The sequence below is a fragment of the Metabacillus litoralis genome (assembly GCF_007994985.1).
Classification (GTDB): Bacteria; Bacillota; Bacilli; order Bacillales; family Bacillaceae; genus Metabacillus; species Metabacillus litoralis.
Genome location: NZ_VOQF01000001.1, coordinates 690938 through 748608 on the forward strand (window position 1 = coordinate 690938; position 57671 = coordinate 748608).

General features: G+C 33.7%; 57 protein-coding genes and 1 pseudogene (1 of these 58 cut by a window edge). 3 read left to right on the plus strand and 55 right to left on the minus strand.

The features are described from left to right. Positions 1–233: 233 nt before the first annotated feature. From trpA to FS935_RS03695, 25 genes are all read right to left on the minus strand, one after another. Positions 234–1025: a tryptophan synthase subunit alpha gene (gene trpA, locus FS935_RS03575; protein ID WP_146946139.1), complete on the minus strand. Its 792-nt coding sequence runs from the start codon at positions 1023–1025 to the stop codon at positions 234–236. Continuing rightward, on the minus strand, positions 991–2217 hold the full coding sequence (gene trpB / locus FS935_RS03580; RefSeq protein WP_146946140.1) for a tryptophan synthase subunit beta: 1227 nt from the start codon (positions 2215–2217) through the stop codon (positions 991–993). The genes trpA and trpB overlap by 35 nt, the downstream gene beginning before the upstream one ends. Continuing rightward, positions 2198–2857 carry a phosphoribosylanthranilate isomerase gene (locus FS935_RS03585; protein WP_146946141.1) on the minus strand — a complete coding sequence of 220 codons (660 nt, stop codon included), beginning with the start codon at positions 2855–2857 and terminating at the stop codon, positions 2198–2200. The genes trpB and FS935_RS03585 overlap by 20 nt, the downstream gene beginning before the upstream one ends. Next, complete coding sequence (gene trpC / locus FS935_RS03590; RefSeq protein WP_146946142.1) at positions 2850–3614, minus strand: indole-3-glycerol phosphate synthase TrpC; 765 nt, start codon at positions 3612–3614, stop codon at positions 2850–2852. The genes FS935_RS03585 and trpC overlap by 8 nt, the downstream gene beginning before the upstream one ends. Continuing rightward, positions 3607–4623, minus strand: coding sequence for an anthranilate phosphoribosyltransferase (gene trpD, locus FS935_RS03595; protein ID WP_146946143.1), 1017 nt, complete (start codon positions 4621–4623; stop codon positions 3607–3609). The genes trpC and trpD overlap by 8 nt, the downstream gene beginning before the upstream one ends. Then, complete coding sequence (gene trpE, locus FS935_RS03600) at positions 4595–6136, minus strand: anthranilate synthase component I (protein WP_439116618.1); 1542 nt, start codon at positions 6134–6136, stop codon at positions 4595–4597. Before trpE ends, trpD begins: the two co-directional genes overlap by 29 nt. 351 nt (positions 6137–6487) lie before the next feature. Continuing rightward, the gene (aroH, locus tag FS935_RS03605) at positions 6488–6850 is read right to left on the minus strand and encodes a chorismate mutase (protein ID WP_146946145.1); all 363 of its coding nucleotides are present in this window, start codon (positions 6848–6850) and stop codon (positions 6488–6490) included. Next, the gene (gene aroB / locus FS935_RS03610) at positions 6847–7941 is read right to left on the minus strand and encodes a 3-dehydroquinate synthase (protein ID WP_146946146.1); all 1095 of its coding nucleotides are present in this window, start codon (positions 7939–7941) and stop codon (positions 6847–6849) included. The genes aroH and aroB overlap by 4 nt, the downstream gene beginning before the upstream one ends. Beyond that, the gene (gene aroC / locus FS935_RS03615) at positions 7942–9114 is read right to left on the minus strand and encodes a chorismate synthase (RefSeq protein WP_146946147.1); all 1173 of its coding nucleotides are present in this window, start codon (positions 9112–9114) and stop codon (positions 7942–7944) included. 77 nt (positions 9115–9191) lie between these two features. Beyond that, positions 9192–9968, minus strand: a complete 777-nt coding sequence (locus FS935_RS03620; protein WP_168714460.1) for a CheR family methyltransferase — start codon at positions 9966–9968, stop codon at positions 9192–9194. Between the two features lie 233 nt (positions 9969–10201). Continuing rightward, positions 10202–10648, minus strand: a complete 447-nt coding sequence (ndk, locus tag FS935_RS03625; protein WP_146946148.1) for a nucleoside-diphosphate kinase — start codon at positions 10646–10648, stop codon at positions 10202–10204. A gap of 111 nt (positions 10649–10759) precedes the next feature. Continuing rightward, positions 10760–11722, minus strand: a complete 963-nt coding sequence (gene hepT / locus FS935_RS03630) for a heptaprenyl diphosphate synthase component II (protein ID WP_146946149.1) — start codon at positions 11720–11722, stop codon at positions 10760–10762. Positions 11723–12015: 293 nt separating this feature from the next. Then, positions 12016–12726, minus strand: a complete 711-nt coding sequence (locus FS935_RS03635; RefSeq protein ID WP_146946150.1) for a demethylmenaquinone methyltransferase — start codon at positions 12724–12726, stop codon at positions 12016–12018. Between the two features lie 5 nt (positions 12727–12731). Continuing rightward, complete coding sequence (locus FS935_RS03640) at positions 12732–13484, minus strand: heptaprenyl diphosphate synthase component 1 (protein WP_146946151.1); 753 nt, start codon at positions 13482–13484, stop codon at positions 12732–12734. 433 nt (positions 13485–13917) lie between these two features. After that, positions 13918–14142 carry a trp RNA-binding attenuation protein MtrB gene (mtrB, locus tag FS935_RS03645; protein ID WP_146946152.1) on the minus strand — a complete coding sequence of 75 codons (225 nt, stop codon included), beginning with the start codon at positions 14140–14142 and terminating at the stop codon, positions 13918–13920. Between the two features lie 91 nt (positions 14143–14233). Beyond that, positions 14234–14800, minus strand: a complete 567-nt coding sequence (gene folE, locus FS935_RS03650) for a GTP cyclohydrolase I FolE (protein ID WP_146946153.1) — start codon at positions 14798–14800, stop codon at positions 14234–14236. A gap of 164 nt (positions 14801–14964) precedes the next feature. Continuing rightward, complete coding sequence (gene hbs, locus FS935_RS03655) at positions 14965–15243, minus strand: non-specific DNA-binding protein Hbs (RefSeq protein ID WP_146946154.1); 279 nt, start codon at positions 15241–15243, stop codon at positions 14965–14967. 519 nt (positions 15244–15762) lie between these two features. Beyond that, the gene (gene spoIVA, locus FS935_RS03660; RefSeq protein ID WP_146946155.1) at positions 15763–17241 is read right to left on the minus strand and encodes a stage IV sporulation protein A; all 1479 of its coding nucleotides are present in this window, start codon (positions 17239–17241) and stop codon (positions 15763–15765) included. Positions 17242–17487: 246 nt separating this feature from the next. Next, entirely contained in the window at positions 17488–18207 is a 720-nt protein-coding gene (locus FS935_RS03665) for a YphF family lipoprotein (RefSeq protein ID WP_146946156.1), read from the minus strand. Between the two features lie 25 nt (positions 18208–18232). After that, positions 18233–18433, minus strand: coding sequence for a DUF2768 domain-containing protein (locus FS935_RS03670; RefSeq protein WP_146946157.1), 201 nt, complete (start codon positions 18431–18433; stop codon positions 18233–18235). Between the two features lie 695 nt (positions 18434–19128). Continuing rightward, positions 19129–20160, minus strand: a complete 1032-nt coding sequence (locus tag FS935_RS03675; RefSeq protein WP_146946158.1) for an NAD(P)H-dependent glycerol-3-phosphate dehydrogenase — start codon at positions 20158–20160, stop codon at positions 19129–19131. Positions 20161–20212: 52 nt separating this feature from the next. After that, positions 20213–21523 (minus strand): ribosome biogenesis GTPase Der, encoded by a 1311-nt coding sequence (gene der, locus FS935_RS03680; protein WP_146946159.1) that lies wholly within the window; start codon positions 21521–21523, stop codon positions 20213–20215. A 381-nt stretch (positions 21524–21904) separates the two neighbouring features. Further along, the gene (locus FS935_RS03685; RefSeq protein WP_146946160.1) at positions 21905–22093 is read right to left on the minus strand and encodes a capping complex subunit for YIEGIA; all 189 of its coding nucleotides are present in this window, start codon (positions 22091–22093) and stop codon (positions 21905–21907) included. After that, positions 22090–22983 carry a YIEGIA family protein gene (locus FS935_RS03690; RefSeq protein ID WP_146946161.1) on the minus strand — a complete coding sequence of 298 codons (894 nt, stop codon included), beginning with the start codon at positions 22981–22983 and terminating at the stop codon, positions 22090–22092. The genes FS935_RS03685 and FS935_RS03690 overlap by 4 nt, the downstream gene beginning before the upstream one ends. 1 nt (position 22984) lies before the next feature. Next, positions 22985–23602 (minus strand): YphA family membrane protein, encoded by a 618-nt coding sequence (locus tag FS935_RS03695; protein ID WP_146946162.1) that lies wholly within the window; start codon positions 23600–23602, stop codon positions 22985–22987. 135 nt (positions 23603–23737) lie between these two features. Here FS935_RS03695 and FS935_RS03700 point away from each other — a divergent pair, with 135 nt between their 5' ends. Beyond that, entirely contained in the window at positions 23738–23872 is a 135-nt protein-coding gene (locus FS935_RS03700) for a YpzI family protein (RefSeq protein WP_146946163.1), read from the plus strand. Between the two features lie 124 nt (positions 23873–23996). Here FS935_RS03700 and fni read toward each other — a convergent pair whose 3' ends face one another. The 9 genes and pseudogenes from fni to prsW all read right to left on the minus strand — a co-directional run bounded on the left by fni (position 23997) and on the right by prsW (position 33385). After that, complete coding sequence (gene fni, locus FS935_RS03705) at positions 23997–25052, minus strand: type 2 isopentenyl-diphosphate Delta-isomerase (RefSeq protein WP_146946164.1); 1056 nt, start codon at positions 25050–25052, stop codon at positions 23997–23999. Positions 25053–25062: 10 nt separating this feature from the next. Then, positions 25063–26211, minus strand: a complete 1149-nt coding sequence (rpsA, locus tag FS935_RS03710; RefSeq protein ID WP_146946165.1) for a 30S ribosomal protein S1 — start codon at positions 26209–26211, stop codon at positions 25063–25065. Positions 26212–26452: 241 nt separating this feature from the next. Beyond that, positions 26453–27028: a lysophospholipid acyltransferase family protein gene (locus FS935_RS03715; protein ID WP_146946166.1), complete on the minus strand. Its 576-nt coding sequence runs from the start codon at positions 27026–27028 to the stop codon at positions 26453–26455. A gap of 4 nt (positions 27029–27032) precedes the next feature. Continuing rightward, positions 27033–27704 (minus strand): (d)CMP kinase, encoded by a 672-nt coding sequence (cmk, locus tag FS935_RS03720; RefSeq protein WP_146946167.1) that lies wholly within the window; start codon positions 27702–27704, stop codon positions 27033–27035. 208 nt (positions 27705–27912) lie between these two features. After that, positions 27913–28095 (minus strand): YpfB family protein, encoded by a 183-nt coding sequence (locus FS935_RS03725; protein WP_146946168.1) that lies wholly within the window; start codon positions 28093–28095, stop codon positions 27913–27915. Positions 28096–28147: 52 nt separating this feature from the next. Next, positions 28148–28807 (minus strand): flagellar brake protein, encoded by a 660-nt coding sequence (locus FS935_RS03730; protein ID WP_146946169.1) that lies wholly within the window; start codon positions 28805–28807, stop codon positions 28148–28150. A 551-nt stretch (positions 28808–29358) separates the two neighbouring features. Then, positions 29359–30705, minus strand: coding sequence for a germination protein YpeB (ypeB, locus tag FS935_RS03735; protein WP_146946170.1), 1347 nt, complete (start codon positions 30703–30705; stop codon positions 29359–29361). A 15-nt stretch (positions 30706–30720) separates the two neighbouring features. Next, positions 30721–31104 (minus strand): annotated as a pseudogene (locus FS935_RS03740) (cell wall hydrolase); the annotation flags it as partial. 1618 nt (positions 31105–32722) lie between these two features. Then, positions 32723–33385 (minus strand): glutamic-type intramembrane protease PrsW, encoded by a 663-nt coding sequence (gene prsW, locus FS935_RS03750; protein WP_146946171.1) that lies wholly within the window; start codon positions 33383–33385, stop codon positions 32723–32725. A gap of 206 nt (positions 33386–33591) precedes the next feature. Between prsW and FS935_RS03755 the strand changes: the two genes are divergently transcribed. Then, positions 33592–34563, plus strand: a complete 972-nt coding sequence (locus FS935_RS03755) for an asparaginase (protein ID WP_146946172.1) — start codon at positions 33592–33594, stop codon at positions 34561–34563. A 112-nt stretch (positions 34564–34675) separates the two neighbouring features. Here the strand turns inward: FS935_RS03755 and FS935_RS03760 are convergent, their stop codons facing one another. The 10 genes from FS935_RS03760 to FS935_RS03805 form a co-directional block, all read right to left on the minus strand. After that, a complete protein-coding gene (locus FS935_RS03760) occupies positions 34676–35638 on the minus strand; it encodes a YpdA family putative bacillithiol disulfide reductase (protein ID WP_146946173.1) in 963 nt (320 codons plus the stop codon). A gap of 511 nt (positions 35639–36149) precedes the next feature. Further along, a complete protein-coding gene (locus FS935_RS03765; protein ID WP_146946174.1) occupies positions 36150–37421 on the minus strand; it encodes a Glu/Leu/Phe/Val family dehydrogenase in 1272 nt (423 codons plus the stop codon). A 420-nt stretch (positions 37422–37841) separates the two neighbouring features. Next, on the minus strand, positions 37842–38426 hold the full coding sequence (locus FS935_RS03770) for a genetic competence negative regulator (protein WP_146946175.1): 585 nt from the start codon (positions 38424–38426) through the stop codon (positions 37842–37844). 123 nt (positions 38427–38549) lie between these two features. Continuing rightward, entirely contained in the window at positions 38550–39473 is a 924-nt protein-coding gene (locus tag FS935_RS03775; RefSeq protein WP_146946176.1) for a MerR family transcriptional regulator, read from the minus strand. A gap of 126 nt (positions 39474–39599) precedes the next feature. Next, positions 39600–40364: a metallophosphoesterase gene (locus tag FS935_RS03780; RefSeq protein WP_240050811.1), complete on the minus strand. Its 765-nt coding sequence runs from the start codon at positions 40362–40364 to the stop codon at positions 39600–39602. 385 nt (positions 40365–40749) lie between these two features. Beyond that, on the minus strand, positions 40750–41217 hold the full coding sequence (locus FS935_RS03785) for a DUF2663 family protein (RefSeq protein WP_146946177.1): 468 nt from the start codon (positions 41215–41217) through the stop codon (positions 40750–40752). Between the two features lie 140 nt (positions 41218–41357). Next, complete coding sequence (locus FS935_RS03790) at positions 41358–42059, minus strand: LysM peptidoglycan-binding domain-containing protein (protein WP_146946178.1); 702 nt, start codon at positions 42057–42059, stop codon at positions 41358–41360. Beyond that, on the minus strand, positions 42052–42648 hold the full coding sequence (locus FS935_RS03795) for a CPBP family intramembrane glutamic endopeptidase (RefSeq protein WP_240050803.1): 597 nt from the start codon (positions 42646–42648) through the stop codon (positions 42052–42054). The genes FS935_RS03790 and FS935_RS03795 overlap by 8 nt, the downstream gene beginning before the upstream one ends. A 3-nt stretch (positions 42649–42651) precedes the next feature. Continuing rightward, a complete protein-coding gene (locus FS935_RS03800; RefSeq protein ID WP_146946179.1) occupies positions 42652–44139 on the minus strand; it encodes a RecQ family ATP-dependent DNA helicase in 1488 nt (495 codons plus the stop codon). After that, a complete protein-coding gene (locus FS935_RS03805) occupies positions 44136–45197 on the minus strand; it encodes a YpbB family protein (protein ID WP_146946180.1) in 1062 nt (353 codons plus the stop codon). The genes FS935_RS03800 and FS935_RS03805 overlap by 4 nt, the downstream gene beginning before the upstream one ends. Before the next feature lie 420 nt (positions 45198–45617). Between FS935_RS03805 and FS935_RS03810 the strand changes: the two genes are divergently transcribed. Continuing rightward, positions 45618–45866, plus strand: coding sequence for a ferredoxin (locus FS935_RS03810; protein WP_146946181.1), 249 nt, complete (start codon positions 45618–45620; stop codon positions 45864–45866). A gap of 59 nt (positions 45867–45925) precedes the next feature. Here the strand turns inward: FS935_RS03810 and FS935_RS03815 are convergent, their stop codons facing one another. The 11 genes from FS935_RS03815 to rluB all read right to left on the minus strand — a co-directional run. Continuing rightward, entirely contained in the window at positions 45926–46843 is a 918-nt protein-coding gene (locus tag FS935_RS03815; protein WP_146946182.1) for a M23 family metallopeptidase, read from the minus strand. A gap of 299 nt (positions 46844–47142) precedes the next feature. Continuing rightward, complete coding sequence (locus FS935_RS03820; protein WP_146946183.1) at positions 47143–48330, minus strand: RsiX family anti-sigma factor; 1188 nt, start codon at positions 48328–48330, stop codon at positions 47143–47145. Then, positions 48308–48859 carry an RNA polymerase sigma factor SigX gene (sigX, locus tag FS935_RS03825; protein ID WP_146946184.1) on the minus strand — a complete coding sequence of 184 codons (552 nt, stop codon included), beginning with the start codon at positions 48857–48859 and terminating at the stop codon, positions 48308–48310. Before sigX ends, FS935_RS03820 begins: the two co-directional genes overlap by 23 nt. A 599-nt stretch (positions 48860–49458) precedes the next feature. Beyond that, positions 49459–49962: a GNAT family N-acetyltransferase gene (locus tag FS935_RS03830; protein ID WP_146946185.1), complete on the minus strand. Its 504-nt coding sequence runs from the start codon at positions 49960–49962 to the stop codon at positions 49459–49461. After that, positions 49959–50546 (minus strand): cob(I)yrinic acid a,c-diamide adenosyltransferase, encoded by a 588-nt coding sequence (locus tag FS935_RS03835; RefSeq protein ID WP_146946186.1) that lies wholly within the window; start codon positions 50544–50546, stop codon positions 49959–49961. The genes FS935_RS03830 and FS935_RS03835 overlap by 4 nt, the downstream gene beginning before the upstream one ends. A 199-nt stretch (positions 50547–50745) precedes the next feature. Beyond that, positions 50746–52542 carry an ATP-binding protein gene (locus FS935_RS03840; protein WP_146946187.1) on the minus strand — a complete coding sequence of 599 codons (1797 nt, stop codon included), beginning with the start codon at positions 52540–52542 and terminating at the stop codon, positions 50746–50748. Continuing rightward, positions 52539–53261 carry a response regulator transcription factor gene (locus tag FS935_RS03845; protein WP_146946188.1) on the minus strand — a complete coding sequence of 241 codons (723 nt, stop codon included), beginning with the start codon at positions 53259–53261 and terminating at the stop codon, positions 52539–52541. The genes FS935_RS03840 and FS935_RS03845 overlap by 4 nt, the downstream gene beginning before the upstream one ends. A 354-nt stretch (positions 53262–53615) precedes the next feature. Beyond that, a complete protein-coding gene (gene ccsB / locus FS935_RS03850) occupies positions 53616–54791 on the minus strand; it encodes a c-type cytochrome biogenesis protein CcsB (protein WP_146946189.1) in 1176 nt (391 codons plus the stop codon). Between the two features lie 20 nt (positions 54792–54811). After that, the gene (resB, locus tag FS935_RS03855; RefSeq protein WP_146946190.1) at positions 54812–56434 is read right to left on the minus strand and encodes a cytochrome c biogenesis protein ResB; all 1623 of its coding nucleotides are present in this window, start codon (positions 56432–56434) and stop codon (positions 54812–54814) included. Positions 56435–56451: 17 nt separating this feature from the next. Then, positions 56452–56973, minus strand: a complete 522-nt coding sequence (resA, locus tag FS935_RS03860) for a thiol-disulfide oxidoreductase ResA (RefSeq protein ID WP_146946191.1) — start codon at positions 56971–56973, stop codon at positions 56452–56454. A 93-nt stretch (positions 56974–57066) separates the two neighbouring features. After that, positions 57067–57671 carry the 3' portion of a 23S rRNA pseudouridine(2605) synthase RluB gene (rluB, locus tag FS935_RS03865; RefSeq protein WP_146946192.1) on the minus strand. 130 nt of this gene lie beyond the right edge of the window, so only the last 605 of its 735 coding nucleotides appear in the window; its start codon lies off the right edge, out of view; it ends in the stop codon at positions 57067–57069.

Genomic DNA, 57671 nt, shown 5'->3' on the forward strand with positions numbered 1-57671 from the left:
GTTTTCTATCATAAATTCATCTTAATCTTTTTGCAATTCTTTATGATATTCTTTCAAATTTAATCTTATTTCATTTAGGTACTGATTAATTGAATTTACCACCTTTTGTTATCTCGTTCATTATGTAGAAGGCTTTGTTAAAGCCTTGTTATTAACTTGTCCTTTATATTCTCTTGGATAGTTTTTAAACCAACAATAAGCAATAACAAAACCAAAAGATAATACCAATTTGTTTAAGAGGCAAAGTTGCTTGCAAAAGCTTTAAATTCATCTAGTGCTTCTTGGCGAGTATTCTCATTCACGAGAGATGCTCCGAGGCGTTCGATTTCGCGAACTAATGCACTACCAACAACTACACCATCACAGATGGAAGCAAGTTCCTCTACTTGTTCTTTTGAGGAAACTCCAAAGCCTACAACTACTGGAACTTTACTGTATCTTTTCACTTCATTCAAAAAGTTTTCTATGGATTTATCAAAGTTTTTTCTTTCTCCAGTAACACCCAATGAGGAAACACAATAAACAAAGCCTTCTGCATTTTCTGCTATCATTTTTATTCTATTTGAAGACGTTGGCGCAATAAGAGAAATAAATGAGATAGAATGTTCCTGACATTTTTCTCTAAGCTCTTCACTTTCTTCAAATGGAATATCAGGAATAAGTAGTCCATCTACAGTATTTTCTCGCAGTAAAGCGAAAAAGGATTCTTGATCTAATTGTAACACAGGATTGTAATACGTAAATAAAATTATTGGAATTTCTAAACCTTTTTTACGCATTTCAGGTACAAGCTTGATCGCTTTTACGATATTCATCCCACTTTGCAAAGCACGACTCGATGCTCTTTGAATAACCGGTCCGTCTGCAACTGGATCTGAATATGGTATACCTAACTCTATTGCTGATGCTCCTGCATCTTGAAGAGCAATAGCTAAATCAATCGTACAGTCTGAATATGGATCACCAGCTGTAATAAAAGGAATAAATAAATTATTTTGAATCGGTTGTTTGAAGAGAGTTGTCATGGTTTTCTACCTCCTGATAATACGACATTAATGTATGAACATCTTTATCTCCTCTACCTGAAAGGCAAATAAGAATAGTCTCTGATTTTTTCATTAACTTCGCATGTTCAAATGCAGATGAAAGAGCATGTGCTGATTCAATTGCAGCTAAAAGCCCTTCTTCTTTCGCCAAAAGTTCCAATGCATCTAATGCCTGTTTGTCTGTTACACTCTCATATTTAACACGTCCTGATGAAGCAAGATGTGCATGCTCTGGACCAATTCCAGGATAATCTAAACCAGCTGAAATGGAATACGGTTCAGTGATTTGGCCATATTCATCTTGTAATAAATATGTTAATGATCCATGAAGGACACCCTTTGTGCCTTTTGTAATTGTAGCTGCATGCATATCTGTATCAACACCCTTACCTGCTGCTTCTGTTGCTACAAGTTCAACATCATCATTTAAGAAAGCAGCAAACATGCCAATTGCATTGCTTCCACCACCAACACAAGCCATAACTTTTGTAGGCAAACTTCCTTCTAATTGGAGAAATTGAGCTCGTGCTTCGTCACCGATAACTCGTTGAAATTCTCTCACAATGTACGGATATGGATGCGGCCCAACAACTGATCCAATAATGTAAAAATGATCTTCACAATGTTGAACCCAATAACGCATTGCTTCATTAGTAGCATCTTTTAATGTCTTATTTCCGCTTGTTACAGGAATAACCTCCGCTCCAAGCAATTGCATACGAAATACATTTAATTCCTGCCTTCTAACATCTTCTTCACCCATAAAGACTTGACATTTCATTCCAAATTTCGCTGCAACAGTAGCAGTAGCCACACCATGCTGACCTGCCCCAGTTTCTGCTATAATCTTGGTCTTTCCCATTCTTTTGGCTAGCAGAACTTGACCAATTGCATTATTAATCTTATGTGCTCCTGTATGGTTTAAATCTTCACGCTTTAAATAAATCTTTGCTCCACCTAATTTTTCTGTTAAATTACCGGCAAAGGTAACTGTCGTAGGTCTACCTGAATATTCTTTTAGTAAATGATGATACTCTTCCATAAATGAAGGATCATTCATAGCTTCTTTGTGTGCTTTTTCGATTTCAGCTAATGGACTCATTAAAGTTTCTGGTACAAACCGTCCACCAAAATCTCCATATCTCCCTTTTTCATCTGGATAAGTTGGCATATTGTAACATCCTTTCTTCTATCTGCTGAATTTTGGCCTCATTTTTTTTATCATCCTCTTCTATACCACTTGAAAGATCGATTCCTTGAGGCTGTAATTCTAGTAATCTCCTGATATTTTTTTCATTTATACCACCAGCTATAAAGCATTCTTTGTTGTGTATTAATGCATAATTGATGTATTTTGGTGCTGCTTTCCAATCAAAGCTAACTCCTGTCCCACCCCATGCACCTTTTATTCTAGAATCAATAACAAATCCATCAACAGTATCTATGAATTCTTCCATTTGTTTTAAAGTGTTTTCGTGATGATGAAGAGCTTTCCAAATAACAAGACCTCCAAATTGTTGTTTCACCTTTTTAATTTGATCTAAAGATTCATTACCATGAAATTGAATAACATCTACAGGTATTTCATTTATAACTTCTTGTAATTCCTCACTAGTAGGATTAACAAAAACAGCAACCAGCAATTTATTCGTCACATCAACATCTTCAAGCCATTTCTTCACTTCAGCTGGTTTAACTTTACGTTTACTTTCAGCAAATATAAATCCTATATAATTCGCTTGAGACCGTGAAACAATTTTTAAGTCATCAAAATTTCTAACTCCACAGTATTTTAATTTAGGATTATCCATGAATGATTTCTCCGAATAATTGTTTAATTGCAAGTGTTTGATCATCTTTTCTCATTAACGATTCTCCAACTAAAACTGCGTTTGCTCCATATTGTTGTACAAGCTGTAAATCCTCGTTCGTATGAATACCGCTCTCACTCACGAGTATAGTATCTTTTGGAACAGTTACAGCCATTGCTTTTAGTTGGTGTATATTAGTTTCAAACGTTTTCAAATTACGATTGTTCACTCCTAATATTTTTGGAGTAATTACTTTTAATACACGATCTAATGTATCTTGATCATGTACCTCAACTAAAACATCTAATGAAAGCTCTGTAGCATATTGATACAGCTCTTTTAATAAGGTTGGCTCAAGTGCTTCCCCTATTAAAAGAATCGCATCTGCTCCGATTCTTTGAGCTTCATCTATTTGTATTGTATCGATAATAAAATCCTTCCTTAGAATTGGAAGATTAACAGCTTTTTTAACCTGTGTTAAATATTCTCGTTTTCCTTGAAAGTAAGGAGAATCAGTTAGAACAGATAAACAATCTGCTCCACCTCTCTCATAAGCCTTTGCAATCTCAACAGGATGGAAATTTTCTTTTATTAACCCTTTAGATGGTGATGCCTTTTTCACTTCAGCAATAAGTCCTACGTCTCTTTGTGAATTTAATAAAGCGTTTAGAAACGAAACTCGAGGTAGTTTTTCATCTTCAGGTAATATAAGATTTTTTATTTCTTCTTTTTTTGTTTGTATGATTTGATCAAGCATAATTTTCCTCCCGTTGATGCCTTAACATTTGTAATTGCTTCAGAGCTACTCCATTACGAATTGCTTCTTTTGCTAAAATCACACCTATATCCAAAGTTTTCACATGGTTTGCTACATAAAGAGCAGCACCAGCATTAATTGCTACTATATTTTCTGCACTGACAGGTCCTTCGCCTCTAAATATTTGTTCAATAAGTTTAGCACTATCCTCTGCATTACTGACCTTAAGTTCAACATTATTACCTTCGATTAGACCTACATCTTTAGGATGAAGAACATAACGAGAAATCGTTCCGTTCTTTAGCTCAACAACATCAGTTTCAGTTGAGATAGAAATCTCATCCAAACCGTCTCTACCAGTTACTAGTAATACATGCTCTGCTCCAAGCCTCTTTAATGCCTCTGCCATTTTTTCAGCATAATCAGTTGAGAAAACCCCAATAATTTGTCTTTTTGCATTTGCTGGATTAGACAATGGACCTAACAGATTAAAAACAGTTCTAAAGCCAATCTCTTTACGTGGATTTACAGCATGTTTCATTGAGGAATGAAACATAGGTGCAAACAAAAAGCTCATGTTTTGTTCATTTAAGCTTTTCACTGCTTCTTCAAGTGATGTTTGAATATTTATTCCTAATTTCTCTAGAACATCAGCACTTCCACTCTTAGAGGAAATAGCTCTATTTCCATGCTTTGCTACTTTTACTTTTAGAGATGAGACAACAATTGCAGCAGCTGTTGATATATTAAAGGTTGAAGCACCATCTCCTCCAGTTCCACAAGTATCAACAACATCACTATCATATTGTATTGACGTCATATGCTGCTTCATTGATTTAGTGAACCCTACTAGTTCATCAACTGTTTCTCCTCTAAGACGCATGATCGAAACAAGACTAGCAATTTGACTAGGTGTTGCATTGCCAGTCATGATTGAGTTCATTACCTGTTCAGCTTGCTCCTCTGAAAGAGTGTTACCCTCAATACAATGTGCTAGAAGTTTTTTCATCTTTGTCTACCTCCTCAGAAAAGACTTTTTCTGCTAATTGAATGGCTTTTAACATTGCACTTGCTTTATTACATGTTTCTTTCCACTCAAGCTCAGGTACACTGTCCACAACAATACCAGCACCTGCCTGAACGTAAGCAGTATTATTTTTAACTGTAATCGTTCTTATTGTTATACAAGAATCAATATTGCCATCAAAACCAACGTACGCCACACATCCTGCATAACTACCTCTAGCATTTGGTTCTAACTCATTAATAATTTGCATTGCACGAATTTTGGGTGCTCCTGAGACAGTACCTGCAGGGAAGGATGATAAAAGTGCGTCCATTGGATGAACTTCTTCCTTTAATTTCGCAGTCACCTTCGAGATAAGATGCATAACATGTGAAAAGCGGCCAACTTCCATCAATGTAGGTGTTGTAACAGAGCCATATTCTGCTACTCTTCCTAAGTCATTTCTTGCTAAGTCAACAAGCATATAATGCTCTGCTTTTTCCTTTTCATCATGCTTTAATTCTTCTTCAAAATATTGATCTTCTTCAACCGTTTTACCTCGTCTTCTTGTACCGGCAATAGGGTGAATTTCAAGATGCTTATTTTGAATATAAATTAATCTCTCTGGAGAGCTACCGACTAGTTCGGTATCATTTATCCTTATATAAAATAAATATGGTGATGGATTGATAATTCGCAAAATTCTATATAATGAAAATCCATCTGTTTTTAATGGAATCTCAAATCGTTGAGATAATACACCTTGGAATATATCTCCTGCTCGTATATACTCTTTCACCTTTTCCACATCTTCTAAAAATTTACTTTTCTCATAATTAGACTTAATATGATCAAAATTAACATCAAAAGAATTTGATATAGCTAATGGCAATTGTTCTGGTTGTGTTTTCTGATTTAACATACTCACATATTTATTTAATTTAGCTTCTGCAAGCATATAGGTTGCTTTTAGATTTGCTTCTTCTTCATCACCGTTTACACGAACATAATGGATGAAATAAAGTTGTTTTTCGTGATGATCAAATGCAATGATTGTTTCACAAACGAAAAACATACAATTTTGTTGATTCAGATCATTGGTTTTATGTTTTTCAACTTTTTCGAAAATTGAAACTGCATCATATCCAATATAACCAACAGCTCCACCAACAAAAGGTATATCGATATCTGGTAATTTTATAGCTAAATGGTTTTGTAACTGCTTAAACGTACTTGTTATTGAATTTGATTTTGATAAGGTTTTTCTTTGCTCATTTAAGATCGAAAATTCACCAAAACTTTCCTCTATAAACAAAAATGGATTAAGACCAATAAATGAGTATCTTGACCAATTTGATTCAGCATCTTTACTTTCCAATAAATAAACAGCTTCATCTTTAAAAAGTTGAAACAATTGAATGGGTGTAATGGTATCTACCATATACTTTTCTACAATGGGGATTGTTCGATAATGTTTGCTATCTTCACTAAAAGTGGTAAAAGAAGAAAAATTCAAAATAACTCACTCCTCCAATATTTTTTGGAGAATGAGATTTTAGGAGGTTATAAAATTATTGAAGATTAATGTCAACACAACTAATTAAACTGACATTAGGGCTCTGTACAATATTGTTTATAATTCTTAATATTGTACATTATAAACCCTATATGCTATAAAATTAAAACCCAAAAACACGTTTGTTTTTGGGTAGACTTGTGCCATCATAATATACCTCAGCTAAACTCACTCATTCTCTGCTACCCTATACTCTTATACTCTACTCAACTATTATTTAATCTTCTTTATCATGTTAATATATTTCACTAAAAAATGTCAAGAATTCATCTACTGTTTTAATTATCTCATCTATTTTATTAAATCTGGTCTAAGAACTACAGCATTTCTTGCGTAAACATGTTGAATTTGATTTTGTTCAATTTCTGTCTGAACTGTCATCATTATTCTAATACATTTTTCTAAACTTCCTGGAACAGGTATTTCCTGCATACACATAACAGGAACATAGGTCCAGCCTTCTATTTCTCTTAGTGCTTTTGCCGGAAAAGCAGCGTCAAGATCTTCTGTTACAGTAATGATAACATGTGCCACATCCTCTGCTTCTATGTTATTCTTTACTATCAGTTCTTTAAGAAGCTCACCTGTTGCTATAACAATCTCATAAGCATCATTTTCATCAACTGTTATAGCGCCTCGAATCCCCCTAATCAAATTTTCTCCCCCCGTTCTAAACCACGCCACTCTTCAAGTAAAGAATGAAGCTCATCCTTAGTAAATGTATCAGAAGTTGTAACACCAATTTCTTGCAGTAAAATCATTTTAATTTGATTAGACTTAGTCTTCTTATCTTTTGTCATTTTATTAACAAGTTCCTCTGTACTTTGTTCCGCTGGTATAGACGTTGGAAAACCGATCTTTTCAAACCATATCTTGATTTCTTCATATGGTAATTTATTAACTTGGAATTTATTACTTAACCATATTGCAAAAAGCATACCTATTGCGACACAATCACCGTGTGACATTCTCCCATAACCAGCTTCTGCTTCAATTGCATGTCCTAACGTATGACCAAAATTCAAAATTTCACGAAGTCCCAATTCTCTTTCATCATGTGATACAACATCTGCTTTAATTTTAATTCCTTCTAGAATCATTGTTTCTAGCTTTTCAGATGAAAGATCTCTTAAGTCAGAAACATCATTATATAGAAAATGATAAAAAGGCTCACTTCGAATCAGGGAGTGCTTAATAACCTCAGCAAATCCCGACCGCAACTCTTCATCCGGTAAACTATTTAGGAATTTGCTATCATAAACGACAGCTTTAGGTTGATAAAAAGCACCAATCATATTCTTTCCTTCTGGATGATTAATTGCTACTTTTCCACCAACAGCACTATCATGTGCAAGTAATGTTGTCGGTATTTGTATGTAAGGGACTCCTCTCATAAAGGTTGCAGCTACAAAGCCTGTTAAGTCACCTACAACTCCACCACCAAAAGCAAGGATAACTGACTTCCTATCTAATCCCTGCTTAAGTGCAAATGATTGTAATTCATAAAACAATTCAAATGACTTTGAAGACTCACCATTCTTTACAACAAACTTACATGTTGGAAATTGTTTACTAACTATTTTAACTAAATCACTTCCATAACGTTCATCCACATTATTGTCTGTTACAATAAGCACTTTAGAAGGATTTAGTTCTAATAATAAAGGAGATAATTCTTTTATAGCATTGTCCCCAACATAAACTGGATAGATCGAGTCAGTCGTTTTCACCAAAATTGATTTCATTTAGAATTCCCTCGAGTAAGTATGCATCTTCTGAATATTTTCTTTAATTAGATCCATTCGATCTAATCCAAATTGCTCCACAATGGCATTTGCTATTTCCCAAGCAACAACTGACTCTGCCACAACACTAGCTGCAGGAACTGCACAACTATCTGATCGCTCAATACTTGCACTAAATGGTTCTTTTGAATCTATATCAACACTTTGTAATGGTTTATATAATGTTGGAATTGGCTTCATTACACCTCTAACAACAACGGGCATTCCAGTTGTCATTCCACCTTCAAATCCTCCAAGACGATTTGATTTACGAGTATATCCATCCTCAGATGACCATTGGATCTCATCATGTACTTGGCTACCAAATTTTCTAGCAGCTTCAAAGCCAATACCAAATTCCACGCCTTTAAATGCATTAATACTAACAATTGCACCTGCGATTTTACTATCTAATTTACGGTCGTAGTGTACATAACTACCAATACCAGCAGGTAAGCCTTCAACAACTACCTCAACAATACCACCAATAGAATCACCATTTTCTTTAGCTTGATCTATCGCTTCCATCATTTTAACTTCAGCATTACGATCATAGCATCTAACCGGTGATTCCTCTGTTATTGCTAATAAATCATCAATGTTTTTGTAATCAGTATTTTCTGCTCTTACTCCACCGATTTCTAGTACATGACCAACTACCTTTATGTTTAATTCTGCTAATATTTGTTTTGCTAATGCACCCACAGCTACTCGAACAGTCGTTTCACGAGCTGATGAACGCTCAAGCACATTCCTCATATCACGATGTCCATATTTCATTGCACCAACCAAATCAGCGTGTCCTGGGCGAGGACGTGTTATTTGGCGCTTCACTTCTTGTTCTTCTTCATCTGTAATCGGTTCAATACCCATTATTTTTGTCCAGTGCTTCCAATCTCTATTTTCAACAACAAGAGATATTGGTGAGCCTAAGGCTTTACCATGTCTTACTCCACCAAGAATCTGAACTTGGTCTTTTTCAATTTGCATTCTTCTGCCACGACCATATCCCTTTTGTCTTCTAGCTAAATCAGAATTTATTGTTTCTGCTGTTAAATTTAGTCCAGACGGTACACCTTCAACAATTGCAGTTAATTGAGGTCCATGTGATTCACCAGCTGTTAAATACCTCATTCCACTCTCTCCCTTCAACGCACTAACGCTTTTAAGTAAAAATATAACATAACTTTTTCTAAAAAAATAGAAAATTCTTATCTCTTTTGATAAAAAAATGTATCAACAGATGAAAGATCGAAACGTTCAGCATTAAAAATTTGCTCTGTACTGCCCACAAAAAATACACCTTGCCTTTTTAAAGCACCACTAAACTTACTATATAATACCTCTTTGGCTTCCTCTGTAAAGTATATTAAAACATTTCGACACACAATTAAATCAAACTGTGAATCAAATGGATCTGATAATAAGTTTTGCTTTTTAAATGTAACAGTTTTCATGATTTCATCACTTACTTTGTAATTTGTACCTTCTTTTTTTAAGTATTTCTTTTTCATATCATCAGGTACTTCATTAAGAGATCTTTCTGGATAAAGACCTAATTTTGCGCGGGCAATGACATTATCATCTATATCTGTTGCTAAAACCTTAACTTTTGACATCGGCATCAGCTTCGAAAGAATCATGGCAATCGTGTAAGGTTCTTCACCTGTAGAGCAAGCAGCACTCCACACTTTCAGATTGCTATTTCTTTCAAGTAAACTCGGTAATATCTTTTCTTCAAGTACTTCCCATCTCTTATAGTTACGATAAAATTCTGATACATTAATTGTCATACGATCTAAGAATTCATAATAAAGCTCTCTTTGTTTATTCAAACCAGAATAAAATTCTGTAAAGTTTGAAAATCCTCTTTTTTCATATAATGATGTTAGTCTTCTTTTCATTTGTGCTTCTTTGTAAAGTGATAAGTCAATACCGGTTTTAGATTTTATATTTTTTATAAATTGTTCATAATCTTGATCTATCATGACAGCTCTCCTATTGCATTCTCATGTAGTAATGAATATAAATTGCATTTGTCTACGAATTTTTGTTATTTCAATAAGGAATAATTTATAGTATATCTTATATCTATAGAAATTTGCGAAATTTTTGAAGAAAATGACGAATTTTCTGAATCTATTTTTAACAATACCTTTTTATTTTTATCGAAACTGTTTATAATTAGCCTAAAAAAAAAGCTAGCGAATAGCTAGCTTTTTTAATATATCCAATTATTTATTAACTTTTCATATTCAACAATTTCATTTTCATTAAAGAACAAGCCAATTTCTCTTACTGCACTCTCGGTTGAGTCAGAGCCATGAATGATATTTTTACTAACATACATGCTATAATCTCCACGAATAGTTCCCGGTTCAGCATCTTTTGGATTGGTCTTACCCATCATTTTACGAGTTAGTTCAATGACATTTTCACCTTGCCACACCATCGCAAAAACAGGACCTGAAGTTATAAAATCGACTAGCGAGTCATAAAATGGTTTACCCTTATGCTCTCCGTAATGTTTCTCAGCCAACTCTGTTGGGATTGACATTAGTTTAGCTCCAACTAATTGTAAGCCCTTACTTTCAAATCTACTAACAATCTCCCCGATTAGTTGACGCTGTACCCCATCAGGTTTAACCATTAAAAATGTTTTTTCCATAATATTCTCCACCCCGTAAAAAATTATGTATAGGCTTGTTTACCCCATGAAAATAATACCATGATTTGGGATACATTTGCAATCTAAGGGGTGGAGAAATTCTGGAAATAATTAAAATTTTCTTTTTCCAATATATTTTGCAATACTATACAACGTAGATCTTGCACGATTTCTTGGAAGAGTTTCTAAAATATCAAATGCTTTCTTAAGGTATTGATCACTTACTTTAGCAGATTGTTCTATAACATCTGAAGCTAAAATCATCTCTAACACCAGCTCTATTTCCTTAGGTGTTGTTTCATTTGTAATTTTCACAATTTCTCTTTTAATCTCCGGTATTTCCAGAGCAAATAAAACAGGCAGAGTGATATTACCTTGTAGAAGGTCACTTCCTACTGGCTTACCTAAGTCTTTCTCAGTAGAAGTAAAATCTAATATATCGTCAGTAATTTGAAATGACATCCCTACAAAATAGCCAAACCAGTATAATTTTTGATGTATCTCTTTTGACGCTCCAGATGAGACGGCACCTAACTGACAACTTACAGCTATTAAAAGAGCTGTTTTTCTTTTTATTCGTTTTAAATATGTACGAAATGATTGATCAAAATGATATTTATCTTTTATTTGCTCTATTTCGCCTAAGCATACTTCTACAATTGCCTTAGATAAAATCTTATGGGCAAGTGGATCATCTATGTTAGTCATCACCTCTAGTGAACGAGCAAGTAAGTAATCACCTGTATACATGGCAATCCGATTATCCCATCTGGATTTAACAGTTGGCTTTCCTCTTCGCATTTCTGCGTCATCAATTACATCATCATGAACCAATGATGCCATATGAATTGTTTCTAATGCTACAGCTACGTATTTAACTTTATTGATGTTATATTCTCCAAACATAGAAGAAAGTAAGACGAATACTGGACGAATTCGTTTTCCACCTGCTTGAAGCAATTCTAAGTTAGCTTCCTTAAGTAAGGAATACTCTGAAACCGATGTTTTTTCAAGTTCTTGTTCAATAATAGAAAGATCACTATTTAAGAAAGAATACAATGCTTTATATTTCATATAAATTCACCTTAATACATCTTTTTGTGGTACTAGTATATTCTATATATTACCTAAAAGCTTTTAAAATTAGGTTTTGTTCGGGAGCCGTAAGTTACAACACCTATGTAGTCTTCTATTTACAAGCTTCCCTTAGCAGGAGCCTCATTTGTCCACTCCGAATCAACATGTGCTAAAAAAGCATCAATTTACTTTAACATAGCCTAAAATTAAAAAACCACCGTTGTAAGAAGCAATCTTTTTCAGAATTCTTAACCTTCTTATAACAAAGTGGTCTGAGTAAAACCTCATCATTATACTTTTTCTTTTACTCCTAGATGCATAGCTGCAACTCCACCTGTATATGGCTTAATTTCAACTTTATCAAATCCTGCATCTTTAAACATAGAAGCTAATTCTTTCATACCTGGGAAATCACGTGCAGATTCCTGCAACCAAGAATATTCCTTATAACTTTTAGCAAACACCTTACCAAATAGAGGCATTACATAACGAAAATAGAGTGAAAAGAATTGTTTAAAAACAGGTAGTGTTGGTTGAGATGTTTCTAAACATACTGCTTTGCCACCCGGTTTTAGCACTCTATGCATTTCTTTAAGAACCTGTAGATAATCTGGAACATTTCTTAAACCAAACCCTATTGTTACGAAATCAAATGATTGGTCTTCAAATGGTAACTTCATTGCATTACCATGAATAAGCTCTAAATTATTTACTTTCAATTGTTTAACTTTTTCGTGACCAATTTGCAGCATATTCTGGCTAAAATCTAAACCTATTACTTTTCCAGTTGGACCAACTGCATCAGCAAGGGCAATACTCCAATCAGCCGTTCCACAGCATACATCAAGTGCCTTTTGACCTGGCTGTACATTCATATGCTTCATCGTGTCTTTACGCCAAGCTTTATGTCTCTGAAAGCTAATGACTGAATTCATTTGGTCATAATTTTTATATATTTTTTCAAAAACACCATGGACTCTTTCTTCCTTAGACTGATCCATTTTTATTAACCTTCTTCCACTATCTTATTATCATGTAATGCTCCGTTAAAATGAGCGGATTGAATACGCGAAAGTAGCAGCTCTTTTAACATAGATTTATGAGAGAAACCTTTGTTTATTAACGATACTGTTTCTTCGAATAAATGATTACATGCTTTTGTTAAATTGAGTATAGACAACTTACTTTCAAAATTTGTATGAAATTTTTCATGAGAGAGTCTCTTATAGGTAAGATATTTAGTTGTAACTAATTTAAGGAAATCAAGGTTATAATGCTCAGTTATTTTCTGAAACAGTGCTGTTTCTACAACAATAACACTATCCAAAGTTTGTGTTTCACTTGCTTCACTATCGTGATATAGCCTGATTTTATGTTCATTAATTTCCCTAATAGCAACAGCCAATGTGCGGACCATGTTTATATCCTTCACATTAGAAAGCAACAAATAATATAAACCGCTAAAATAATCCCCGGCAAGGACTGTTAATTGTCTTTGAACAAATTGCTCAGAGCTTATCGTATTTGTTGTTGTAACATCGTCATGCGTATCAAGGGCAATCTGAACCAGCATTGCTGTTAGGATATAATTTGTTTTCAGTTCAACTGCAAGATCTATCTCATCAAAAATTGCATATAGGAGAAGCAACTTATCTTCATCTATAACAGGAGAAGGTAAATGTTTTACCAAAAATGGATGTGTTAGTTTTTCTATTAGAGCTTCTTTAATTTCCGCTAACTGTACATCTATGTACTGCAAATAAATCACCCTTGTCCCCAAATTAACATTTTATCTCTCTTTTTTTACTAGTTTGTTAAAGAGAAATTACTTACTAGCAAAAAGGTAATGTTTATTGTGAAAAAAGGGGACGGAATTCCACTAGATAAAGTGTTCTCGTATTCCTTTACTCCACATAATAATTAACCTATCCTAAAAGGATATACATTTTTCTTTAAGCAGTGTTCCCAAACATTGTTACTTGACATACCTCGAAGAAAAAAGCCTATAAAAGTACCATTATCACAAAAAATACTTATTTTCACTGGGTATTTTAATTAGTTAGAAACATTTCTTCAGAAAAGACCTTTATATCAGATAAAATTAATTATAACATAACTGAGTTCTATTTTCTGTTCATAATGCCTATAACATGATAAATGAGAACAAAAGCAAATAAAGCAGGACAACCTGCTTATTTTCTTGAATCACTTTCTAGTTCTCCAATAGCTGTTTGGATCTGTGCTTTTCCTCTGATTTTAATTGCAGAAGTATGCTCTGTAAATTGAGCAATCATTACTTCACCTTTGTCCAATTTTTCAGAGTGATGAAACCTTGTATCTGTACCTCGAGTAAGGCCAATTACATTAACACCATCTTCAATAGCTTTTATTACAACAAAGTCATTTTTTTGACTCATGTCAGCACCTGCCTATAAAGTTTATCTTTCTATTTTATCACTATCATACCATTTAGTAGATGATAACACTCACATATATCTTTAAAAAGATTTAACCTTTTATTAATGACAATACCTCAGATCTAGAAGCTTCATCCTTACGAAATATCCCTCTTACTGCAGAAGTGATGGTTTTAGAACCAGGTTTCTTGATACCTCTCATTGTCATACACATATGTTCTGCTTCAACCACTACCATTACTCCGTGTGGCTCTAGTGATTTATTTATACTGTCGGCTATTGTTGAAGTGATTCTCTCTTGCAATTGTGGTCTTTTAGCAACCGCATCAACCGCACGAGCTAATTTACTTAATCCTGTCACCTTACCACCTTTAGGAATATAAGCAACATGCGCCTTTCCATAGAACGGCACAAGATGATGCTCACACATTGAGTAAAACGGTATATCTTTTACTAATACTAATTCCTCATGATCTTCTCCAAATATGGTTTGGAAATGTTCTGAAGGGTCTTCATTTAGTCCACTAAATACTTCAGCATACATTTTCGCAACTCTTTTTGGGGTATCAAGGAGACCTTCACGCGTTGGGTCCTCACCAATTGCTTCAAGTATTAACTTAATCGCTTCTTCAATTTTCTCATGATTTACTTGTGCCATGTCCGTCCTCCTGATCGTATTTGATTCAGATTCTAGCATAAGACTGGGGATAAAAGCAAAATATAGTATGTAATTTATGAGGAGTATAATACAAATGAAAAGCCCCTTAAGAAGGGGCTTTGTGAAGAAGCTTGTATGTAATGGTTATTACATGACATATTAACTTATTTACCTGCTACTGCATCTTTAAGTGCTTTACCTGGTTTGAAAGCAGGCACCTTGCTCGCAGCAATTTCAATTTCTTCACCAGTTTGTGGGTTACGACCTTTACGAGCCGCACGTTCACGAACTTCAAAGTTACCAAAACCGATAAGTTGTACTTTATCACCATTTTTTAGTGCATCTAAAATTGTATCGAAAACAGCATCAACTGCTTTAGTTGCATCTTTTTTAGATAATTCACTAGCTTCTGCTACTGCATTGATTAGTTCTGTTTTATTCATGCCTTTCACCTCCTCCCAAAGGGGATGGATTCTTATTAGTCTTCATTTCTTCACAATTTAGATCAATACTATACATGTGAATGTGATATTACTATCAACACGCTTATCTTATATGATTTTTCTACATATTTCAATGTTTTTCATCATTAATATTGGTTTTTTAGGAAGAATCGACCAATAAAGAAAAGAAATTCTTTAAAAAGATTAACATATTAAAACGGTTGAAGCAAGGCATATCCTAATAAAAGTCTAATAATATCAAGGTTTCATACCATACATAAGAAAACAAGTTCTCTTTTTTGTACCTATTAAGGATCATTAAACGACAATATGGTTGAAAACTACCCCATCTGAAGGCAAAAACGAAAAGGTATTTATACAAAGAATTTTTTTCAACTTGCTTGCTGACACATTTTTCATTCTAAATTTATACGATATATCTTTCTTATTTTCTTAAAACAAAACACATATCTAAAAATAACCAAAGAAAAAGACCTCTAATTTTAGAGGTCAAAAAAATTATAAGATGATAGCTATTAATCCACCGGAGCCTTCGTTGATTATTCTCTCCAATGTTTCTTTTAGCTTATAGCGTGCATTTTCAGGCATAAGAGATAGCTTGGCTTGGATCCCTTCGCGAACAATTGAGCTTAGGCTTCTTCCAAAAATATCTGAATTCCAAATTGATAATGGATTATCCTCAAAATCCTGCATTAAATAACGTACAAGCTCTTCGGATTGCTTCTCAGTACCAATAATAGGAGCGAATTCAGACTCAACGTCTACTTTAATCATATGAATTGAAGGAGCAACCGCCTTAAGTCTTACACCAAATCTTGAACCTTGGCGAATAATTTCAGGCTCATCTAAGCTCATATCCGCTAAAGCTGGTGCTGCAATACCATAACCAGTTTGCTTTACCATTTTTAACGCGTCTGCTACTTGATCATACTCGGTCTTTGCATAGGCAAAATCTTGCATTAATTGTAGTAGGTGGTCTTTGCCACGTATTTCTACTCCTACAACTTCTTTTAAGATCTGATCATAAAGATCATCCGGAGCATATAAATCAATTTCAGCAATTCCCTGACCCATTTCAATACCAGCTAGACTTGCTTTATTAATAAAATCATATTCACTAAATTGACCCACTACACGGTCAACATCACGTAATCTTTTGATATCCTTTACAGTATCCTTTACAGCTTCTTGATAGCTTTGTCTTAACCAATGATTCTCTCTTAATACCATCACCCAGCTTGGTAGGTTTACATTAACCTCTAATACTGGAAATTCATATAATGACTCTCTTAAAACATTCATTACATCTGATTCTCTCATACTCTCAACACTCATTGCTAAAACCGGAATATCATATTTCTCATTTAACTGCTGACGAAGGGCTTCTGTTTCAGGGTGGTGTGGATGTACCGTATTAATAATCATGATAAACGGTTTCCCAACCTCTTTTAATTCATCGATTACTCTAGCTTCTGCCTCTAAGTAATCATGACGAGGTATATCGCCAATTGATCCATCTGTCGTAATTACACAGCCTAATGTTGAATGCTCTTGAATAACCTTACGTGTTCCAATTTCTGCCGCTTCATGAAATGGTATTGGCTCTTCATACCAAGGAGTGTTAATCATGCGAGGGCCATTTTCATCTTCATAGCCTTTCGCACCAGGTACAGTGTAACCTACACAGTCTACTAATCTAATATTGACATCAAGTCCCTCATCAACATGGATGGAAACTGCTTGATTCGGGACAAATTTCGGCTCAGTTGTCATAATTGTTTTACCAGCTGCACTTTGTGGTAATTCATCTTGAGCTCTAGCTTTGTCAGATTCATTGTCAATGTTAGGTAATACGACTAGTTCCATAAACTTTTTAATAAAAGTAGATTTACCTGTTCTTACTGCACCAACTACTCCTAAATATATATCGCCACCAGTTCGTTCAGCGATATCCTTGAAAATATCTACTTTTTCCAAGTGATCCCCTCCCGATCATACAATATTGGGATAATGCTTATCCGTCTTCTTATAGGACATTATATATGTATGACGTTGTCCTACTTATTTATGACTTAGTTTCTAAATTTTTTTCATTATCGCTCAAATCTTTGTTCATTCTCGTAAAAAAGCGAAAAAGAAAACCCTTCTTTTAGAGTTTATTCTCTAATGAAGGGTTCATGACATATTTTTAAAAAAAATTCAAAAAATATAGTGTATAGTAAATTACTTCTCTGGTTTAAAGATCGGTTCACCTTTATCATCTATTGTATAAGGAAGTGAATAGGCTGGTACAAAGGGATTATCCTTCATTAGTAAATCGCGTATATCGTCTCCTTGTTTAAAGGAGTGTTCTTTTTCTTGTAAAGCCATATTAAGGTCTATTCGATAATCCACATACACTACTGCTTCTTTATCAATAACAAGAGGTAAATATTCTCCAGTAAAAGGACTCTGAACCGTAGGTGGTTCTTTATAGCCCAGCTTTTCAAAATCTAACGTAAAAACATCGCTCGTAATAAGATCTTTGAATGGTGGATAGCCATTTGCCTGACGATAGATATTAAGCTTGATTGAAAGCTCATGAATTTCTTCAGACATTCTTAAATCGAGTAGCTTTACTGTAGGATCTTTTTCTACATCAACTAACACATATTGATATACCCCACCACTTTCATAAGCCGTACCAGGTGGTTCAGCCATATACCTAGGTGTTAACATAGAAAAGTCTATAGGGTATTTTTGATAAATAGGTGTTGTCATATCTCTGGTTTTTATCGGTAATAGTCCTGTTGAATCTTTTTGATACTGATCTACTGAGCTTTGAACTGCAGCAATTTGATCATTATATGGGATTGAATTTTTCTGAAGTTTTTCTTCAGGATACAAACATCCGCTTAAAAGAATACAACCAAGCACAATAAAAAAAATCTTATAAAGTTTCATTCTTAATGACTTCCTTTTAAAGTATTTATTCTGAAACTGGTCCACTTAAAACAACAAATAAAATAATAATTCCTGCTAGAATCATAAAAATATAGGCTAAAATGGTCACAATGACTTTTAAAATACCTTTTAATTTAAAGCGGCTAAGATAGATAAAAATAATTGAAATAAACATAAATCCCATGGATGCAAAAGAAATCCACATTTTCATAAGGGCTGTACTCATCAATCATTCCTCCTTTTAAAAGAAGAACATACGCTTCTTGTATATAGTTTTTAAGTTAAGTAAAAAAAATGGTTAGAACTCCATGAACGATTATAATACAGTTTATAAAGCTTGTCCAAATAAGTTTATTTTAAAGTGAAAGCGCTGATTAGCATCTTCATCTAAATATGATGTTTTAATATACATATTTTAACATTTAGAAAAGAGCGTGACTACATAGGTTTGAAGGTACTTTTCAATGGTGATTTTTTTGAAGTAAAAGCTCTGCTTAGCAGGGCAAGAGAGATACCACGCGGGTGTTAAGTGCTAAGATTTACCGAGAAGGCTTTCTAGTATAAGGGAAATCACTGTTTGAAGGGAGATCACAACGAAGTTTAACTGAACAAAAAAACTGAAGTAAAGAGGGGACGAACTTTACTTCAGCAAATTAAGCGACTAAATATTACCCAACTATAGAAACAACTCTTATTTTACTTTCGTTGCATATTATGCGGAAGTAATTGTTTTTGTATCCTCTAATGCCTATATACGCCAAGTATTATTCGTATAAGTTATTGTACTGACGATTTAGCAAGGGCGAAGATTAATGACATAAGTTTCCGCTGCTGCAAAATGTAAACCCTTATAGGATATTGTTCCCTTTGATTTAATTCTTGTTATAATATGCAATAAATTCACGTTTGTCACCTGATCTACTAACGTTTCTCCATAATATTTACTAAGTCTTCCATCTCATGTGTTTTCACACGGGCCATTAAAGAGTCAACAGCTTCTTTCGGAGCTTTATTATTAAATAAAACATCATATAAAGCTTCTGTTATCGGCATCTTTACTTCATATTTTTGTGCTAGTTGATATGCAGCCTTTGTTGTTCGGACACCTTCAACGACCATTCCCATATTCGCAAGAACTTCATCTAGATTTTGTCCTTTTCCGAGTAAATTACCAGCTCTCCAGTTCCTTGAATGAATACTCGTACATGTCACAATTAGGTCACCTATACCCGTTAAACCAGAAAAAGTTAATGGATTGCCACCCATTTTACTTCCTAGTCTTGCAATTTCTGCTAAACCACGAGTAATAAGTGCAGCTTTTGCATTATCTCCATATCCTAATCCATCAGTGATCCCAGCAGCTAGCGCAATAATATTCTTTAAAGCACCACCAATTTCCACACCTATTATATCTGGATTTGTATACACTCTAAAATGTTGATTGATAAATAAGTCTTGTATATATTCAGCAGCACTCATCGTTTTAGACGATGAAGTTACAGTTGTAATATGTCTTTGACTCACTTCCTCAGCATGACTAGGCCCTGATAAAACAACAACATCTTTTAGTAATTGTGCTGGCATTTCAACTTCAATGATTTCAGAAATTCGTAATAATGTATCAGGCTCAATCCCTTTACTTACATGAACAATTGTAAGCTGATTCTTTACAATTTTTTTCACTTCACTTAAGACATCACGAATCGCTTTTGTTGGAACAGCCAAAATAATTGTTTGTACACCTTCTAAACTGTCTTCTAAATTTGATGTACCTATAATATTTTCTGGAAGTTCCACTCCAGGTAGGTATTTTTTGTTTTGCTTAGTTGTATTAATTTCATCTATTAAGGATTGGCGATGTCCCCAAAGCTTGACTTTATGTCCATTGTCAGCAAGAACAATCGCTAAAGCTGTACCCCAGCTCCCTGCACCTAATACTGTAATTTGTTCCATCTAAACACATCCTTCACAATAAACAAATCAAAACACATTATGGTCAAATTTTTTACTTTCTCTCTCTTGTGAAAATCTTAATAGGAGTTCCTTCGAATTCAAAAGCCGCTCTTATTTTATTTTCTAAAAATCGCTCATATGAAAAGTGCATTAACTCAGGATCATTCACAAAAACAACAAAAGTTGGAGGTTTTACGGCAACTTGTGAAGTATAGAATATTTTTAAACGTTTTCCTTTATGTGTTGGTGTTGGATTCATCGCAACTGCATCCATAATTACGTCATTAAGGACGTTTGTCTGAACTCTTCTAGAATGATTTTCACTAGCTAAAAGAATTCTAGGCATTAGCGTATGAATTCTCTTTTTCGTTATAGCTGATAGAAATGCGATTGGTGCATAATCTAAAAACTTGAAGTGATCACGGATATTCTCTTCAAATTCTTTCATGGTTTTTTCATCTTTATCAACTGCATCCCATTTGTTCACAACAATGACAACAGCCTTTCCAGCTTCATGCGCATAACCAGCTATATGTTTATCTTGTTCAATAATACCTTCTTCAGCATTGATTACAACTAAGATAACATCAGAGCGATCAATTGCCTTTAACGCACGAAGTACACTATACTTTTCTGTTGTTTCATATACTTTACCTTTTTTCCTCATACCTGCTGTATCAATGATTACAAATTCTTGTCCTTCATATTTATAAACCGTATCTATTGCATCACGAGTTGTACCAGCAACATCACTTACGATAACCCGATCTTCACCTAAAATCGCATTCACAAGAGAAGATTTCCCTACATTTGGTCTACCAATTAGTGAGAATTTTATTGTGGATTCATCATAATCTTCTGTTCCAATATTTTTAAAATGCTTAGCCACTTCATCTAACAAGTCTCCTAGTCCAAGACCATGTGATCCTGAGATAGGAAATGGCTCACCAAAACCTAAAGAGTAAAAGTCATAAATAGATGCTCTCATTTCAGGGTTATCTACCTTATTTACCGCAAGCACAACAGGTTTATTCGAGCGGAATAGGATTTTAGCAACTTCTTCGTCTGCTGCTGTAACACCTTCTCGTGAATTTGTTAGAAAAATAATAACATCAGCTTCATCTATTGCAATCTCTGCTTGATGACGAATTTGAGCTAAAAATGGCTCGTCTCCTATATCTATACCACCTGTATCAATGATATTGAAGTTATAAGTTAACCATTCACCAGAACTATAAATACGATCTCTAGTTACTCCTGGGATATCTTCTACTATTGATACACGCTCTCCTACAATTCTGTTAAAGATTGTAGATTTACCAACATTAGGCCTTCCAACTATTGCTATTACTGGTTTTGCCATTTTTTACACCCTTCCTAAACAAATAAAATTTTACTAAATCCTCATTTTTTAAAGTTGAAAAATAGTAAGTTACAGCCGTACTTTTTTCAGACTATAAAAAGAATGTTAGATTTACATTTATTTTTCTATACATCACTTCATTCAATCGCAAACAAATATGTAATTTATTAAAATTAATGTAGAATAAGTTTTATTCCTTAAATACCTAACATTCTCATATAAAAATAGGCTGACTCATATAAACGGGTCGCCCCCTCAATGATACAATAAAAACATCCTAGTTATAGGACTATTTATCGTAAAATTACGGGTGGGGTCAGACCCCCATGAGTCAACCTCCATAACTTTTATATATTAGCAGAGATTTTATAAATTCACAACTTAGTGTTTGACAATAACGTACATGTCATCTCCAATTCCATGTGCTATCCCATCCAAAATCGCTTCAAGGTTTCTAGCGTAAAAATGCATTTCCTCCTGTGTTTTACAAACAAAAATAGCAGTGCCACCTGCTGCTTTTGTTTGATCAGTTGTAATAATAGCAAGAATATATTTTTCTAATGCACTCATTTTACCCCTCCTTGACGATTTGCTTTCGCTTCAGTCGGCATTCTGATTGCATTTTCAAGTGTTGGTACTTCACCTATTACACGGATTGCTCGTTCCACATCTCTTTCCTGTGGTAAAACAAATACACCAAGTCGACCATCATCAAGGTCTCGTTTTGCAAGTGGTACAAGAGCTGGTTCTCCGGAATCTCGAAATACACCTAATGCTGTTGAAACATCATGAAGAATAGCTTGTCGTTGACCAAGATTTGCAATTGTCATTTTTGCATTTGAATTCTTAGGTGTTAAAACAAACCCCATCCCATAATTTAAAATAGCTTTTTGTTTTTCTGGAATACCTATATTCATAATATAAATATTATCTACGTATAACCCTGCACCCTCAAATCTTATTTCAGCATGCTCAATTTCAACAAGATCTTTAATTCTGCTTCCAGACATTAATTTCCTTGAAATAAGGTAACAAATTACTCCAACAATTAGGGCAACATAAATATTTACGACTAAATAAGCAAACGTAGTAAATAGCGATGTAAAAATAACTAAATAATTTCTACTCTCAAATGCAATAGCTATACCCTCTATATATGTTTTACCTCTTGGAACAAGTTCGTAATCATCTAATACAGTTAGTGTATTCCTCTCCATATTTCGGACATCTCGAAATTGCGAGGCAGCTAGAGTTAAAAAGGTAATAGCAGTAAAATCCTCTTCCATTATAGATGGAACAGCTACTGTCCCTAGTCCTGCAGCAATAAACCCTAAAGCTACATGAATTATTTTCCCATGGAGATATGTTGGATATTGGCGATAGTCCGTTTTAAGCATATGTAGTCTTGTTAAAACTCCTACGATGACGCCGAATAAAACTGGCATTGTATATTCATTCATATTATCCCTGCTTCTCCTTTGCTGTTTTTTGTAGCCTTTGTAGTTTTTGTACATTTTGTTCAAAAAAGATAATGAGTTGATGAAACATTGACCATATGTAAATAGAGAAGCAGCCAATTACGACTATATCTAAAAATGCTGGATTTCCAATACTAATCCCATTATGAAATTTAGACATAACCATCCAGTACAACAATTCACCATGACATGTTGACATAATAAATAATGCATATCTTTGGACATTACTTTTCCCTAAGAAAATTGCTATTATACTAACAATCAAACTCACGATAAGTCGATAGTCTATAACAAACCAAACAGGATCATAGATACTGAATAACATGATACCCGCGTAAGCAAACGTTATTGTTGTAGATGAAAAATAAAATAGTATTATATTTGTATTTTTTTGTTTTACTGTAAGATAGTAACTATAAATCAGCATTAATAAAAAAGGGAAAGATAGTTGATAATGATCTATAGTCATGGCAGCTTTACTTGAAAATATGATTAACAAAATAAGAACAGATAGTTTATCTCTGTGATGATTTTTCTCCATTATGAATGTGGTATAAACCCACGCTATCCACATAAACCAATAAAAGATAATTCCTTCCACTAATCAACCCCTCCTACTATTCCCATTATGTCTGTTTCCAATTAGCTTTAATCGAAAATAAACAAAAAATAGTACTAATGATTTTTAGCTACTTTGCAAAAAATGAAGATATCGACAAATAAGGAGGTATGAAAAATGGGTAAAGACCGCCAAGAGAAGAAGCTTAGAGAAAGTGGACGAGTTGAATCTGATCGAGACCAATCACTTGATTATCCAGGTGCTACAAGGATGGAAGGTCCTGAAGCTGCTAGAGAACGTAATAGAAAATAAATTGTACGTATGAAAGGCACAATTCCAAAAAAATAATCAGTTTAGATTTTGCTGCACATTTGATTCAAAAAACCCCAAAGGCAAGTTGATATAAAATCAACTTGCCTTTGGGGTTTTTAATTATTTATGATCTAGTACTAAAACTCTTTGTGTTAATTCCTCTTTCAGTTAACCAATGATGTGTTGAACCACTAATTACTAAAGGCGCGTTCTGGAGGTCATTTATAGTTCTTGCTCCTAAAGCCGTCATAATAAAAGTTAGATCCTCTAACATGTTTTTGATTTCCAAAACTAGCTCATCATAGCCATTTTCAATGAAAATTTTCAACAAGTAACCTGCTACACCTGCTGCAGAAGCACCAAGAGCAATCGATTTAGCGAGATCAAGTGAACTTTGAATTCCACCTGATCCAATTATGGAAACCTTATTCCCAATGCTACTTACCTCAGCGATAGAAGCCGCTGTTGTTATGCCCCATTGATCGAAATAACTTAACACCTGATTACGCCTTTTATTTTCTATTTTTGAAAAGTTCGTACCACCAAAGCCTCCAACATCTATTGCACTAACACCAATATCCATTAGCTGCCTAGCTACCTCACGATTCATACCGAATCCAACTTCTTTAACTATCACAGGTACTTGTACACCTTTTACAATTCTTTCGATTCTTATTAATGCATCGGTAAAATCTCTATCACCTTCTGGCATAACAAGCTCTTGTACTACATTTAAATGGATTTGAATGGCATTTGCTTCAATCATATCAATCGCAATATTTGCTTGATCCACCGTTGCTTCACTACCTAAATTAGCAAAGATAACTCCATTTTTATTAACTTTTCTCATCACTTCATATGAAGGACGTTCTTTATTATCTTTTATAGCTGACATTTGTGATCCAACCGCTACAGCAATATTTGCTTCACTAGCCGCGTTAGATAAAGCTTCATTAATGATTACCGTATCTTCACCGCCGCCACCTGTCATTGCATTTATAAAAAGAGGCGAACTTAATGTAAGTTCGCCAACTTTAGTTGATAAATCTATATTCGAAGTAGACAGGTTAGGTAAGCTTTGGTGAACAAAGGTTACATCACTAAATCCATTTGTGCGCTGTTGTCCTGTAGACAATGCGTGTTGGATATGTTCTATTTTTCTTTCTGCTCGTTTGTTCACACTATCACCATTACTTTAGTTTTTTTAATTGATCACCAATCATTTCGCCTAATTGGAAGCCAGAAGAAGATTCTTCTTGCGCTTGGTAGTTACTTACATCCTCTGCAGAGGCATTTGGTGATTCCTCTAATTCACGGATACTTAATGAAATTCTTTGTTCAGATTCATTTACATCTAAAACCTTAACTTTAACTGTTTGATTCACATCAAGAACTTCCTGCGGAGTAGCTATATGTTTATGAGAAATTTGTGAAATATGCACAAGACCTTCAACACCAGGGAATATCTCTACAAAAGCACCGAAAGAAACTAAACGTTTAACAGCACCTTCTAATACATCACCAGTTTTTACTTTATCAGTAATGTTTGACCATGGCCCTGGTAAAGTTTCTTTAATAGATAAAGATATTCTTTCATTGTCACGATCTACAGCTAAGACCTTGACTGAAACTTTTTGTCCTTCTTCAACAACATCTGATGGTTTCTCAATATGATTATGTGATAGTTGAGAGATATGAACTAATCCATCAATACCACCTATATCAACAAAAGCACCGAAATCTGTTAACCTTTGAACAGTTCCTTCAATCGTTGTACCAACTTTAACAGATTCTAGCAAAACAGATTTTTTTTGAGTTTGCTGTTGTTCAATAACAGCTCGATGTGAAAGAATAACTCTATTTTTCTCACGATCTAATTCTACGACAATAAGAGAAAGAGTTTTATTCATATAATCTGAGAAATCTTCAACATAATGCGCTTCTACCAAAGAAGCGGGAATAAATCCTCTGACACCTAAATCTACAACAAGCCCGCCTTTTACAACGTCCTTGACTTCTGCATCAAACACTTCTTTTGATTCGAATTTTTGCTCTAAAGCATCCCATGCCTTTTCAGCATCAACAGCTCTTTTTGAAAGAACTAATGCTTCATCTTCAACTTTAAGTACTTTTAATTCTAGTTGATCATTTTCACTTGTCACATCAGAAGCTTTTTCAACATGAAGGCTTGAAAGCTCACTAATTGGTATTATACCAGTATGCTTACAGTTCTCGATCTCGACAATAACCTGTTTCTCTTCCACCTTTGTAACAATACCCTTTAAAATATCTCCTACTTCAGGTGTTTCAACATGAACATTATTTAATTCTTCTACCATCTCAATTACCTCCTTGTCAAAACCTGCGCGACTTTTGATTAACTATATGTATGATTTCATTTTATCATAGATATGTAACAGCATAAATAAAATGAAAAATACCTCTATTATTAAACTTCTAATAAATGGGTCAATTTGTCAAGTAAATACTCTCAATTTAATATTTCTTATCTATGCTTCTTCGAAGGTTGTTTATACCTTTTAAGCACTCAAAAAGGTATAAACATAATCTGAATACCATCTATTTTTTTATAAGATTTCCTATTTCACTCATGATAATATTCGTCATTTCTTCAGGAGAGATCTTCTCCTGACGATATTTTTCCATATTTATTGGTTTCCCGTAAACAACTCTTAATGTTTTTAATGACTTGTAGGGCCCAATAATTGCACACGGAACAACCGCTGCATCTGATCTAAGTGCAAAAAAACCTGCACCTGGTAAACCTTTGCCTAGCTCACCATTTTTACTTCTTGTACCTTCAGGGAACAATCCTAAAACATTCCCTTCCTTTAAAACCTTTAAACCAGCTCTAAGTGCTTCACGATCACCACCGCCACGTTTGACAGGGAATGTTCCAAAGTTCTTAAGAAGACCGTTTAAAACCGGCACATTGAATAGCTCTGCTTTAGCCATAAAAAAAACTTTTCTAGGAGAAGTAACTCCTACTACAGGAGGATCCAGGTTGCTAATATGATTGGTACAAAGCAAAACAGCACCCTCTTTTGGAAAATGCTCTAATCCTTCAACCTTTATTCGATATGTAGGTTTAAGCAGACCTGCAACAACAGATCTAGCAAATGGGTATAATGACACGTTATCAAAGCCTTTCTTCTATATATTCTTCGATTTTTGCAACAACGTCTTGTATTGACAAAGCAGTTGTGTCTAATTCAATTGCATCATCTGCTTTTTTAAGTGGGGCAATCTCTCTTTCTGAATCTAATTTATCTCGATTTGCTATTTCTATTTTTAATTTCTCTAAATCTGCTGAAAATCCTTTTTTTATATTTTCTTCATAACGTCTTTTTGCTCGCTCTTCTACAGATGCTTTTAAAAATATTTTCACTTCTGCATTAGGCAGTACATGCGTTCCAATATCTCTTCCATCCATAACAACTCCACCGTCTACAGCTAAGTCTCGTTGTCTTCGTAACATTTCTTCTCTTACCTTTGAATGCATTGCTACGAATGATACATTGTTTGTTACTACATCCGTTCTAATCAATTCTGTTACATCTTCTTTATTAATCAATACAATTTGACCTTTATCTGACGGATTAAGATCAATTGTTATCGTTGATAAAACATTTGCTACTTTATTCTCATCTTTTAGATCCACATTAGCTTCTAATGCTTTATAAGTTAGTGCTCTATACATAGCACCTGTATCTATATATATGTATGAATAATGCTCTGCAATTATTTTAGCAACTGTACTTTTGCCTGCAGCTGCTGGTCCATCTATTGCTATTGATAATTTTTGTTTCATTGTTTCCTCCAAATAGGTTTTTAGTCTAGTAGTTTTTAAATAAGTTATCCTAAAAAAACGGGTGCTTTATCGTATAAAAAGTTCTATTCTGTAAAAATCAATAAATCTTTATTCAGAACAGAACTATAATAATATCGATGTACGCAACAAGAATCACTAATTAGATATTCACTTTCTATCATGCAAAATTACATCCTCTAATAGTATCTCATTCACTCTGACTAAACGTCTCTAACCATTCTGTTATCGTAATTTTGTTAACTCCTTCATATTGAACAACTCTAGAAAGATATGGTTGAATGTTATTTTGTTGAACTAAAATTTGTGCACATATCAATATAATAAATTGTATGACAATTAGCTTTATTAAAATACGATCAAGTCTTTTCATTACAACGTCATCTCCGGTATTTTTTTACTAGTATGCTTAAAAATACCTAATTTTATTCTGTAATGAGTCCTCTTCTACGCATAAGTATTTGCTGTTCAAAGCAAAAACGAATAATTGTTTGGCGTTTAAATTCATCAAACTCAATAAATTGTATCGGTGCTTTCACAAAATTTTCATGCTCTACATCTATAAAACGAATAATCTTAGCTTTCATTTTAAGATATTCAATTTTTTCAGTTTGAAAAGGTAAGGAAAACCAAATTAATACTTCTTGATTAGGCCTTAATTTTGTTGACTTAGGAACTATAATTGCTGCACCACCTGCACTGATATCTGAAGTGACAGCAGTAAAAGGTTGAAACTCCTTATTAATAGGGTGAATTGCAATATCCAATGTTGTATCTATTCTTACATATTCTCTTCTTTGAACCCGTGTTAAATGCTCATCTCCTGGATAAGTAACAGAAATCATCGGTATATTCTCTTTAACTCTTCCAGTTACCTCAGTATGGAAGCGATAGACACTCTCAATATTTACAAAGGATGCAATTAGTTCTGTACCCAGCATTAAATAAGCAGTTCTACCCGTTTCACTGTTTACTGGATAGTCAAAATATAATATGTTTCCCTTTCGCTCAACTAGTTTGCATTTTAATCTTTCTAATACTGATCCCTTTGTCTCTAAGTTAATGACATCCCCAATTTTTATCACATTATCACTCTCTCTAATTGCTCTCTTTCTTATTAAAGCATGGACGAATCCGATGTGCAAGAGAACATTCACTGTATACATATTACCTATTACTTTGTAATCATTTTAAGTATTTTCCTTTCAGCTACCTTGCAAGATAAAACCTTCATTTATCGTTTTATTAAATAAAAAAACACGAACAACCAATAATGGGGCTGAGACATAATTAAAGATGTCATACAAAAAGACGAATAAATCTAAATTCAGTTAAGTTATAAGAAACAAGTTCGTTCCATTGGGCTGCAGACATAAGATTCGCCGGGGAGGAAGCTAAGCCTTCTCGTAAGCTGCGCCCCTGTGGGGTCTCAGCCTTTCCTCTGCACCCGCAGGAGTCAAATGTCTTCCACTCCATTCCACTAGTTCTTAAAAATAGTATGCAAAATCAAAAATCTATTGAATACAACAATTAAAAACCCGAAATATTAGGCGAATAATTAATTGAAATATCTCCTAATATTTCGGGCTTATCATTAGTATAAATACTTATGACCCAGCCTCTAGTTTAATATAAATTATACTTCCTGAAAAATCGGCTCTGGGTTCTTTAATTTTTCAATCTTCTCTTCTGTACCATTTTCAGCATCGATGAATATTCTGTACGTATCATTGTCAATTGTCCCTAAAAACTCATAACAAAGTATTTCTTCACCAAATTCATTCATTATAATAGACAATCTTTCTTGTTGTAACTCTAACCTTGGATTTAACATTTCAGCTGCTTCATCACGTGAGACTTTCGGCTTTGGAATATCACGTTTTTTGTGTGCAGCTAAATAATCTCTTGCTGTAAAACCAATAACCTTTCCATCATCCAGGGCGACTTTCATTCTTAGTGCGTCTGGATAAATTCTAACACCATTTTCTATCGTTACAAATGAAAACACACCGATATTATCATATTGCGCACTTTCAAAAAGATCTAAATTTTCAAAGCCGTGATCTTTAAGAAATTTTCTTGCATTTTCTGTTGCTTCATTTAAACCAATCTTTTTTTCTTTAATATCTCTATTTTGTACTAAGAAAATTGGATATCCGCCTTTTTTTGTTATATCCATATTGATATCGGCACTGCTTTTTTTATCATGCATGGAGATGCTATAAAAACCATAGTTTGCACCATCACCATTTTCTGTCACTTTTATATCTGATACTTCATTCTCAACAAATTCTTTTGCAACTTTCCGTGCTTCTTCCTCACTTATCTTATTTCCCTTTAAGTTTTCAAAACCTTCACCCATATTCTTCTTCATTGAAGTCAGGCTTGCACCAAATTCTGTTTCTGAATATGACTTTACATTTTCCTCAACAGTTTCAAAGCCATCGATGATCGTATTATCCATTTGTTTTTGACCAGATGCGAGTGCAAGCTCTACGTCCATCCATCTCAAATTATTTTCAAGAACCAGATTTTGCACTTTTCTTAGCTCTTGTTGAATATCTGCAGCTTGAGTGTACATTGATTTTAGTGTTTCGTATTCCTTTTCTGTTAGAGGATCCTTTTCTAAATCTCGTACAGCAGTACGATAACTAAAGTCACTTATTCCTGCTAAAAATTCCTCTGTTTTATTAAATGGAAGTAGTGTTAAAGGTAATTGTCCAACATCAGATTGTGCTTCAGAAGTAATTCTCCAAACATCTGCTAACGCTGGTGACAATGATTTCCTCGTATTCATCGCAAGTGTACTTCCAATTTGATCATGTAATTGATCTACTCGGTATGTTAAATCATGAAAAGCACGTTGGTAATTATTTTCAGCTTGAACTAAAATCGCATTTTTTTCTTGATGTTCCTTATAACCCCAAAAGCTAGTTCCAATAACCGCAATCGATAAGATTCCAATAAATATTCCACGTATCATGTGTTATCACCCTTTCTATTCACAGAAAATATGCTTTCCGATACGTTTTATTTGTGGTCTTCCCCAAATCCAAGAGCTTGTAGCTGTATCTGGGTTGAAATAATATAATGCTTCTCCAGTCGGATCAAAACCATTTAAAGCATCTAAAACAGCTTTTTTTGCGGAATCATTAGGTGTAAGCCAAATTTGCCCATCAGCAACTGCTGTAAAAGCACGTGGCTCAAAGATAACACCTGAAACTGTATTAGGAAAGGTTGAGCTGTTTAAGCGGTTGACTATAACTGCGGCTACGGCAACTTGTCCAATATAAGGCTCTCCGCGTGCTTCCCCGTATACTGCATTTGCCATGAGCTTTATGTCATTTTGTGAGAACCCTGCAGGAATGTTCACTGCTGTTGAATCTTTTTGGTTATTTTCATTTTGTTCATTCTGATTTTGTTGTTCTTGATTTTGCTGCTCCTGCTGCTGATTTTGTTGTCCTTGGTTTTGTTGCTCCTGCTGCTGTTGTTGATTTTGTTGTTCTTGGTTTTGTTGCTCCTGCTGCTGTTGTTGATTTTGTTGTTCTTGGTTTTGTTGCTCCTGCTGCTGTTGTTGATTTTGTTGTTCTTGGTTTTGTTGCTCCTGCTGCTGTTGTTGATTTTGTTGTTCTTGGTTTTGTTGCTCCTGCTGCTGTTGTTGATTTTGTTGTTCTTGGTTTTGTTGCTCCTGCTGCTGTTGTTGATTTTGTTGTTCTTGGTTTTGTTGCTCCTGCTGCTGTTGTTGATTTTGTTGTTCTTGGTTTTGTTGCTCCTGCTGCTGTTGTTGATTTTGTTGTTCTTGGTTTTGTTGCTCCTGCTGCTGTTGTTGATTTTGTTGTTCTTGGTTTTGTTGCTCCTGCTGCTGTTGTTGATTTTGTTGTTCTTGGTTTTGTTGCTCCTGCTGCTGTTGTTGATTTTGTTGTTCTTGGTTTTGTTGCTCCTGCTGCTGTTGCTGATTTTGTTGTTCTTGGTTTTGTTGCTCCTGCTGCTGTTGCTGATTTTGTTGTTCTTGGTTTTGTTGCTCCTGCTGTTGTTGCTGATTTTGTTGTTCTTGGTTTTGTTGCTCCTGCTGCTGTTGCTGATTTTGTTGTTCTTGGTTTTGTTGCTCCTGCTGCTGTTGCTGATTTTGTTGTTCTTGGTTTTGTTGCTCCTGCTGCTGTTGCTGATTTTGTTGTTCTTGGTTTTGTTGCTCCTGCTGCTGTTGGTTTTGTTGTTGTTGGTTTTTCTGCTCCTGCTGCTTATTTTGTTGTGTTTGCTGTTGTTGATTTCCTTGTGCTTTATAGTTTTTTTCTTGTTGTTGCTTTCTTTGTTCCGCTGCTTGTCTTGCTTTTTGAATTTGTTGTTCAGAAGGTGCTGATTGGATACTAAGGGGCACACCTCCATAGTGGGTGAATCTTCTTCCTTTATTTATTTGTTCATACACAAAATCTTTATAAAATTTAGTCGAATTTACGAGCATATCCTTCGTTTTCTGACCAACTAAACCATCGACCTCTTCTAACCCGAACATGTTTTGAAAATTTCTAACCGCCCAATAGGTGCTCCACCCGTAGACACCATCAATTGTTCCGTGGTAATAGCCGTTATATTGAAGCCTTGCTTGTAATTCAATAACATCACTACCCGTCGCACCTCTTTGGATAGTTTGTTGTGAAAAAGCATGTGCTTCAGGTACATTTAGTGAAAGAAATTGAAATGTGAAGGATGTTATCGTCAATACTGCAACCATCAACATTATGCGCATCTTTTTCATGTTGCTGCCTCCTCAAGTAGATGTAATTGCTTAAACGTATTTTTTGTAGTCTTTGGTATTTTATTCATAACAAATTAAAAGACATCCAAATTAAACATTTCATGGTAGCATAATTGTTTGTTTTGAATGTCTCTTTTTTAGAAGATATTTTAGTTTTTAAAGATAAATTTTTATAGATCTATAAGTCATTACAGATGGTTTCACAGAGAATAGATCAAGCGAAGTAGAATAATACCGAAACAAATTTTCAAGACAATCTTGAATCTAAAATTTTAACTCTAGCTTTTTTTGCTTTACGTAAAGCAAACCACCATAATAACAACATAAATGGGACCATTATATATTTCCAATTCATATAACTTAATAAAATAGTATCGTAAACTGAATGTAACAATATTGGTACAGACCAAGAAACTAGTATCCATTTCTTTCGATTACTACCTTCAGAGAATTTACCCTTCCCTAAATAGTATCCCATGATAACCCCAAATAACGCATGGCTTGAGACAGGTAATATCGCACGACCTAATGCATATTCAACTCCATTTGCAAATAAATACAATATATTTTCTAATGTAGCAAACCCTAATGAAACGGCAACACCATAAACAATCCCATCATAATGTTCATTAAATTCTACATGTTGATAAATTGTAAAAAACAACACAAACCACTTAAAAAATTCTTCTAGAAATCCAACTGCAACAAAAGTGTATAAAGTTTCTGATGTAAAAACACCTTCCACTTCTAAAACATATTGGATAAACATAATAGGAAAAACAAGCAAAGCACCAAATATAAAAGATCTCAGCACTAAAATAACTGGTTCGGATTCATACTGATCTCTTAAATAGAAATAACTTAATAAAGCAAGACCTGGGGCAATGCCCGCAGAAATAATCGCAATCATTCACAGGCCTCTTTTCTTATTGTATCTGTTAAACCCTCCTGGTTCCTCAATAGAAGGCGTTTCTTCCGTATACCATCCCTACTCTTAGATTTCTCTATCTAAAAATGGAAGTTTTTCTTTCATTATCGTATCATGTTATCGTAAAATTGAAAATGTCTACTGTCGTAATTTCGTAGATTTTAGTAGAAACAAGGAGGTTCAAAAAAATGAAAACAAAAAATATTCTCTTAATCCACACAGGTGGTACAATCTCAATGCAAGAAAATGAATCAGGTGAAGTGAAACCAGGAGACAAAAACCCCCTTGTTGATCATATTAAAGAGATTCCAAATATTAACCTTATAACATCGGAGTTATTTCATTTACCGTCACCACATATTACTCCATCAAATATGTTAGACATAAAAAACCATATAGAATCAACACTAACATCTCATCAGTTAAATGGTGTTGTTATCACACACGGAACAGATACTTTAGAGGAAACAGCCTATTTCCTGGATGTTACTTTATCACTTGATATTCCAGTTGTATTAACAGGAGCAATGAGGTCAAGTAATGAATTAGGCTCAGATGGTCTTTATAATTTACTATCAGCTATAAAAGTCGCATCATCAGAGCACGCAAAGTCTATGGGAGTTTTAGTTGTAATGAATGATGAAATTCATACAGCAAAAAATGTAACTAAAACACATACAAGTAATGTAGCAACTTTTCAAAGTCCACAGTATGGTCCAATTGGAATTGTCAATAAAGGTGGAGTATCTTTCCATCATAAACCTGTTTTACATCGTTCTTTAAAAGTTAAAAGCTTAAATAAAAATGTATTCCTTATAAAAGCATATGCAGGAATGGATGACCAAATTATAAATGCGTTAGATCAATTAAATTTAAATGGGCTTGTAATTGAGGCATTAGGACAAGGTAATTTACCACCTATGATGCTCCCTAGCTTACAAAAGATTATAAAAAAGGGTATACCAATTGTCCTCGTTTCCCGCTGCTTTAATGGAATTGTTCAAGATGTTTATGGATATGAAGGTGGAGGAAGACATTTAAAAGAACTAGGGTTCATTTTTAGCAATGGCTTAAATGGTCAAAAAGCACGAATTAAATTAATGATTGCCTTAGAAACAACAAAAGATCTCAATGAAATTGAAGAAATTTTCGCTGTGTAAAATTCAATTATTCGATCTCATAATTTTTCATAATAATAAACAAAAAATAAAAAAGAAACGTTAAAATTTTTGGGAGGATACCCCTTTATTAAGCTGTATCCTCTTTTTTTGTTTATCTATTTTTTATTATTTCATCACAAATTAACTGACCATGAAAACGGCCATTTTCAATGAATATTTCATTTGCATTGTTTCCTGCTGCAAGGACTCCTGCAATAAAGATTCCCTTAATGTTTGTTTCCATAGTGTCAGGGTTATAAATCGGTCGACCCGTTTCAGAGTCAATTTCTACTCCCATTTTCCTCAGGAAACTATGATCAGGATGATAACCTGTCATGGCAAAAACAAAATCATTTTTAATTTCTTTTATTTCATTTTTCACTTTATACCTAACTGTATCTGTATCAATTTCAAGCAAATGTGCATTAAATTCCATTGAGATTTCACCATTTCGAACAAGTGCTTCAAACTCTGGTAATATCCAAGGCTTTATACTTTGGGAATACTCTTCCCCTCTGTAAATAACTGTAACTCTTGCTCCGGAATTCACAAGTTCTAACGCTGCATCAACGCTTGAATTCTTCCCTCCAACAACTAATACATCTTTATCAAAATACGGATGACCTTCCTTAAAGTAGTGAAAAACTTTTGGTAATTCCTCACCAGTAATATTCATGTAGTTTGGATGATCATAGTAACCTGTTGCTATAACAACATTATTCGCTTCATAAATTTGTTTATTTGAATAAATAATAAATTTCATGTCTTGTTTTTCTATTTTTTCTACTTTTTCAAAGGCATTAACACGGATCTCTTTTCTTTTCACTACTTCACGATAATATGCCAAAGCTTGGATCCGATATGGTTTTCGATTTTCGGTGATAAAAGGTACTTCTCCGATTTCTAATTTTTCACTTGAGCTAAAAAAAGTTTGATGTGTTGGATAATGATAAATCGCATTTACGATATTGCCCTTTTCAATTACTAGCGGCTTTTTACCTGTCTTTTCTAAAGCAATAGCTGTTGATAATCCACAAGGACCACCACCAACAATAATTGTATCCTCTTTTATCACGGTCTCCAACTCCTGTTGATTTTTTAAAATAAAATGTTGTTTATCTCTTGAATTAGGTTTTGATTTTTAAAATCCTGCATATTTGATACTTCTACTCTTATAAATATTTATTTAATAGTTTAAATTCTATTTAAGTTTAAGCCTCTAAGCTATAAATAGTACCTATTTGTTTAAGTTAAGGCTCTGTTAAACTTTGTTGTTGATTTCCGTTACAGGCATTCGCTTTCCCGGGAAAAAAGTACCTTTTTTCCTAGGTCCGGGAGCCTCCTCGGCGCAAGCGCCTGTGGGGTCTCCCTTTGACACGCTTCTCCCGCAGGAGTCTCATGCCCTTCACTCCAATCAACAATGTGCTAAAAATCAACATTAACCTTTAACATAGCCTAAGTTAAAAAAGCACAACATAATTATATAAACAGGTGTTTTTAAAGTAATAAATATGTTTTATAGGCAAACACAAAAATCTCCTATCACAAATGATAGGAGATTTTCAATTAGTTTGCAAATGATAAACTTAAATCCATCCTCTAAATCTAGATGCTTCAGCCATTTTACGTACTCCAACCATATAAGCAGCTAGACGCATATCCACACGTCGATTTTGACTTGTTTCATAAATATTATTAAATGATTTAACCATTACTTTTTCAAGTTTTTCTTCCACTTCTTCTTCTGTCCAATAATAACCCTGGTTATTTTGAACCCATTCAAAATAAGATACAGTTACTCCACCTGCGCTTGCTAATACATCTGGAACTAATAAGATTCCTCTTTCAGAGAGGATTCTTGTTGCTTCAAGTGTAGTAGGACCATTGGCTGCTTCTACTACAATACTAGCACGAATTTTATCCGCATTTTGTTCAGTAATTTGATTTTCAATTGCTGCTGGAACTAAAATATCGCAATCTAATTCAAGAAGTTCTTGATTTGTAATTGTATCTTTAAATAATTTCGTAACAGTACCAAAACTATCACGACGATCTAATAAATAATCTATATCTAATCCTTCAGGATCATAAAGACCACCGTAAGCATCTGAAATACCTACAATAATTGCTCCTGCATCATGCATAAATTTCGAAAGGAAACTTCCTGCATTACCAAATCCCTGCACAACCACTCTTGCACCTTCAAGCTTAATTCCTTTTTTCATAGCTGCTTCACGAATACAGATGGTTACACCTTTTGCTGTTGCAGATTCTCGTCCATGTGAACCACCTAAAACTAATGGCTTACCTGTAATAAAGCCCGGAGAATTAAATTCATCAATACGACTGTATTCATCCATCATCCAAGCCATTATTTGAGAATTTGTAAAAACATCAGGTGCTGGAATGTCTTTTGTCGGCCCAACAATCTGACTGATCGCTCTAACATATCCTCGGCTGAGGCGCTCTAGTTCTCTAAAAGACATATCTCTTGGATCACAAACAATGCCACCTTTACCCCCACCATACGGTAAATCAACGATTCCACATTTTAAACTCATCCAAATCGAAAGTGCTTTCACTTCTTTTTCAGTAACATTAGGATGAAATCTAATTCCACCTTTAGTTGGACCTACTGCGTCATTATGTTGAGCGCGGTAACCAGTAAATATCTTTACTGATCCATCGTCCATCCTAACAGGAATTTTTACAGTCATCAATCTAATTGGTTCTTTCAATAATTCATATACTTCTTCAGGATACCCTAGCTTATCAAGGGCATTATGTATCACCGTTTGTGTTGATTTTAACACATCTAATTTATCATTTTGTGCATCGGTGTTTTTCTCGGCTACCATTAAAAGTTAACCTCCTAAATCTAATCAGTGAATGAAAGAATGTCCACCTTTCAGACATTAGTATACACTTTCATATGAGTTATGCAAAGAAGAAAAAGCATCTTTTTAAAGTTTTTTACAACGCATACGCGATCATTTATTTCTTATCACTTTTCTATAACACTAGAATAATACCTTTTCAATATTACTAAGACATACTTTTTAAAAATCCTTATAAAACCAATAAGATGGTCAGTATACCTACATTCTAATATTCCTCTTACATTATTGAGGATGGCTGTGAAGAAGATATCTTCACAGAAGGTTCAGGTTGTAAATTTCTATGTAAGAAAAGCAACCGATTACTTCGATTGCTTCGTATAATAGTATCTCGTATCAATCGTGAAAATATGAATATAAGTGATAAAAGCAAAAAGAAGTTTACCAAAAATGATGATGAATTTCTTCAATTGCTTTCTGTTCAATAATCACTTTTCCATATTCTTTTAATCTATGGACTGTTAGTGTTGATGGATTGCCATACTCAGCTAAAATTGCTACTAAATCATCAATATCGAATGGTTGGTCATCGGTTAAAAGTAAATAATACTTTTCTGAATAGAAAATGATCATTCCATCTTGGACTTTTTTTGTGAAAAGATAGTTTGACACCTGAATGATATCTTCAAACGAACTAAATTCATATATAACATCAAAGTTCTCATCTAGTTTCACTTGCATTTCAATATATTCGTCAGAAAAATCATCATCCAATTCAGTTGCTTCTTCACTATGAGAAACAATAATAACCATCCCTTGAGCATGAAGTGAATATACTTCAACAGCTATTGGTCCATGCGCCTCAAAGCCCAATTCAACACTTGCTTCATCCATCATATCTCTAAATAGTTGTTGAACCTTTAATGAATCTTTCCAGAGATCTTCTTTTGTTAATCCTCTATCTCTTAAATCATCTGTGGTTAAGAATATTTTAATTTTATCATAGTTCAGTCGCTCTAGCCGCATCCCATACCCTCCTGCCGTGAGACCGCTCTATATATAATCATAGTATGATTTTTATACGAGATGGTTCTAATATTTTTTACAGTTTACACTTTAGGACAAATTTAGACAAGTTAAAAGCATTAATTATTCCATTCCTATTTTTCCCTTAAGCCAATTTCCCCATTGCTCTTTATTACCACCTAGAATATGTGCTTGGTATGGAAAAAGGGTTTCTTCAGATATCTTAGAAAAACCTTTACCACCAAGACCTATTTTCAGTCGCTCGTATTTAGATGAGAGATGATCAACAAGTTCAAATGTTTTCTTTACATTCTTCACTAACGTACATGATAAAAAGAGAAATTCTGGTTTTACTTCTTCAATAACAATATCGATATCGCCCTCTGCAATACTTGCACCTAAATAAATGACTTCAAACCCTTTACGTCTTAAGAATAGAGTAAATATTAATAAACCTAGCTCATGAGTTTCATCTGGTCCACAAACTGCAATAACCTTTGGCAATAACCCATCTACTGGTAATGTATGCAAAATCATCCCAATGCGCGAGCGTAAAAAAGAAGAAGCAAAATGTTCATGCGCAGAAGTGATTTTTCCAATTTCCCACATATCACCGATCTTAACCAGTAACGTCCCGAGGATCTCGATGACTACTTTATCAACAGAATAAAGGCTAAAAGCTCTATTTAATAATTCATGTGCTGAATTCTCATCAAAGGTTAGAAGTGATTGTAATAGCTCGTCCATTAAATCTAGTGAATGATCTTGTTCGGCAGACTTTATTTTCAAATCGGTTTGCTCATTTAGCGACAACGGGTTTGTTTCAAGTAAATTAACAGCTTGACTGATTGTAAATCCTTTATTAACTTTATGAATAAGCCACTTTAAAATTTTTATGTGATTTTCTGAATACAATCTGTGTCCTGATTCATTTCGTACCGGTGCGATCATATTATATCTACGTTCCCAAGCTCTTAAGGTCCCAGCTTGAATTCCTAGCATCTTGGAAACTGCTTTTATATTATATTTGCCTTCTTGAATCGACATTAAAAATCCCCCATTAGAAAAACTCTGTATGAAAATTATATCTAATTGTTATCCTTGTGTAAACTTTGTATAACAATTGAATAACCATGCTTAACAAAAGCATGGCTTAACTTAATAATAATTCTCCTATTTAGTCCCTTTTATTTTAATATAGTGTGCCTCAGCTGGTGCACCTAATCGTAACGGGATTAAGGTTGTTCCATATCCATTACTTATTAACATTGTTGCCTTTTCTAAGTAGTGTAAACGACCTTTTTTATACATACCCAGACCAAAAATCCGAATTTGTCCACCATGTGTATGACCACTTAAGATAAGTGATATTTGATCTTCACTTGAAATTTTATCGTATATATCTGGGTTATGACTCACTAAAATTTTAAATCCTTCAGAACTAGCACCTAATGCATGCTCCAACCTATCTCGTTTTTCACTTAAATCCTCGACTCCAAGTAATATTATATGATCTCCTTTATGAGAGGTGAATGTTATAGCAGTGTTATTGAGAAGGATAACTCCACTTTCATTCAGCACATCCTCAAGGTTTTCTTTTCCTACTTCATAATCGTTGTTACCAAATACAAAATAAATGGGTGCAATATCACTCAATGCTTTAATATTTTGTCTAACTCTTGTTAAAGGAACTCCAGATTCTACTAAATCTCCGCCAATAATTATTACATCAACTTTATTAGGTATTTTTGCGATTAATTTATTTGATAAAACTCTTCTATGAATATCAGAAATAAAAAAAACATGCAAGTCATCAAAACTGTCTGGATATGATTCAAACTCAACTACATTTGTTGTTAAATTATTTTCGTTACCCTTTATAAACATGAACAAAATAACAAGTCCAGTTATTAATATAAAAATAAGAACACTCAATATGATCAAAAAATCACCCCAAATTAGAAATCAGTAACACACTAGTCAGCTAAAGGTAAAAAACTTATGTTATTATATAACAAAAAAGCCAATCATTTCTATTAAGTAAGATGAAATGTTGGCCTTTTTTTCATATATATGCGATAACAAACTGGTTGAAATAAATAATGACGTCTAATAGTAACAATCTTTCAAAAAAAGTGCCTTAATAAAAGCTCTTTTCTAAAAAATGTTGCAAATTGTAGTTATAAGGTGCGATTCGTAGGAAAAAATATCCCATTAGACTTTAAACTGAGTTGTTTCCATCATGATTCTAAAAACAACAAAGTTTAAGAAAACAGCCTTTATTTAAAGGAATTTCGTTTCTTAAACTATTCATTAAAAAAATTTATTTACTTTCATGAAATAAGTTAATATCATATTCTTGCTTCATCATTGTAAAAACTTCATGTCGATTTTGCCATGGAGTTGGCTGTGGCCATAATTCTGCACTTTTTCTAATTACTTCACATCTCAGATTATGGTATTCCTTCTCAGCTTTATCTTCCTTCTTTTTGTAAAATTGGGCAGTTGCATACCCACTAACAATCAGTAATACAACAAAAACATGAAATTCTTCATCAAAAATCGAACGAAGAACAACTTCAATTTGTCCTCCCGCTGGCTTTATTAGAAAAGCATATAAATAAACGACAAACCCCATCAGTAAGAGGAAAGTGATAAATTGAGCTTTAAAGCATTTCTTTTTATAAGCATCAAATTTCCTTTTTCGGTCTACTAAATTTTCCAACATTTTTTTCGTAGGAGCATCAGTATGATCCTTTAATAACTGAATTCTTGTTTCAATCTTAATCACTTCCCTTCATACCACTTTCAATAATACTTGTTACATTGTATGAAGTTGTCCTATTAGATATGATGTTCTTTTTCTTTTAGAACAAATAAAAAAACTCCCACTGTTTGAAGTTTTATACACAGTGGAAGTTATGACGCTCATTATTTTAATGGTATCTTAAGAATTTGTCCTTCGTAAATATCGTTTCCATTTAGATCATTATACTGACGAATAATGTCCTCGCCAGTACGACTATTATAGTATTTTATAGCAATTTTAAAAAGTGTTTCACCAGCACCTACTTTGTGCGTGATTATATCTCGATATTCTTGCTCATTTGAATTTGTTGATGCAGATTCAGTGTCAGTTTTCGTTGTATTAGGTATCTCACTATCCTCAGGCTGCTTTTCAACTTGTTCTTGTTCTTCCTCTATCTTTTCTATTTCTTCAGTAGCTACTTGATCTTCTGTTTGAGAATCAGCTTCTATAGTTTCATCAGGTTCATTTGAAACAGTTTCTTCTGCCTCGATAGCTGTTTCATCGGTTAATGTTGAATCATTATTATCATTTTTTTTCGGGATATAGATCGTATCGTTGCCAACTGTTTCTTCATTATCTTTAGAAGTTCTGCTATCATCATTATAATAGAGATAAAATGAAAAAATCAAAACAGGAACTAAGCAAAAAAACAAAGCTAGTAAACTAATAATCGGGTATTTCAATTTTAGTTTTGATTTTTTCTCTTTGTTTTTGTGAACTTCACCACGTGGTGGATAATCACCATGTTGCTCTTTATAATCATCAATCATCTTTGTACGTAAATTTTCCGCTTGATCGGTTCGTTGCTTTCCGGTCTCACTCATCATGTTTCACCTCATTTACATATTGAAGTCTTATTTGTATAGCAAAAACTAAATCGATCAAAAAGTGAGCGATTATTGTTGTATATAAGCTACCCGTAATGTCATACACAACACCTAATAAGAAGCTTATCGTCACAACCATAATAAACAATAACCATTTAGAGAGATAGCGAAAATGTAATATAGCAAAGATAATACTAGCTATCCAAATTCCTAAATTGGTTTGAAGAACACCTCTAAACAACAGTTCTTCTGAAAATGCTATAAGTGCAGTTAAAAAAATGATGTGAAGAATAGATCTTTTACTAAAAATTTTTTCATTAATTCCACCATCATCAACTAAATCACTTGGAGATACCTTAAAAATAATAAAATCTACAATAATGACAAGTAACGCAACTCCTATTCCATAATAGATAAATGTAAGGTTTTTGTACTCAAATAGCTCAAAAAAACTTTGAGGACTATTAAAGAGAAACACACTTAAAACTAAAGAAAGAACTAGTAATAACAATTGCGTAAAGTAAAGATTTTGAACGATTTGTTTGTCTGTTAAATGTTTAATAATTTCATTCTGCTTTTTAAACAAATTTTACTCACTCACCCTACGAAAAATCTCATCCAACTCTGCTACCCAATTTATAACAGTGGTTTGGTAAGAGTTTTTCTCACTACTTATGAACAAATCGTAGGAAACCCCACAACAATCACAGCAATTATCTTGAACAACTTCTAAATTTTCGTCAAAATATGCTAATAACTGTTTTCTTCTACAGTCAGTTGTGGAAATCCATTTGGTCATTGTATTTAATTTATCATGTTTAATTAGCACTCTTTTTTCAATTTCATTCCATATATACGAAATCATTTTTTCCGGCTCAAGCGAATGATTATGATAAATATTTTCGATATATCTGCATTGAGTATCAGATAATCCACACATTTCAATAATCTTATCACTAGTAAGAGGTATATGTTTATTTTCTTCTAAAAAGTAAACAGTTTGATACAATTTTTCATAAGAAGGAAATTCTGATTCAACAAGCAATTTTGGAATTTCATAATCATTATCAGTTACTAATGTAATAGCAATACTTGGTAATCCATCACGACCAGCTCTACCTATCTCTTGCATATAAGATTCAATTTGTGATGGAAAATGAAAATGGATAACATACCGTATATTTTGCTTATTAACGCCCATTCCAAATGCATTTGTACAACAAACAATTTTCAATTGATTATATAGAAACTGCTGCTGAATCAAAATACGCTGCTCTTGATCCATTCCACCATGATAATACCCTACATCTCCAACACCAGAATCCATTAGGATTTGCGCTAATTTCTCCGTCCATAATCTACTTGAGCAATATATAACTCCAGGTCCCTTTAGGTTTTGAACTAGCTCCACAATTCGTGTTATTTTCTCATTCATTGTAGAAAGCTTTTCAACGGACAAAGAAATATTTGACCTATTTATTGAATAAATATATTCCCTATGTTCACTGCTGAATTGTAAAATTTCTTTTATATCTAAAATTACCTCTTTTGTTGCTGTAGCAGTTAATGCCAAGCAGGGAGGGTTTTTCAATTCACCTCTTAGTTCACCCAATTTAGCATAATCTGGACGAAAATCATGTCCCCATTGTGAAATACAATGCGCTTCATCTACGACGAATAAAGAGATATTAGCTTCTTTCAACGCATGTCTCACATAATCGATTTGAAGCATTTCTGGTGATGCATAGATATAACGATACTGTTGAATGCTTTCAAGATGTAATCTTCTTTTATAAATAGGGGTTGTACTGTTCAGTGCGATAACACTTTTTTCGCCTCTTTGTTTTATTTGTTCAACCTGATCTTCCATTAGTGATAAAAGTGGGGAAACAATTAATATTGGTCCTTCTAAAAAGTACCCTGGTAGCTGATAACATAGTGATTTACCACCTCCAGTAGGTAGCATAGCAATTACATCTTTTCTAGCTAAAATATTTTCAATAATTTCAAGCTGACCATTTCTAAATTCTGTTAAATTGAAGTTTGTTTGCAGAGCCTTTTCTAGCAAATGTCTCATTCTTTCCTCCCCATCAGAGCATATACAAGCCTTATTTGAAAATAACTAAAGTTGCTATCTAAAGCTTCTCTAACCCTTTTCAATTGATGAGTATTTAATTTAGCAATCGTTTGCTTTATAACTAGATAGTCTTTTTTACTTAAAAAATTCCAAGGCTGAAAATGTTTGTCATGTAGTGTGATTTCGACTATATGATCTTCTATTGTACTTTCTTTTAATCTACGTATACTCGATATCTCAGAAATACTTTTACCTTGTAACAGATAGTTCTTGGTTTTTTTGCTTGAAGAAGTCAAAAACTCTGTTTGAAATTTATCTTTTATGATTTCATTAAACAAAGGAAATTGATCTACTTTTAATTGTTGAAGCTCTATGCACGAATGAATAATACCCCAAAACAAAAGATAAATGTAATGTGAATCCTGTTTTTCCTTTACAGCTATCTGTTCAAAAGTCAGACCGATTTTTTTACTGGCAGTTAGCTTTTGTACAAAAATTACTGCGCCCCTATCAGATTGCTCTTGAAGAGCTTTATAGATCTCCGTATAGAGGTTTTTATTTAATTCTGTTTTCGACATCTTAATATGTCTTAAGAACATCTTTACCCAATCCAAATCATCTTGATTTTTCGTAACAGGTAAATAATCCTTTCTTTCATAAGCAACATTTGAAACAACTTGAACAAGTAAAGAAAGCCTTCTCCAGAAAAGTCTCCCAATATCACCATAATTCCATCCATGGATATTATTAGGGAAAGGACATTGCTCTAGTCTTGTTTCCAACTCTATCCTTCCCTTTTCGGTTACAATCAATTGGTTATCAGGTATTCGTACTATTAATCCTTCCTTTACCATATCATGCCAAGCAGCATTTGTTTGCACACGTGAAAGCCAAGGAAATATACTAAACATATGAGAAACATTAAAAAGTTTCCCATCTTGAATTGTTTGTGAAGATTTTTTCCCTTTAAGTAAATGATAAATAGCGGAGGCAGATCTTTCTCCATTAAATTGCTTTAAGCAATAAAGCAAAACGATATGGAAATAACTTAGTTTCATTATACCACCCTACAATGTTTGACAATATTCGATCACATATTATATTTTAACAAATTTATGGACAACGATATATAATTAATCCTTTTTATCCATTGTTTTCTTTACTCTTTGTAAAAAGTGTTATTTCGAAAAGGTTTTTAGTTATTAGAAATGACTAATTGAGTGATGAAAGAAACTTTTTCTAGAGCATCTTTTGAACAATTAACAACGTCATATCAGAAAAAAACTTTCACAAACATTACAAACCCAGGTGTGATAAGGATTCTCAATAGAGTTTTTTATTGAAATGTCCTAAAAACCGATTTACAATACTAAATAGGAGACAATATTAGTGAATGATATCTTTTAGGTAAGGAATCACTCAATTAACCATTTCTACCATATTATGATATGGTATTATACATTCAGGAGGTTTGTTTAATGGCAAAATATACAATAGTAGACAAGGACACATGTATTGCTTGTGGCGCTTGTGGAGCAGCTGCACCCGATATCTATGATTATGATGATGAGGGTATCGCATTTGTAACTCTAGATGACAACCAAGGAATTGTTGAAATTCCTGATGCACTTGAAGAAGATATGATGGATGCATTTGAAGGCTGTCCAACAGACTCAATAAAAATTGCAGACGAAAAATTTGACGGTGACGCTCTAAAATTTGAATAGTCTCTAATAAAACCCCCTCTTTTATAGAGGGGGTTTATTATTTGCAAATGAGTTTCTTCTTAATTATTCTCATTAATAATTAATACTTGTTCAGGATAAATTATCTCATTATTCAATTGATTAACCGTTTTTATTGATTCCGGGCTTACACTAAATTCCTCTGCAATAGAAAAGATTGTATCTCCTGATTGAACGACATAACTTTGGTCATTAGTTATGTGCACAGTGAGCTGTTGATCAGGATAGATTGTATTACTATTTAAATTGTTCCATTTCTTCAGAGAATTAATAGGTATATTATGAGCAAGAGATATAGCCCATAATGTGTCACCTTTTTCAACTGTTATCAATTTTGTATCGTTTTCATCATGAAGATCACTAACAGGCTTTTCTGGAGCAAAAGTTGGAACTTGCTCTTCTTCTTTACTTTTAAGCGTATCATTCGCTGATTTTCCTTTTGACTGAACAACTGGATCACTTGGCAATTCAAATACAAACAATGGATCTAACGCGTGTTCCTTGTCATATGTCCATTCACCTTTATGTAGTTCAAAATGCAAATGAGTTCCTGTAGAAATCCCTGTATTGCCGATAATGCCTATTATTTGACCTTTTTTCACTTGGTCTCCTTCTTCTACCAAACGCTTATGTAAATGAGCATATACTGTCTCATATCCTTCAGGATGATTAATAAAAACAACATGACCATATGTATCTGAATAATAAGATTTTGTTACTTTCCCTTCTGAAACAGAAACAATTTCCTCTCCTTCAGGAGCAGCAATGTCAATTCCTTTATGCTTCCCTTTACGAGTACCAAATGTGTCAGTAATCTTACCATCTACTGGCATAACCCATTGATCTTCTAGTTCTTCTATGTATGTTTGTGCACTTGCACTTTGCGTGCTTAATAAAATGACTCCAGTAAAGAGTCCTAATATAAAAATCCCTATTATTTGTATGATTTTAGCTTGCATTTTTCTCCCCCTACTTCATTTTTGGACTATTTTCTAGTTAACCCTGCTTTAACATAACTTAAAGATTAAGGTTATAACGTACTATCCATCTTGTACAAAAACCTCTCATCGTATGCTTAATTGAGGCAAATCTATACGACAGTTCTGCTAAACATGCTAAAGATAGGTGATACATAAGCAAGTCTTTCTTTTTACCACATCGTCAGTCTATGTATGTCTCTCTTAAAAAAGAACAACAATAGTTTAGAACATTATCTTCCAAACTATACACAAAAAGAGACTCAACATTTGAGTCTCTTTTAGTTTATATTAATTGGATTAGGTGAAAATGGGACTTCTACTGGTTTCGTTACATCCATATTTCCTATCTTATTTATGCCAATGCCATTGAACTTGACTTCCTCAAACCCAAAATCTTTTGCTGTTAATAAAATAGCTTCAAGCATTAGTATATATTGCTCAGTATTTTGAAAAGAATCACCATTACTAAATTCTATTTGTATTTGTGTATCATTTTCAGTGATCAAGATATTTGACAGTTGTTCCACAACAGATGGATATAGTTTCTTGTCAGGTATACCTGTGATCATTACCTCTATTGCCTCATCTATCGTTAAAAAAGATTCTGGTGAAGGAACAAGTAATTTCGACGTTTTATCACTATATTGATATATAAAATAAGCCTTTTGTCGATTTTCTTGAATAGCCATTTCATACTGTATTCCTGTATTACCAAATTCTATTCCTGCATTACTATTTGTCTTAAGTTTGACTGTATTAACTCCTATCCAGCGAAATGTTTCTTGGATCGCTTCTTTATAGACAGTCTCTGACATCGAACTTGACAATATTGGTTTACCAGTATAATCAAGAATAATTTCTTCTGGATTTTCCTGTGGTAAAATCTCTGTGTTTTGTAGTTCGAAGCTAACAGGTCCAATCTTTTCAATTAAATTCTCTACTAAGATCTCCTGTATTTGTTGTGGTTGGTTAAGATGTTCTTCACTCACACTTATTGGAATAATATACTCTGCATTTGCTGCTGTTAAACCGATCGTTATTGTCTGACTTCCATCTTTGAAGGGAGTGACAAATGTTTCTTGAACATTATTTTCAAGGTCCGCAAGCTTTACCTCAGTATTGTCATTTTCTTGCACCATAATACTTGACTCTCGCTTTGACTCATCTTCTTGAGTATTAAGTGAAATTTCCTCTTCTCCACTTGAACTTGATGTTGCTTTATCCATACTACTTTCTTGATTAGAAGAAGAAATTTCTTGAAACAGATATGGAGAAAACAAAATGAAAATAAACATTGCTGCCACAGTTGCAAAAGTTGGAGCAATCCATGTTTTTGACTTTTTACGGTTTTGCTGTTTATTTAATATACTTTGAAAAATATCTTCTGAACTCCTTTTATCTTGAACATGGGGTAACTGTCTTAAGATCTGTTCGAGCTTTTCATCATTCCACTCCTGTCTTTTCAATAGGAAACCCCTCCTTTTCAGAAATACTCACTATATGTTTTTGTAGCTGCTTTATAGCACGATGCTGAGTTGTTTTTACTTTGCTTACTGACCAACCCAGAACATCTGCTGTTTCAGAAATAGATAATTCTTGAACATAACGCAATATAATGACAGTCCGCTGATCTATTGTACAACCATTAAGTGCTTTATATATCCATTGAACCTGTTCATTTTGGAGCAAGACTTCATCAGGAAGTGGTTGATGTTCATCTTCAATTTGTTGTTTTTCCCAATCAAATTTTTCAAAAATTCTTTGTCTAACTGTTTTTTGTTTACGAAACCAGTCAATTGCAACATGCCTTGCAATAGAAATTAACCAAGTTTTTTCACTGCTTCGACCTTCAAACTTATCATAGGATTTTAATACTCGTATATAAACCTCTTGCACTAGGTCTTCTGCCTGTTCACGACTTTTGACCATATAGAACAAAAATTGAAAAAGATCTTGATGATATTTTTCATAAATTCTTTGAAAGGTATCCTCCATGAATGCCCCTCCATTCTCTTATTTAGTCGTACAATGAAAAGTAAGGTTACATTAATTAATAAAGAAATGAATCTGTAACAACTATGTAATAATATGTAATATCCTATTTTACTTTACCATATAAACTACTAAACTCGTAGACCTATTTTATTCAATGATAAATTGATGAATAAACACCTATAAGAGAAATTGCTACGTTAAAATAGGAAATATGTGGGGGAACTTTTCTTGGAGAAAATGCGGCTGGGATATACTTTAAAGAAACCACTCATAAAGACAAAAAAACTAAATTATTCTAAAATATTCAATACATAATACTGTTTTGCATTAATCAGTTAAAGTTTTAAAAAAACAAGTTCGTTCCATTGCACTGCACACCAGAATTCGCTGGGGAGGAAGCTATAAGCCTAGGAGTTAAGTGTCTCCCACTTTCATTCCACTAACGCTAAAAAAAGTATGCAAAATCCATTGGATACGTCAAATAGCCCGAACAATTAGGGAGATATTAACCTGAAATATCACCTAATCATTCGGGTTTATCATACGCTTAAATACTTTATTTCATTTTGTTATCTCTCGCATTAGCATATAACAATTGGTCAGGTAATAAAACACACCATATGTTCTTCATCATAATAGTTATCATCAATTTTTAATGCTTTTCTTTCTAATGCATACACTTGAAATCCTAATAATTTATATAAACTTTTAGCTGTGTTATTTTCTGTTACTACTGTTAAATAAATTTGTTCAATTGTCTTTAAATTTCTTGCTTTTTCTAACGCATTTACCATTAATGCTTTACCAATACCTTTTTGTCTGCTTTCTTCAGAAACATACATCGCATAAATTGTAGCACGATGCTGAAGTTTTCGTTTACTTTCTTTAACTAATGTAACTGTACCAACAAGTCTATTATCTGAAAATGCTCCAAATATAAAGGTCTCAGTAGATTGAAGACGTTTTTCAAAAACAGAAAGAGGCAGAACAACTTCTTCTTCATAGCTTGATGAAAAAGCTTCGGGATTATTTTTTAAAGCTTTAAGCCTTAATGAGCGATATATGTCGGCATGTTCAATCGTTAAGATTTTTATTTCACTCACTTTTCACCTTCTGCTTTTGATGATTTGTTTTTAAAAACTAATGCACTTCGCTCATACTCAACATCATTTATACCTAATCGATAATTAATAACACGTGACACCGCAAAGAAATAGTCAGATAATCGATTTAAATAAGTGAGAACAATGTTATTAATTTCAGCCTCTTTTTGTAATGTAACTGTACACCTTTCTGCTCTTCGTGTAACAGTTCTTGCAAGATGGATGGCTGCTGCTGCCGGACTTCCTCCTGGCAAAATAAAACGTTCAAGTGCAGGAGCTTCTTTTACATAATGATCAATTCTCTCCTCAAGGAAAGTAACCATATTTTCTGTTGTTTTATACGGATATTTTTCTTTAACAACTGCCAGATCTCCACCACAATCAAATAATTCATGCTGAATTCTTTCAAGCTCATTATAAATATCTTCAAACTGTGAATCTGTAAGTAATGTCATTGCCTGACCAACAAAGCTGTTTGCTTCGTCAATTGTTCCATAAGCTTCAACTCGTAAATGATCTTTATCAACTCGCCCACCAATAATACTTGTTTTTCCGCTATCACCTGTTCTTGTATATAAATTCAATCTATTCACACTCCTTCTTTACTATCTTTATTAAACCATGAGGACCAAAAGAGGTAAAACATTTAATGTTTCTTTACCTGAAATAAAAAATCATCAAAAAAGCTTATAGAACGAAATTCCATGAAGGTAAGATCGCCTATAAGCTTAACAATTAAATACTGAAAAATGTTTCTTATGAAACAAGATTGTTCGGCAAATTTTATTCGGATGTTGGCATATTTAGGGGTAAAAAGAAACTAAATGTCGTACCTTCATCTATTTTGCTATGAACCTGGATTTTCCCTTTATGTGCTTCAATAATATTTTTTACAATTGCCAGCCCAAGACCTGTACCCGCTCTTCCTCTTGTTCTTGCTTTATCTGCCTTATAAAAACGCTCAAATACAAAAGGCAGGTCTTCTTGAGGAATTCCACTTCCAGAATCTTGTACACTTATTGTAAGACCATTATCAAGCTCCTCAACTTCTATCTTTACTGTTCCATCTTCTGATGTGTGCCTTATAGCATTATCAATTAAATTCGTTAATACTTGTTCTATTCGATCTGGATCTAGTAAAAAATCAGGTTTATTTATACTCACATCTGCATCTAACGTAATTTTCTTATCTTTAGCAAGTCCTTGAAATTTCCGATTAATCTTATCTATAAATTCTGTTATCGAAATATCCTCTAGATTTAGAGAAATATGACCTGCTTCCATTCTCGCTAAGTCTAATAAGTCATTCACTAATCGTCCCATTCTAAGTGATTCATCATGAATAACTTGAGCTATTTCTTTCTTTTCATCATCCGTGCTTGCAATATCATCTACAATGGCCTCACTATAGCCTTGAAGCATTGATATAGGTGTACGCAATTCATGGCTTACATTCGCAATAAAGTCTTTACGAAGCTTATCTAGACGTCTTTCCTCTGTCATATCTCTTAGAACGGCTACTGCACCTCGAACATGAGACTGATTATACAAAGGACTCATTAATATAACCCAACTTCTCCCTTGAATCATAATCTCAATTACTTGCTCTTTCTCAGTATTTACAACTCTTTGAAAAAGCTCTTGTGCTTCTGGTGGTAGCTCCTTGCCAAGTTCAATCTTCATTTCCTGCTCATAATACCACGCTTGTAAAAACCTCTCTGCTGGAGGATTCGTTACTAGTATCGTTCCATCAATATTCAAAGTAATAACACCATCTGCCATGCTACTTAATATATTGGTCAAATGTTCTTTTTCCTGTCTTAGAGCATTAATATGAAATTTTAATTGTTTCCCCATTTGATTAAAGGCGATACCAAGCTCTCCAATTTCATCATTTGACATGATTGGTACCTTTGTATCAAATTTACCCTTCGCTAGCTCCTGTGCTACCTCTCTCATCTTTCTAAGAGGGTATGTAATCCTCGTCGATAAGAAAAATGCAAAAATCGTTGTTAAAATAATGGCAATTCCAGCTGCTAATATTATAAATTTTGTTGTATGCTTTGTTGTATCATGAACAGCAAGTAAAGACTGAGAAATGAAAACAGCACCATTTTTTGTATCTGAAACTTTGTATGGCACTCCAACTATAAGAACCTCATCTTCACCATTTACATACTGCTCACCAGAATCAAGATTTGTTCGTTTACTTACTTTTTTCTGATTTTCTAATATTTTATAAAGATCTGGATCATTTTTTATATCTTTAAAATCGAGATGTGCTATTTCATCTGTTTTAATTGGAGATTTCCAGTAATTTGTATCGTCTTCAATAATTAAAATATCAGTCAATTCATCTGTTAATTCCCATGATATTGACATGGCAAGATCTTGATCTTCATGACTTTCTATTATTGCTGAAACTTTAGTAGCAAGCTGTGTTAATTCTCGTTCAGCTTCATCAACATGATAATTCTCAATAAACTCCAGCATTAATATTGTAAGTACAAACAAAACAAAGGAAACGAGTAAAAGAATCGTTCCCCAAAGTTTACCAACTACACTTCTCCAAAGAATCATGTATTGCTTACCTCAAATTTATAGCCAACTCCCCAAACAGTAACAATCATTTTGGCTGCTTCAGGTGAAACCTTACTTAATTTTTCTCTCAATCTTTTAACATGTGTATCAACTGTTCGCAGATCTCCAAAAAATTCGTATTGCCATACTTCTTTAAGTAATTTTTCTCGATCATATACTTTATCCGGAGTTTTTGCTAAAAAGTAAAGTAACTCATACTCCTTCGGTGTTAAACTAACTTCAGTACCATCTGCTGTTACACGGTGAGCATCATGATCAATAGAAAGATGAGGAAATACAATGATATTCTTAGTTTTAGTGTCTGTTTTCAAGTAAGATGTTTGTGATGATCTACGAAGCAATGCCTTTACTCTTAACACTACTTCTCTTGGACTAAAAGGCTTTACAATATAATCATCTGTTCCTACTTCAAAACCTTGTACACGATTTGTTTCCTCACCCTTTGCAGTAAGCATAATAATTGGAGTTGCCTTTTTTTCACGTAGTTGACGACAAACTTCAATCCCATCTATACCAGGCATCATCACATCTAACATAATCAAATCATATTCATTATTTAAAGCCATTTCTAATGCTTGATGACCATCCTCAGCTTCCTCAATTTCATAATTCTCTCTTTCAAGGTACATTCTTATAAGACGTCTGATTCTATCTTCATCATCAACCACTAAAATTTTTGCATATTGGTTCTCTTCCATTAAGAACACTCCTTATGTATGGGATAAATAATATCTTTCTCTTTTTACCCTACTATTTCTAGATATTACACTTATCTTATCAAATTAATAAGGTTCATATAAATAAAGGCTCTTTTCACAAACTTTGTTGCTTATAGATACCAGAAGAATAGTGGCATCTTTTCTTCATAAAATAGTAGCCTTTATGCTAAAATACACTGTTTCTATTGCATATTTTGGTTATATAGCAACAATCTTTCAGAAACGAGCCTAAATAAAAGCCTTCACTGCAAGAGTGAAGGCTTTTATAGCAGTGTTATTACTATTAATATGCTACTTACAGAAATATTCAACTAGTTCTATTATTACAACGTATTATGCGTAAGAATGCAAGCCAGCAATAACTAAGTTTACAAATATAAAATTAAACATAATTATAGCAAAACCAATAACTGCAAGCCAAGCTGATTTCTCGCCATGCCAACCTTTAGAAAGACGAAGGTGTAAATAAGCTGCATAAAACAAGAATGTGATAAGTGCCCATACCTCTTTAGGATCCCAGCCCCAAAAGCGTGTCCATGCAATTTGCGCCCAAATCATAGCAAATATTAGCGCTCCTAGAGTAAAAATAGGGAAACCAATTGCAACTGAACGATACCCGATTTCATCAACAATATCCAAATTTACATTTTTGGTAAGAGGCTGAATTAATGCAGAAATTCGCTTTCGGAATATCAATCTAAATAATCCATAAAGAATTGAACCAACTGCTACTGACCATAGTACCGTGTTTAATTTAACAGCCGAAATAATTGCAGGAAGCTCAACGATTGGTTGGAACCTACCTTCTGTTATTAATTCTCCTTCATTAGGACCGACTAAAGCAGGCATATTAAACATCATAACAGATTCCTGATCTTTCTTATCAATCCAAGTAAATTCAGCGGAATAATCAAGTCCTTTGAATGTACTTGTTACAAGGATAAAACCTAGTGTAATAACAAGAACATACATAATAGCTTCCAGCCAGAATGTCTTTTTTGATGACTTTTTTTGATCTACTACTGTAACAAGATGAATAATACCTGCTACAGCACTAATTGATAGTATTGCTTGTCCCAACGCAGCAGTTGTCACATGAATGTATAGCCAATGACTTTGCAAAGATGGAATAAGTGGACTTATATCAGTAGGAAACATACTTCCATAAGCAATAATTAAAACAACAATTGGTAACGTAAATAGTCCTAATATAGCAACTTTGTATATAAAGAATAAGATAATGAAAGCAAGAACAAGCATCATTCCAAATGCTGTCGCAAATTCAAATAAATTACTCACTGGTGCATGTCCTGATGCAATCCATCTAGTTATAAAATAACCTAATTGTGAAGCAAAGCCAAGAATAGTAGTTGCAACCGCAATAATCGTCCATTTGCTCATTTTATCTGATTTAGAACGTTTATCACGGATCGAACCACCAAATAAAAAGATTGCTACTAAATATATGATAAAAGCAATCTCTAAAAAGTTACTACTAAGCGCAGCCATGTTTTCCCCTCCCTAAAACATTATTGTTTTTCATTTTGATCTTGTGGGATGTTTAATGGCGAGTCGTCCAATATTTTCTTCATCTCCTGTGACAAGCCATACCAATTTTTATTTGTATGTCCTGCTACAAGCACATGACCATCATGGTTTTTTATCCAAATACGACGATGATTCCAGTACATACCTTGAATAACACCAATCATAAAAATTGCCCCACCAATACCTAAGAACCACAATGTCATATCTTTTCTAACAGTTAATGCTGTTAAATCCTTAGTTTCTACACCTTGAAAGATCATCTTATATCGGTTTTGCCCTGAAGGCTCTATATTTTGTTGAATAGCAACAAAACTTGATTCTCCTTCTGGTGTTTCAGGTGTAAACATTTTAAAAACAAAGGCAGGATTATTTGGTATTCTGGTTTTTGTATCTGGGACACCATCTTCATCAAAATAAAAATCAGGAAGATATGTTGCGAGTTGTACTCTATACCCGTTCCCAAGATCATATTCCTTTGCTGGATCTAATAAATCTACTGTTAAATCACCAAAGCTTTCTTCAGTTTCTTTATCTATTAAACTGAATTTCATTTTGTTTAACTCATTTAGCTTATAATCTACTTGGTAAAGTGAAAATGCGTCAAACTTCAATGGCTCATTAACTCTTATTTCTTCTTTTTTTACTTCTTTTAATTCAGGTTCAGCTCCATGTACGATTTCACCTGTTCTTTCGTATAACACCACATTAGATTGGAAATTTTTAACAACAGAACCATCTCCAACCCTGTTAATTGCATCCTCGAACACTTTGTTTTCTTTATCTTTCTCGTAAACTTCCATAATGAAATCTTTGTTTTCCAAGTAATACTGACCTTCAGTACCTGGAATAACTGCTGTTTCCCCTTCTCTTACCCAGAGAACTTCGTCAACATACATACCAGGAACAAAACGAAGCATTGCACCAAATAAAAAGATAATGAGTCCACAATGATTAACATATGGACCCCATCTTGAAAATCGTCCTTTTTCTGCTAAGAGGTTACCATTTTCTTCTCTTACACGATATCGACGAGCTTCAAGCTGTTCTTTAATTTTTAGTGGTTCATAATCGTTAGTTTGTGTAGAGCTATAAAGTCTCTGACGCTTCATAAACGACTCATGTCTAGTTACACCTTGCTTTTTTAAAGCACGATAAAGTGGAATAAAACGGTCTAGACTTGCAATAACAAGTGATATACCAATTGAAGCTACTAGTATCATATACCACCAAGAACCATATAAATTATGAAAACCTAATTCATAATAAAGCTGGCCTAAGAACCCGTATTCATCTTTATAAAATTGTGATGCTGTAGATGTTGGTGGAATATACATCTCTTGTGGAAACACTGTTCCTAAAGCTGATGCTAAAAGTGTTAGAACAATTAACCAGACCCCAACTTTAACCGATGAAAAAAAGTTCCATACCTTATCAACCATCGTTTTTTTGTAAGTTTGCGAGCGTCTAGCAGATCCTTCATACTTCATATCAAGTAATTTTTTAGGTTCATTTTTCTCTTTCTCACCTATTGGATTCCCACATGATTCACATATAAGAGTTCCTTCTGGATTTGCATGACCACACTCACACATAACATTGTTCATGCTGAAAACTCCCCATTTTAAGGTTTAATCTGTTCCATATAATCTCTAATCATTCGTTCAGATAAAGTTCCTGAGGTAATATCGACTACTTTTCCTTCAGGATTAATTAAGAAGGTTGTTGGTAAAGGACCAACACCATATGCATTTAGTACTTGTCTATCTTTATCTAGAATAACTGGAAATGATAGCTGGTGTTTATCGATAAATGTCTGTACAGCTATATTTGACTCAGCAATATTAACAGCTAGTACTTCAACACCTTGATCTTTATAATAAGAATATTGATTATCCATATAAGGCATTTCACGCTCACATGGCTCACACCAAGTACCCCAGAAATTGAGAAAAACTCCCTTTCCTTTGTAATCAGACAATTGATGTTCATTTCCATCTAAATCTTTTAAAACAAAGTCAGGTGCTTCGCTTCCAACCTTAACTCTTTCCTTACTAACAAAAAAGTTTGAATATAATGTGTATCCTAATGCACCAATTAATATAATTAATATAACAGAGCGCATGAGTAAGCGGTTTTTTTTCATTTCTTCATACTCTCCTACTCCTTAGACATTCTAAGTAATTATACCATTAACGTTCAATTTGCTTGTCTAGATTTTTTGAAGTTTATGTGAAAATTACTTTAGCTTATTTCCATGCTGAGCAAGAGATCGTAATTGTTTCACTTCATGTGGAGTTAACTCTCTAGAATCACCTGTAGTAAGTCCATGTAAATTAAGAAAAGCAAACTTTTCACGTTTTAATTTTTGTACAGGATGTTCTATTGCTTCAAACATACGTCTCACTTGACGATTACGTCCCTCATGAATAACAATTTCAATAATACTTGTATTTTTCTTTTTATCTACCGACAATACCTTCACATGTGCAGGTGCAGTCTTTCCATCCTCTAGCATAACTCCTCTTTCAAGCTGTTTAATTTTTTCACGAGTAGGAATTCCCTTTACTTTAGCTACATAAGACTTATCAACTTCATAACGTGGATGCATAAGAATATTAGCAAAGTCACCATCATTAGTTAATAAAAGAATACCTGATGTGTCATAATCTAATCTTCCGACTGGATATATTCGTTGCTTTATGTATGGGAAAAAGTCTGTAACAACCTTCCTGCCTTTATCATCCTTAACAGCAGAAATCACACCGCTTGGTTTATATAAAATAACATAGATAGGCTCCTCACGTTCTAATGGAATTCCTTCTACCTCAACGCGATCATTGT

Excerpts from the sequence above, each read along its gene's own strand:
- trpA (WP_146946139.1), bottom strand. The coding sequence starts at position 1,025 with ATGACAACTCTCTTCAAACAACCGATTCAAAATAATTTATTTATTCCT.
- ypeB (WP_146946170.1), bottom strand. The coding sequence starts at position 30,705 with ATGATACGTGGAATATTTATTGGAATCTTATCGATTGCGGTTATTGGA.
- FS935_RS03790 (WP_146946178.1), bottom strand. The coding sequence starts at position 42,059 with ATGAGTGAGACCGGAAAGCAACGAACCGATCAAGCGGAAAATTTACGT.
- trpD (WP_146946143.1), bottom strand. The coding sequence starts at position 4,623 with ATGAAAAAACTTCTAGCACATTGTATTGAGGGTAACACTCTTTCAGAG.
- folE (WP_146946153.1), bottom strand. The coding sequence starts at position 14,800 with ATGGCACAAGTAAATCATGAGAAAATTGAAGAAGCGATTAAGTTAATA.
- FS935_RS03585 (WP_146946141.1), bottom strand. The coding sequence starts at position 2,857 with ATGGATAATCCTAAATTAAAATACTGTGGAGTTAGAAATTTTGATGAC.
- ccsB (WP_146946189.1), bottom strand. The coding sequence starts at position 54,791 with ATGGCTGCGCTTAGTAGTAACTTTTTAGAGATTGCTTTTATCATATAT.
- trpB (WP_146946140.1), bottom strand. The coding sequence starts at position 2,217 with ATGCCAACTTATCCAGATGAAAAAGGGAGATATGGAGATTTTGGTGGA.
- FS935_RS03635 (WP_146946150.1), bottom strand. The coding sequence starts at position 12,726 with ATGGATCAGTCTAAGGAAGAAAGAGTCCATGGTGTTTTTGAAAAAATA.
- der (WP_146946159.1), bottom strand. The coding sequence starts at position 21,523 with ATGGCAAAACCAGTAATAGCAATAGTTGGAAGGCCTAATGTTGGTAAA.
- FS935_RS03810 (WP_146946181.1), top strand. The coding sequence starts at position 45,618 with ATGGCAAAATATACAATAGTAGACAAGGACACATGTATTGCTTGTGGC.
- prsW (WP_146946171.1), bottom strand. The coding sequence starts at position 33,385 with ATGATTGCGATTATTTCTGCGGGCATTGCCCCAGGTCTTGCTTTATTA.
- FS935_RS03725 (WP_146946168.1), bottom strand. The coding sequence starts at position 28,095 with ATGAAAAGACTTGATCGTATTTTAATAAAGCTAATTGTCATACAATTT.
- cmk (WP_146946167.1), bottom strand. The coding sequence starts at position 27,704 with ATGAAACAAAAATTATCAATAGCAATAGATGGACCAGCAGCTGCAGGC.
- FS935_RS03765 (WP_146946174.1), bottom strand. The coding sequence starts at position 37,421 with ATGGTAGCCGAGAAAAACACCGATGCACAAAATGATAAATTAGATGTG.
- FS935_RS03685 (WP_146946160.1), bottom strand. The coding sequence starts at position 22,093 with ATGAGTGCATTAGAAAAATATATTCTTGCTATTATTACAACTGATCAA.
- FS935_RS03755 (WP_146946172.1), top strand. The coding sequence starts at position 33,592 with ATGAAAACAAAAAATATTCTCTTAATCCACACAGGTGGTACAATCTCA.
- sigX (WP_146946184.1), bottom strand. The coding sequence starts at position 48,859 with ATGGAGGATACCTTTCAAAGAATTTATGAAAAATATCATCAAGATCTT.
- resB (WP_146946190.1), bottom strand. The coding sequence starts at position 56,434 with ATGAACAATGTTATGTGTGAGTGTGGTCATGCAAATCCAGAAGGAACT.
- aroB (WP_146946146.1), bottom strand. The coding sequence starts at position 7,941 with ATGAAATCAATTTTGGTGAAAACGACTGACTCGATCTATCCAGTTTAT.
- aroC (WP_146946147.1), bottom strand. The coding sequence starts at position 9,114 with ATGAGGTATTTAACAGCTGGTGAATCACATGGACCTCAATTAACTGCA.
- FS935_RS03770 (WP_146946175.1), bottom strand. The coding sequence starts at position 38,426 with ATGCGGCTAGAGCGACTGAACTATGATAAAATTAAAATATTCTTAACC.
- FS935_RS03670 (WP_146946157.1), bottom strand. The coding sequence starts at position 18,433 with ATGAGTACAGCCCTTATGAAAATGTGGATTTCTTTTGCATCCATGGGA.
- resA (WP_146946191.1), bottom strand. The coding sequence starts at position 56,973 with ATGAAAAAAAACCGCTTACTCATGCGCTCTGTTATATTAATTATATTA.
- FS935_RS03845 (WP_146946188.1), bottom strand. The coding sequence starts at position 53,261 with ATGGAAGAGAACCAATATGCAAAAATTTTAGTGGTTGATGATGAAGAT.
- hepT (WP_146946149.1), bottom strand. The coding sequence starts at position 11,722 with ATGAAATATAAAGCATTGTATTCTTTCTTAAATAGTGATCTTTCTATT.
- FS935_RS03665 (WP_146946156.1), bottom strand. The coding sequence starts at position 18,207 with ATGAAACTTTATAAGATTTTTTTTATTGTGCTTGGTTGTATTCTTTTA.
- FS935_RS03690 (WP_146946161.1), bottom strand. The coding sequence starts at position 22,983 with ATGAATGAATATACAATGCCAGTTTTATTCGGCGTCATCGTAGGAGTT.
- hbs (WP_146946154.1), bottom strand. The coding sequence starts at position 15,243 with ATGAATAAAACAGAACTAATCAATGCAGTAGCAGAAGCTAGTGAATTA.
- FS935_RS03775 (WP_146946176.1), bottom strand. The coding sequence starts at position 39,473 with ATGTCGATTCAAGAAGGCAAATATAATATAAAAGCAGTTTCCAAGATG.
- FS935_RS03815 (WP_146946182.1), bottom strand. The coding sequence starts at position 46,843 with ATGCAAGCTAAAATCATACAAATAATAGGGATTTTTATATTAGGACTC.
- FS935_RS03675 (WP_146946158.1), bottom strand. The coding sequence starts at position 20,160 with ATGGAACAAATTACAGTATTAGGTGCAGGGAGCTGGGGTACAGCTTTA.
- FS935_RS03805 (WP_146946180.1), bottom strand. The coding sequence starts at position 45,197 with ATGAAACTAAGTTATTTCCATATCGTTTTGCTTTATTGCTTAAAGCAA.
- ndk (WP_146946148.1), bottom strand. The coding sequence starts at position 10,648 with ATGGAAAAAACATTTTTAATGGTTAAACCTGATGGGGTACAGCGTCAA.
- FS935_RS03620 (WP_168714460.1), bottom strand. The coding sequence starts at position 9,968 with ATGATAGATCAAGATTATGAACAATTTATAAAAAATATAAAATCTAAA.
- FS935_RS03700 (WP_146946163.1), top strand. The coding sequence starts at position 23,738 with ATGGGTAAAGACCGCCAAGAGAAGAAGCTTAGAGAAAGTGGACGAGTT.
- mtrB (WP_146946152.1), bottom strand. The coding sequence starts at position 14,142 with ATGAGTCAAAAAAATGACTTTGTTGTAATAAAAGCTATTGAAGATGGT.
- trpC (WP_146946142.1), bottom strand. The coding sequence starts at position 3,614 with ATGCTTGATCAAATCATACAAACAAAAAAAGAAGAAATAAAAAATCTT.
- FS935_RS03800 (WP_146946179.1), bottom strand. The coding sequence starts at position 44,139 with ATGAGACATTTGCTAGAAAAGGCTCTGCAAACAAACTTCAATTTAACA.
- rpsA (WP_146946165.1), bottom strand. The coding sequence starts at position 26,211 with ATGGTAGAAGAATTAAATAATGTTCATGTTGAAACACCTGAAGTAGGA.
- FS935_RS03840 (WP_146946187.1), bottom strand. The coding sequence starts at position 52,542 with ATGATTCTTTGGAGAAGTGTAGTTGGTAAACTTTGGGGAACGATTCTT.